The organism is Ralstonia sp. 110700041-2 (genome assembly GCF_056280165.1).
Genome location: NZ_JBSFAI010000016.1, coordinates 112098 through 167778 on the forward strand (window position 1 = coordinate 112098; position 55681 = coordinate 167778).

At 61.0% G+C, this 55681-nt stretch carries 54 protein-coding genes, 1 tRNA gene and 1 pseudogene (2 of these 56 only partly in view); 30 read left to right on the top strand and 26 right to left on the bottom strand.

What is annotated here, in order from left to right:
- Positions 1 to 673, top strand: partial view of a porin gene (locus ACUXH0_RS21835; protein ID WP_182594619.1) — the 3' portion only. The gene continues 434 nt to the left of window position 1, outside the view; only the last 673 of its 1107 coding nucleotides appear in the window; its start codon lies off the left edge, out of view; its stop codon occupies positions 671 to 673.
- Positions 674 to 1118: 445 nt separating this feature from the next.
- Here the strand turns inward: ACUXH0_RS21835 and ACUXH0_RS21840 are convergent, their stop codons facing one another.
- Entirely contained in the window at positions 1119 to 2333 is a 1215-nt protein-coding gene (locus ACUXH0_RS21840) for a Do family serine endopeptidase (RefSeq protein WP_012436554.1), read from the bottom strand.
- A gap of 19 nt (positions 2334 to 2352) precedes the next feature.
- Here ACUXH0_RS21840 and ACUXH0_RS21845 point away from each other — a divergent pair, with 19 nt between their 5' ends.
- Entirely contained in the window at positions 2353 to 3099 is a 747-nt protein-coding gene (locus tag ACUXH0_RS21845; RefSeq protein ID WP_012436553.1) for a Nif3-like dinuclear metal center hexameric protein, read from the top strand.
- A 12-nt stretch (positions 3100 to 3111) separates the two neighbouring features.
- On the opposite strand, the gene mscL is transcribed toward ACUXH0_RS21845, so the two are convergent.
- Positions 3112 to 3540 (bottom strand): large conductance mechanosensitive channel protein MscL, encoded by a 429-nt coding sequence (gene mscL, locus ACUXH0_RS21850; RefSeq protein WP_012436552.1) that lies wholly within the window; start codon positions 3538 to 3540, stop codon positions 3112 to 3114.
- 245 nt (positions 3541 to 3785) lie between these two features.
- On the opposite strand from mscL, the gene petA reads away from it, so the two are divergent.
- The 13 genes from petA (at position 3786) to ACUXH0_RS21915 (ending at position 14587) form a co-directional block, all read left to right on the top strand.
- On the top strand, positions 3786 to 4394 hold the full coding sequence (gene petA, locus ACUXH0_RS21855) for a ubiquinol-cytochrome c reductase iron-sulfur subunit (RefSeq protein ID WP_004634643.1): 609 nt from the start codon (positions 3786 to 3788) through the stop codon (positions 4392 to 4394).
- Positions 4394 to 5797, top strand: a complete 1404-nt coding sequence (locus tag ACUXH0_RS21860) for a cytochrome b (RefSeq protein WP_024542174.1) — start codon at positions 4394 to 4396, stop codon at positions 5795 to 5797. Before petA ends, ACUXH0_RS21860 begins: the two co-directional genes overlap by 1 nt.
- Positions 5798 to 5834: 37 nt before the next feature.
- Positions 5835 to 6578, top strand: a complete 744-nt coding sequence (locus tag ACUXH0_RS21865; RefSeq protein WP_004634646.1) for a cytochrome c1 — start codon at positions 5835 to 5837, stop codon at positions 6576 to 6578.
- 150 nt (positions 6579 to 6728) lie between these two features.
- Positions 6729 to 7340: a glutathione S-transferase N-terminal domain-containing protein gene (locus ACUXH0_RS21870; RefSeq protein WP_004634649.1), complete on the top strand. Its 612-nt coding sequence runs from the start codon at positions 6729 to 6731 to the stop codon at positions 7338 to 7340.
- 70 nt (positions 7341 to 7410) lie between these two features.
- Positions 7411 to 7908, top strand: coding sequence for a ClpXP protease specificity-enhancing factor (locus ACUXH0_RS21875; RefSeq protein ID WP_004634651.1), 498 nt, complete (start codon positions 7411 to 7413; stop codon positions 7906 to 7908).
- Between the two features lie 29 nt (positions 7909 to 7937).
- A tRNA-Thr gene (locus tag ACUXH0_RS21880) sits at positions 7938 to 8013 on the top strand.
- Positions 8014 to 8203: 190 nt separating this feature from the next.
- Positions 8204 to 9418 carry a tyrosine-type recombinase/integrase gene (locus tag ACUXH0_RS21885; protein ID WP_182594618.1) on the top strand — a complete coding sequence of 405 codons (1215 nt, stop codon included), beginning with the start codon at positions 8204 to 8206 and terminating at the stop codon, positions 9416 to 9418.
- Between the two features lie 187 nt (positions 9419 to 9605).
- Complete coding sequence (locus ACUXH0_RS21890; protein ID WP_182594617.1) at positions 9606 to 10571, top strand: hypothetical protein; 966 nt, start codon at positions 9606 to 9608, stop codon at positions 10569 to 10571.
- A 195-nt stretch (positions 10572 to 10766) separates the two neighbouring features.
- Entirely contained in the window at positions 10767 to 11057 is a 291-nt protein-coding gene (locus ACUXH0_RS21895) for a helix-turn-helix transcriptional regulator (protein WP_259393742.1), read from the top strand.
- A gap of 11 nt (positions 11058 to 11068) precedes the next feature.
- Positions 11069 to 11452, top strand: a complete 384-nt coding sequence (locus ACUXH0_RS21900; protein WP_182594616.1) for a hypothetical protein — start codon at positions 11069 to 11071, stop codon at positions 11450 to 11452.
- Between the two features lie 10 nt (positions 11453 to 11462).
- Positions 11463 to 11822, top strand: a complete 360-nt coding sequence (locus tag ACUXH0_RS21905; RefSeq protein WP_182594615.1) for a hypothetical protein — start codon at positions 11463 to 11465, stop codon at positions 11820 to 11822.
- A complete protein-coding gene (locus ACUXH0_RS21910) occupies positions 11819 to 13201 on the top strand; it encodes a DUF3987 domain-containing protein (protein ID WP_182594614.1) in 1383 nt (460 codons plus the stop codon). Before ACUXH0_RS21905 ends, ACUXH0_RS21910 begins: the two co-directional genes overlap by 4 nt.
- A gap of 108 nt (positions 13202 to 13309) precedes the next feature.
- Entirely contained in the window at positions 13310 to 14587 is a 1278-nt protein-coding gene (locus ACUXH0_RS21915) for a YagK/YfjJ domain-containing protein (protein WP_182594613.1), read from the top strand.
- A 308-nt stretch (positions 14588 to 14895) separates the two neighbouring features.
- Here ACUXH0_RS21915 and ACUXH0_RS21920 read toward each other — a convergent pair whose 3' ends face one another.
- On the bottom strand, positions 14896 to 15606 hold the full coding sequence (locus ACUXH0_RS21920; protein ID WP_182594612.1) for a MobA/MobL family protein: 711 nt from the start codon (positions 15604 to 15606) through the stop codon (positions 14896 to 14898).
- A gap of 514 nt (positions 15607 to 16120) precedes the next feature.
- Between ACUXH0_RS21920 and ACUXH0_RS21925 the strand changes: the two genes are divergently transcribed.
- The 3 genes from ACUXH0_RS21925 to ACUXH0_RS21935 all read left to right on the top strand — a co-directional run bounded on the left by ACUXH0_RS21925 (position 16121) and on the right by ACUXH0_RS21935 (position 19282).
- Entirely contained in the window at positions 16121 to 18028 is a 1908-nt protein-coding gene (locus tag ACUXH0_RS21925; RefSeq protein WP_182594611.1) for a DUF262 domain-containing protein, read from the top strand.
- A 198-nt stretch (positions 18029 to 18226) separates the two neighbouring features.
- A complete protein-coding gene (locus tag ACUXH0_RS21930; protein ID WP_259393740.1) occupies positions 18227 to 18775 on the top strand; it encodes a hypothetical protein in 549 nt (182 codons plus the stop codon).
- A gap of 132 nt (positions 18776 to 18907) precedes the next feature.
- Positions 18908 to 19282, top strand: a complete 375-nt coding sequence (locus tag ACUXH0_RS21935; protein WP_182594610.1) for a PHA-granule associated protein 4 — start codon at positions 18908 to 18910, stop codon at positions 19280 to 19282.
- Positions 19283 to 19560: 278 nt separating this feature from the next.
- Here ACUXH0_RS21935 and ACUXH0_RS21940 read toward each other — a convergent pair whose 3' ends face one another.
- Positions 19561 to 19806 carry a helix-turn-helix domain-containing protein gene (locus tag ACUXH0_RS21940; protein WP_049286011.1) on the bottom strand — a complete coding sequence of 82 codons (246 nt, stop codon included), beginning with the start codon at positions 19804 to 19806 and terminating at the stop codon, positions 19561 to 19563.
- A gap of 126 nt (positions 19807 to 19932) precedes the next feature.
- On the opposite strand from ACUXH0_RS21940, the gene ACUXH0_RS21945 reads away from it, so the two are divergent.
- A complete protein-coding gene (locus ACUXH0_RS21945) occupies positions 19933 to 21135 on the top strand; it encodes a hypothetical protein (RefSeq protein ID WP_182594609.1) in 1203 nt (400 codons plus the stop codon).
- 101 nt (positions 21136 to 21236) lie between these two features.
- Here ACUXH0_RS21945 and ACUXH0_RS21950 read toward each other — a convergent pair whose 3' ends face one another.
- The 13 genes from ACUXH0_RS21950 to ACUXH0_RS22010 all read right to left on the bottom strand — a co-directional run bounded on the left by ACUXH0_RS21950 (position 21237) and on the right by ACUXH0_RS22010 (position 33805).
- A complete protein-coding gene (locus ACUXH0_RS21950; RefSeq protein WP_182594608.1) occupies positions 21237 to 21533 on the bottom strand; it encodes a hypothetical protein in 297 nt (98 codons plus the stop codon).
- Between the two features lie 119 nt (positions 21534 to 21652).
- The gene (locus ACUXH0_RS21955; protein WP_182594607.1) at positions 21653 to 22435 is read right to left on the bottom strand and encodes a hypothetical protein; all 783 of its coding nucleotides are present in this window, start codon (positions 22433 to 22435) and stop codon (positions 21653 to 21655) included.
- A gap of 56 nt (positions 22436 to 22491) precedes the next feature.
- On the bottom strand, positions 22492 to 23268 hold the full coding sequence (locus ACUXH0_RS21960) for a hypothetical protein (RefSeq protein ID WP_182594606.1): 777 nt from the start codon (positions 23266 to 23268) through the stop codon (positions 22492 to 22494).
- A 218-nt stretch (positions 23269 to 23486) separates the two neighbouring features.
- Positions 23487 to 24923: a caspase family protein gene (locus tag ACUXH0_RS21965; RefSeq protein WP_182594605.1), complete on the bottom strand. Its 1437-nt coding sequence runs from the start codon at positions 24921 to 24923 to the stop codon at positions 23487 to 23489.
- On the bottom strand, positions 24920 to 25576 hold the full coding sequence (locus ACUXH0_RS21970) for a type 2 periplasmic-binding domain-containing protein (protein ID WP_182594604.1): 657 nt from the start codon (positions 25574 to 25576) through the stop codon (positions 24920 to 24922). Before ACUXH0_RS21970 ends, ACUXH0_RS21965 begins: the two co-directional genes overlap by 4 nt.
- Positions 25573 to 26304 (bottom strand): RNA polymerase sigma factor, encoded by a 732-nt coding sequence (locus ACUXH0_RS21975; RefSeq protein WP_182594603.1) that lies wholly within the window; start codon positions 26302 to 26304, stop codon positions 25573 to 25575. Before ACUXH0_RS21975 ends, ACUXH0_RS21970 begins: the two co-directional genes overlap by 4 nt.
- A 67-nt stretch (positions 26305 to 26371) precedes the next feature.
- Positions 26372 to 26794 (bottom strand): T3SS (YopN, CesT) and YbjN peptide-binding chaperone 1, encoded by a 423-nt coding sequence (locus ACUXH0_RS21980; protein WP_182594602.1) that lies wholly within the window; start codon positions 26792 to 26794, stop codon positions 26372 to 26374.
- A gap of 171 nt (positions 26795 to 26965) precedes the next feature.
- A complete protein-coding gene (locus tag ACUXH0_RS21985) occupies positions 26966 to 27913 on the bottom strand; it encodes a glycerophosphodiester phosphodiesterase (protein WP_182594601.1) in 948 nt (315 codons plus the stop codon).
- Positions 27888 to 29528, bottom strand: coding sequence for a hypothetical protein (locus ACUXH0_RS21990; RefSeq protein ID WP_259393739.1), 1641 nt, complete (start codon positions 29526 to 29528; stop codon positions 27888 to 27890). Before ACUXH0_RS21990 ends, ACUXH0_RS21985 begins: the two co-directional genes overlap by 26 nt.
- Entirely contained in the window at positions 29525 to 30388 is an 864-nt protein-coding gene (locus ACUXH0_RS21995) for a hypothetical protein (protein ID WP_182594600.1), read from the bottom strand. The genes ACUXH0_RS21990 and ACUXH0_RS21995 overlap by 4 nt, the downstream gene beginning before the upstream one ends.
- 92 nt (positions 30389 to 30480) lie before the next feature.
- Positions 30481 to 31407 (bottom strand): hypothetical protein, encoded by a 927-nt coding sequence (locus ACUXH0_RS22000; protein ID WP_259393738.1) that lies wholly within the window; start codon positions 31405 to 31407, stop codon positions 30481 to 30483.
- A 125-nt stretch (positions 31408 to 31532) separates the two neighbouring features.
- A complete protein-coding gene (locus ACUXH0_RS22005) occupies positions 31533 to 32159 on the bottom strand; it encodes a DUF4755 domain-containing protein (protein ID WP_182594599.1) in 627 nt (208 codons plus the stop codon).
- 32 nt (positions 32160 to 32191) lie between these two features.
- Complete coding sequence (locus ACUXH0_RS22010; RefSeq protein ID WP_182594598.1) at positions 32192 to 33805, bottom strand: hypothetical protein; 1614 nt, start codon at positions 33803 to 33805, stop codon at positions 32192 to 32194.
- Between the two features lie 568 nt (positions 33806 to 34373).
- Between ACUXH0_RS22010 and ACUXH0_RS22015 the strand changes: the two genes are divergently transcribed.
- The 3 genes from ACUXH0_RS22015 to ACUXH0_RS22025 all read left to right on the top strand — a co-directional run bounded on the left by ACUXH0_RS22015 (position 34374) and on the right by ACUXH0_RS22025 (position 39744).
- Positions 34374 to 35858, top strand: a complete 1485-nt coding sequence (locus tag ACUXH0_RS22015; protein WP_182594597.1) for a toll/interleukin-1 receptor domain-containing protein — start codon at positions 34374 to 34376, stop codon at positions 35856 to 35858.
- Positions 35855 to 37825: a PGDYG domain-containing protein gene (locus tag ACUXH0_RS22020; RefSeq protein ID WP_182594596.1), complete on the top strand. Its 1971-nt coding sequence runs from the start codon at positions 35855 to 35857 to the stop codon at positions 37823 to 37825. Before ACUXH0_RS22015 ends, ACUXH0_RS22020 begins: the two co-directional genes overlap by 4 nt.
- Before the next feature lie 275 nt (positions 37826 to 38100).
- On the top strand, positions 38101 to 39744 hold the full coding sequence (locus ACUXH0_RS22025; RefSeq protein ID WP_182594595.1) for a hypothetical protein: 1644 nt from the start codon (positions 38101 to 38103) through the stop codon (positions 39742 to 39744).
- Positions 39745 to 39939: 195 nt separating this feature from the next.
- On the opposite strand, the gene ACUXH0_RS22030 is transcribed toward ACUXH0_RS22025, so the two are convergent.
- Positions 39940 to 40137, bottom strand: coding sequence for a hypothetical protein (locus tag ACUXH0_RS22030; RefSeq protein ID WP_182594594.1), 198 nt, complete (start codon positions 40135 to 40137; stop codon positions 39940 to 39942).
- On the opposite strand from ACUXH0_RS22030, the gene ACUXH0_RS22035 reads away from it, so the two are divergent.
- Positions 40136 to 40588, top strand: a complete 453-nt coding sequence (locus tag ACUXH0_RS22035; RefSeq protein WP_182594593.1) for an efflux MFS transporter permease — start codon at positions 40136 to 40138, stop codon at positions 40586 to 40588. The two genes, ACUXH0_RS22030 and ACUXH0_RS22035, sit on opposite strands and share 2 nt — an antisense overlap.
- Positions 40589 to 40733: 145 nt before the next feature.
- Here ACUXH0_RS22035 and ACUXH0_RS22040 read toward each other — a convergent pair whose 3' ends face one another.
- Both ACUXH0_RS22040 and ACUXH0_RS22045 read right to left on the bottom strand, forming a co-directional pair.
- Complete coding sequence (locus ACUXH0_RS22040) at positions 40734 to 41870, bottom strand: hypothetical protein (protein WP_182594592.1); 1137 nt, start codon at positions 41868 to 41870, stop codon at positions 40734 to 40736.
- A gap of 119 nt (positions 41871 to 41989) precedes the next feature.
- Positions 41990 to 43927, bottom strand: a complete 1938-nt coding sequence (locus tag ACUXH0_RS22045; protein WP_259393737.1) for a cell wall anchor protein — start codon at positions 43925 to 43927, stop codon at positions 41990 to 41992.
- A 294-nt stretch (positions 43928 to 44221) separates the two neighbouring features.
- Between ACUXH0_RS22045 and ACUXH0_RS22050 the strand changes: the two genes are divergently transcribed.
- The gene (locus ACUXH0_RS22050; RefSeq protein ID WP_182594591.1) at positions 44222 to 44569 is read left to right on the top strand and encodes a helix-turn-helix domain-containing protein; all 348 of its coding nucleotides are present in this window, start codon (positions 44222 to 44224) and stop codon (positions 44567 to 44569) included.
- A 15-nt stretch (positions 44570 to 44584) separates the two neighbouring features.
- Here ACUXH0_RS22050 and ACUXH0_RS22055 read toward each other — a convergent pair whose 3' ends face one another.
- From ACUXH0_RS22055 to ACUXH0_RS22080, 6 genes are all read right to left on the bottom strand, one after another.
- Entirely contained in the window at positions 44585 to 44884 is a 300-nt protein-coding gene (locus tag ACUXH0_RS22055; RefSeq protein WP_182594590.1) for a hypothetical protein, read from the bottom strand.
- A gap of 102 nt (positions 44885 to 44986) precedes the next feature.
- Positions 44987 to 45913, bottom strand: a complete 927-nt coding sequence (locus tag ACUXH0_RS22060; protein WP_182594589.1) for a hypothetical protein — start codon at positions 45911 to 45913, stop codon at positions 44987 to 44989.
- A complete protein-coding gene (locus ACUXH0_RS22065) occupies positions 45910 to 46824 on the bottom strand; it encodes a recombination directionality factor (protein ID WP_182594588.1) in 915 nt (304 codons plus the stop codon). The genes ACUXH0_RS22060 and ACUXH0_RS22065 overlap by 4 nt, the downstream gene beginning before the upstream one ends.
- An 18-nt stretch (positions 46825 to 46842) precedes the next feature.
- Positions 46843 to 47847, bottom strand: a complete 1005-nt coding sequence (locus ACUXH0_RS22070; RefSeq protein ID WP_182594587.1) for a YqaJ viral recombinase family nuclease — start codon at positions 47845 to 47847, stop codon at positions 46843 to 46845.
- Positions 47848 to 47924: 77 nt separating this feature from the next.
- On the bottom strand, positions 47925 to 48890 hold the full coding sequence (locus ACUXH0_RS22075) for a DUF932 domain-containing protein (RefSeq protein ID WP_182594586.1): 966 nt from the start codon (positions 48888 to 48890) through the stop codon (positions 47925 to 47927).
- Between the two features lie 94 nt (positions 48891 to 48984).
- Positions 48985 to 49200 carry a hypothetical protein gene (locus ACUXH0_RS22080; protein ID WP_259393735.1) on the bottom strand — a complete coding sequence of 72 codons (216 nt, stop codon included), beginning with the start codon at positions 49198 to 49200 and terminating at the stop codon, positions 48985 to 48987.
- Positions 49201 to 49623: 423 nt separating this feature from the next.
- On the opposite strand from ACUXH0_RS22080, the pseudogene tnpB reads away from it, so the two are divergent.
- The 6 genes and pseudogenes from tnpB to ACUXH0_RS22110 all read left to right on the top strand — a co-directional run.
- Positions 49624 to 49701: pseudogene (gene tnpB / locus ACUXH0_RS22085) on the top strand (IS66 family insertion sequence element accessory protein TnpB); the annotation flags it as partial.
- A 691-nt stretch (positions 49702 to 50392) separates the two neighbouring features.
- A complete protein-coding gene (gene dndC / locus ACUXH0_RS22090) occupies positions 50393 to 51520 on the top strand; it encodes a DNA phosphorothioation system sulfurtransferase DndC (RefSeq protein ID WP_220660175.1) in 1128 nt (375 codons plus the stop codon).
- Positions 51513 to 51725, top strand: coding sequence for a DNA modification system-associated small protein (locus ACUXH0_RS22095; protein ID WP_182594583.1), 213 nt, complete (start codon positions 51513 to 51515; stop codon positions 51723 to 51725). Before dndC ends, ACUXH0_RS22095 begins: the two co-directional genes overlap by 8 nt.
- Positions 51709 to 53811 (top strand): DNA sulfur modification protein DndD, encoded by a 2103-nt coding sequence (dndD, locus tag ACUXH0_RS22100; RefSeq protein WP_182594582.1) that lies wholly within the window; start codon positions 51709 to 51711, stop codon positions 53809 to 53811. The genes ACUXH0_RS22095 and dndD overlap by 17 nt, the downstream gene beginning before the upstream one ends.
- Positions 53808 to 55349, top strand: a complete 1542-nt coding sequence (locus ACUXH0_RS22105) for a DNA translocase FtsK (protein ID WP_182594581.1) — start codon at positions 53808 to 53810, stop codon at positions 55347 to 55349. Before dndD ends, ACUXH0_RS22105 begins: the two co-directional genes overlap by 4 nt.
- 16 nt (positions 55350 to 55365) lie before the next feature.
- Positions 55366 to 55681: the 5' portion of a hypothetical protein gene (locus ACUXH0_RS22110; protein ID WP_182594580.1), read on the top strand. Its footprint extends 212 nt past the window's final position; the window shows 316 of its 528 coding nt (coding positions 1–316); its start codon is at positions 55366 to 55368; the stop codon falls past the right edge of the window.

Sequence of the window (55681 nt, forward strand, 5' to 3'; positions counted from 1 at the left end):
AGACGCCTTCTTCTCTGGTCGTGCTGACAACGCCGTCAAGTACGTCGGCACGTTCGGTGGCCTGAGCGTCTCCGGTCTGTACTCGTTCAACTACAACGGCAACGAAGTGGCTGGCAGCAGCAAGACCGGCCGCGAGTGGAGCCTGGGTGCTAACTACGCTGGCGGCCCGCTGGGTATCGGCGCAGTGTATGACCAGACCAACTCGACGACCGTTGGTAGCGACAACCGCGAACAACGCGCCACGATCGCTGGCACGTACGCTTTCGGCCCGGCCAAGCTGTACGCTGGCTACCGTTGGTACAAGGCTAACTACGCAACTGTTGCTGGCAACGGCAACCTGCGTTCGAACCTGTACTGGGCTGGCCTGGGTTACCAAGCTACTCCGGCTCTGTCGCTGACGGGCACGGCCTACTACCAACAGTTCAAGAACAGCGGTACGGGCAACCCGTGGCTGTTCGTGGTCGGCACCGACTACGCTCTGTCGAAGCGCACCGACGCGTACTTCAACCTGGCCTATGCTAAGAACAGCGGCGGCTCGGGTCTGGGCGTGCTGGGCCTGAACAATGCTAGCTACGCTGGCACGACGCTGACGAGCGGCAGCCAAGTGTTCTCGGGTCCGAACAACAACAACAACCAGTTCGGTGCTACGGTTGGCCTGCGTCACAAGTTCTAATTTGACGCGCTCGTAAGGGTGCATCGAATTAAACGGTTAAACGCCGATCCCGAAAGGGGTCGGCGTTTTTCTTTGTGCGAACGATTCGCGTGCTTCTCCATGACTGAGGCGGGGTCCAGGGCTGGCTTGGCTGACGCCGGCGCGCCTATCGCCTATGTGCAAGATGTCTCCGCTGATGGTGCTGACGCGGGCGAAGCGGGGGCGGGGCGTCACGCTGACTGCAGTGCTTCGGCACACGCCCAGACGCGCCGCCTGTCTGGCCTCGCAGGACAGGGCGCTCCCATCCACACAGCGCAGCTGTTGGTACGCCTGATCGCCGGTCGGACGGAGGGTGGCATCAAGGCAGCCTCTCACCTCATCAACATGCCGGCTTGATTCTCAAGCGTGCGCGCATAAAAAACGGCGGCACATCTGGCCGCCGTTTGTATATTCCGAAGCCTGCTGCTTACTGCTGTTCTTCGTCGTCCTGCGAGGGCATCGGTACGTTGCGGCGCGTTGGCGGCGGACGTTTGCCGACAACGATGGTCAGCTCTACCGCCTTGCCCTTGCGCGACACCGTCACCTTGGCTTCCGCACCGGGTTTCAGCTGCGCGATGCTGTTCAGCAGCGCCGTCGTATCCAGGATCGGTTGACCATTCACGCTGGTGAGAATGTCCCCCGGGTGCAGGCCCGCCCTGTCCGCCGGGCCACCTTGGACCACGGCGGCAATCAGCGCGCCATCCTTGCGCGACAGGCCAAACGACTCGGCAATTTCCGGCGTCACATCCTGCGGTTCAACACCGATCCAGCCGCGGACCACGCTACCGGTCGAGATAATCGACTCCATCACCTGCTTGGCCAGCGATACCGGAATCGCGAAGCCGATGCCCAGCGAGCCGCCCGAGCGCGAGTAGATCGCGGTGTTGATCCCGAGGAGGTTGCCGTCGGCATCAACCAGGGCGCCGCCCGAGTTGCCTGGGTTGATCGCGGCGTCGGTCTGGATGAAATTCTCGAAGGTGTTGATGCCCAAGTGGCTGCGTCCCAGTGCGGAGACAATGCCCATCGTCACCGTCTGGCCCACGCCGAACGGGTTGCCGATGGCGAGCACCACGTCGCCGACGCGCACATTCTCCAGCCGGCCCAGCGTAATGGCGGGCAAATTCGGTAGGTTGATCTTGAGGACGGCCAAGTCGGTTTCGGGATCCGAGCCGACCACCTTCGCGTTGGCCTTGCGGCCGTCGGTCAGGGCGACTTCGATCTCGTCGGCCCCGTCTACTACGTGGTGGTTCGTTAGAATGTAGCCTTCCGAGCTGACGATCACGCCCGAGCCGAGACTGGCCGTGGGTTCTTGGCGTTGCTCAGGAGCGCGGTCTCCGAAGAAGAAGCGAAACCACGGATCTGCGCTGGCTTGTGGGCTGCTGCCACGCTTCGGCGCGTTCTTGCTGCTGAAGATGTTGACCACCGCCGGCATCGCCACCTTGGCCGCTTCCGCGTAGGAGTTGCTGGAGGTGCCGCCGTGGCCGATCGGCGCGACTTCCTTCAGCGCGACGATGGGCGAGCCGGATTGCACTGCGACCTTGCCGCGCTGCAGCCAATCAGGCTTGAGCGTGGCGATCACAAACCAGACGGCCAGGACGACCGTGACGGCTTGCGCAAAAAACAGCCAAAAGCGGCGCAACATAGAGCGAAGTTGAGTCCAAATGGATCGAAAAGAACTTGAATTGTACTTGAACGACCTGTTGCAGGCGGCCCGTTTTCGGGACTATTGCCCCAATGGTCTCCAGGTACAGGGGCGCGACACCATTGCGCATATCGTGACGGGGGTGACCGCTAGCCTGGCGCTGATCGAAGCCGCCATCGAAGCGCGTGCCGACGCCATCCTCGTGCATCACGGTTACTTCTGGAAGGGAGAGGATGGCCGTGTCGTAGGCCAGAAGCATGCGCGCTTGAAGCAACTTCTGGCGCACGATCTCAACATGTTCGCGTATCACTTGCCGCTCGATGCGCATCCTGGGCTCGGCAACAACGCGCAGCTGGGTGCGTTGCTGGGCATCTCGCCTCAGGGCAGGTTCGGCGACGACGAACTTGGCTGGATTGGTACGCTTGCCGAAGCAACCACGCTGGGCGATTTCGCGCAGACGGTGTCGGCAAAGCTGAACCGGGAGCCGCTTGTGATCGGCGAGGGGGATCGCCCGGTGCGCACAATCGGCTGGTGCACAGGCGGTGCCCAAGGCTGGTTTGATGCCGCCGTGGCCGCCGGTGTAGACGTGTATCTGAGCGGTGAAGCGTCGGAGCAGACCACGCATCTTGCGCGTGAATCGGGTGTTGCCTATATCGGTGCGGGTCACCACGCCACCGAGCGCGGTGGCGTTCGGGCGCTCGGCACTCATCTGGCCGAGCGCTTCGGTGTGCGTCACACCTTCATCGATATCCCGAATCCGGTGTGAGTCGACGTCCGATTACGGCTTGTTCTTCAGGCTGTCGCGAATCTCGCGCAGCAGTTGGATGTCTTCTGGTGTTTCGGCGGGGGCAGCCGGCGGGTTGGCGTCGATCATGCGCGTGATGGCGCGCACCATCAGAAATACGATAAACGCCAGAATCAGAAAATTGACCGCCACGGTGATGAAGTTGCCATAGGCGAAGACCGGCACGCCTGCCTTCTTCAAATCAGCCAGGGTATGCGGCACACCGGCGGGCGCCTCTGCCAGCTGGATGAACAGGTTCGAGAAATCCAGCTTGCCAACGATGCGGCTAATCAGCGGCATGATCAGATCATTGACGAGCGAATCGACGATTTTGCCGAACGCCGCACCGATGATCACGCCTACTGCGAGGTCGATCACGTTGCCGCGCATCGCGAATTTTTTGAAGTCTTGCATCAGTGCCATCGGTTTTCTCCGGATTGTTTGATTCGAGACAAACGGTCAAGCTAGCGAACGGTTGACCTGAATTGTTGAAAGCGAGGTTGCAAGAGACATGCCGAAGCCTTGCCTGGACTGGGCTGGAGGGCAATCGGTGCGACCACTATATCCGCAACGGACGCCCCCCGCGACCGCTACCGTTGGCTAGGTACGCTCGGGTATAATTTTTGGTTGACGCGAATCTATCTTGATTTCTCACCCTGGGGTCTTGCATGAGTGACCAGCAAAACGTGGACAAGGGTCGCCGCAATCTATTGATTGCGACGTCCGTGGCTGGTGGTGTGGGAGGGGTTGCAGTTGCGGCCCCTTTCGTTTGCACATTCGCACCATCTGAAAAAGCCCGCGCAGCGGGCGCGCCCGTAGAGGCGGACGTGAGCGACCTGGCCCCGGGCCAGATGAAGGTGGTGGAATGGCGCGGCAAGCCGGTCTGGCTGCTCAAACGCACGCCGGACATGCTGGAATCGCTCAAGAAGACCGATAACGAAGTCGCAGACCCCAAGTCCGACGTGCCCTTCACCATGAAGACGCCGGACTACTGCAAGAACGAAACCCGCTCCCGTGCCGAGCATAAAGACCTGCTGGTCGTGGTCGGCATCTGTTCCCATCTTGGTTGCTCCCCGTCTGGTCCGTTTCCCGCGGGCGCCAACGTGCAACTCGCCGCAGACCCCGGCTTCGTCTGCCCGTGCCACGGCTCCACGTTCGACCTGGCTGGCCGCGTGTTCAAGAACAAGCCCGCGCCGCAGAACCTCGACGTTCCGCCGTACATGTTCCTGTCCGACACGAAGCTGGTGATCGGTAAAGACGAGAAAGGAGAGGCTTGATCATGGCCGAGAAGAAGGTGGAGACAACCGGGCTGCTGGGCTGGATCGATGCGCGCTTCCCGGCATCGGAGCTGTGGAAGGCGCATCTGTCGGAGTACTACGCGCCGAAGAATTTCAACTTCTGGTATTTCTTCGGATCGCTGGCGCTGCTGGTGCTGGTGATCCAGATCGTCACGGGCATCTTCCTGGTGATGAACTACAAGCCGGACGGCACGCTCAACGCCGCCGGCATTCCCGTCGCCTATGCGAGCGTGGAGTTCATCATGCGCGAGGTGCCGTGGGGCTGGTTGGTGCGCTATATGCACTCAACCGGCGCTTCGGCGTTCTTTATCGTCGTGTATCTGCACATGTTCCGCGGCATGCTGTACGGCTCGTACCGTAAGCCGCGCGAGCTGGTCTGGATCTTCGGCTGCCTGATCTTCCTGTGCCTGATGGCAGAAGCCTTCATGGGCTATCTGCTGCCGTGGGGTCAGATGTCGTACTGGGGCGCGCAGGTCATCGTGAACCTGTTCTCCGCCATCCCGCTGATCGGTCCGGACTTGTCGCTGTGGATCCGCGGTGACTACGTGGTGTCGGACGCGACGCTGAACCGCTTCTTCTCGTTCCACGTCATCGCCGTGCCGCTGGTGCTGCTGGGCCTGGTGGTGGCGCACATCATCGCGCTGCACGAAGTGGGTTCGAACAATCCGGACGGCGTCGAGATCAAGGCCAAGAAGGACGAGCGCGGCATTCCGCTCGACGGCATTCCGTTCCACCCGTATTACTCGGTGCACGACATCGTCGGCGTGGCGGTGTTCCTGTTCATCTTCAGCGCGATCGTGTTCTTCGCGCCGGAAATGGGCGGCTACTTCCTGGAAGCCAACAACTTCATCCCGGCAGACTCGCTGAAGACGCCGCCACACATTGCGCCGGTCTGGTACTTCACGCCGTTCTACTCGATGCTGCGCGCGACCACGTCGGACTTCCTGCCGTGGTTGTGGGGCTTCATCGCGATCATGCTGGGTCTGCTGTTCGCTCGCACGAAGAGTATGAATGTCAAAGTGGTGGCCGTGGCTGTGGCCGTGATCCTGGCACTGGGCTTCAAGTTCATCGACGCGAAGTTCTGGGGCGTGGTTGTGATGGGCGGTTCGGTGGTGATCTTCTTCTTCCTGCCGTGGCTGGACCACTCGCCGGTCAAGTCGATTCGCTATCGCCCTGGCTTCCACAAGACGCTACTGATCCTCTTCGTGATCGCCTTTGCGGTCCTGGGTTACCTGGGCATTCAGCCGCCGAGCCCGGTCGGTTCGATCATCTCGCAGATCGGCACCATTCTGTACTTCGCGTTCTTCCTCGCGATGCCGATCTGGAGCCAGATCGGGACGTTCAAGCCAGTGCCCGAGCGCGTCACGTTCACGCCGCACTGATAGAGCCCGCGCACAAGGACCCATGAAGGACACAAGAATGAAAAAGCTGCTTGCGATTTTCGCCTTGGCCGGTCTCGTGTTTGCCGCGCCCGTGATGGCCAATGAGGGCGGCGTGCCGCTCGATCCGGCGCCCAACCAGTCCAGCGACACGTCTGCGCTGCAGCGCGGCGCCAAGCTGTTCGTCAACTACTGCCTGAACTGCCACGGCGCGAGCGCCATGCGCTACAACCGCCTGCGCGACATCGGTTTGAGCGAGGAGCAGATCAAGCAGAACCTGCTGTTCTCGTCGGACAAAGTCGGCGACACGATGCACATCGCCATGGACCGCGAGGACGCAAAGAAGTGGTTTGGCGCCGTACCGCCGGACCTTTCGGTGATCGCCCGCGCGCGCGGCAGCGACTGGCTCTACACCTACCTGCGCACGTTCTACCGTGACGACACGCGTCCGACCGGCTGGAACAACCTGGTCTTCGACAAGGTCGGCATGCCGCATGTGCTGTGGGAGCTGCAAGGCCAGCAAGTGGCGAAGTACGCCGAAGTGAAGTCCGAGCACGGCGAGGCCGAGAAGAAGCTCGTCGGCCTTGAGGTGTCGGTCCCCGGCAAGATGAACAAGGTCGAATATGACCAGGCGGTGGCCGACCTGGTCAGCTATTTGGACTGGATGGCTGAGCCCGCCGGCAACTTGCGCAAACGTCTCGGCGTCTGGGTACTGTTGTTCATTGGCGTGTTCTTCGTGCTGGCCTGGCGCCTGAATGCGGCCTATTGGAAGGACATCAAGTAAAATCCGTGTTTTCCGGGCAAGGGCTAGGCCGGTGGAGAACTGGCTCTAGCCCTTTGCCTTTTCGCTTTTTGTGCCGTGGCGATGTCATTTGTCGTCACGGTTGTACCGTCATCGGGCCGCCCCCGGCCCATGCGCCAAGGAACTACAACCATGATGGTCTTGTACTCGGGCACCACTTGCCCGTTCTCGCAGCGTTGCCGCCTCGTCCTGTTCGAAAAGGGCATGGATTTCGAGATTCGCGACGTCGATCTCTTCAACAAGCCGGAAGATATCGCGGTGATGAACCCGTACGGCCAGGTGCCCATCCTGGTTGAACGCGACCTGATTCTGTACGAGTCGAACATCATCAATGAGTACATCGACGAGCGCTTCCCGCACCCGCAGCTGATGCCGGCCGATCCGGTGCAGCGCGCCCGCGCCCGCCTGTTCCTGTTCAACTTCGAGAAGGAACTGTTCACGCACGTCTCCGTGCTCGAGAACGAAAAGGGCAAGGCCGCCGAGAAGAATCACGAGAAGGCACGTGCGGCCATCCGCGATCGCCTTACGCAGCTGGCTCCGATCTTCCTGAAGAACAAGTACATGCTGGGCGAAGAGTTCTCGATGCTCGACGTGGCGATTGCGCCGCTGCTGTGGCGCCTGGACCACTACGGCATTGAAGTCTCGAAGAACGCCGCCCCGCTGATGAAATACGCTGAGCGTATCTTTAGCCGTCCGGCGTATATTGAAGCGCTGACGCCGTCGGAAAAGGTCATGCGCCGCTGATTGCCGCCGGGTCGCGCCGCGCTCGGGTCGAGCCTGCGCGCGGCCGCGCCCAACGGTCACTGATTTCATCATGTCGGAAACTTCCACCAAGCCCTATCTGATCCGTGCAATCTACGAATGGTGCACGGACAACGGCTTCACGCCGTACATCGCTGTCTTCGTCGACAACAGTACCAACGTGCCGCGCGAGTTCGTCAAGAACGACGAGATCGTGCTGAACGTGAGCTTTGACGCGACCAGCCAGCTCGACATGGGCAACGAGTGGATCACGTTCCACGCACGCTTCTCGGGCGTGTCTCGCAAGATCGAGGTGCCGATCGAAAACGTGCTTGCTGTGTATGCGCGCGAGAACGGGCAGGGTATGGCATTCCCGGTGGAACGCAGCACGCCGACGGTGCAGGCCGCGACCGAACGCGAGAACAATCCGCCGCCCAAGCTGGCCGCAGTGGACTCCGAATCCATGCCTGCGCCGGTCCCTGCCGAAGCCGAAACTGGCCCGGAAGACGACCCGACACCGCCGAATGTGCCGCGCATCGGTGGCAAGCCTGCGCTAAAGGTCGTCAAGTAACGCGTGTTAGGTTAGAATCGCGTTTCTTTGCCGGCTTAGCTCATCTGGTAGAGCAGTTGATTTGTAATCATCAGGTGGCGGGTTCGAGTCCTGCAGCCGGCACCAAACACCTATCCAAGGGCATCCTTGGAAGTCTTGAAACCCGTGATAGCATAAGGCTTCACGGGTTTTTTATTCCAGCGTTGTCCAGCGCTGCCCGTCTGAATCCGGGGGCATGTGGGGGCACCTCTGGGGGAATCTGGTCATTTGGTAAGTGCCCCCGAGAAAAATGCCCCCTCGGGTTGTAAGGTGCCCCATGCCATTGACCGACATCGCCGTTCGCAAAGCGACGCCCCGCGAAAAGCCGTACCGCCTTGCTGATGGGGGTGGCATGTACTTGGAGGTCGCGCCCTCGGGCGGGAAATACTGGCGGCTCAAGTATCGCTTCGCTGGCAAGGAAAAGCGGCTCGCACTGGGCGTCTATCCGGACGTTTCGTTGGCGGTTGCACGCGAGAAGCGCGACGACGCGCGGAAGAAGCTCGCGGCCGACATTGATCCAGGAGAAGCGAAGAAAGCCGAAAAGCGGGCGGTACGTCTGGCGGCGACCAATTCCTTCGAGGCAGTTGCACTTGGCTGGATGGATGAACTCAAGCCGTACGTTACGGCTGGGTCGATGGCGAAGACCAAGGCTCGCTTCGAAAAGGACGTTTTCCCTTGGATTGGCAAGCGACCGGTAGCGGAAATCGATGCTCCTGAGGTTCTGACGGTCCTTAAACGGATCGACAGCCGTGGTGCCCGGTTCACGGCTCACAAGGTCCGAGGTGAGATCAGCCGCGCATTCCGCTATGGAATCAAGGAAGGCTATTGCAAGTTTGACCCGGCTCGTGATTTGGTCAATGCCATCCCACCGGCGCAGACGACGCACTTCGCTTCGATTACCGAGCCCGCGAAGGTCGGCGCCATGCTTCGGGCATTTGATGGCTTTTCCGGCACTTTCCCTGTTCTGTGTGCGCTGAAGCTTGCGCCCATGTTGTTCACCCGGCCTGGCGAGTTGCGCAAGGCCGAATGGGCTCAGTTCGATCTCGACAAGGGTGAGTGGCGATACCTTGTCACGAAAACCAAGACCGAGCATTTGGTTCCGCTCGCATCGCAGGCCGTTCAGATTCTGCGTGAGCTTCACGCACTGACTGGCAACGGTCGTTACGTCTTTCCGGGAGCGCGCTCGGCTCAACGCCCTATGAGCGATGCCGCAGTCAATGCAGCCCTGCGTCGCTTGGGCTATGACACGCGGACAGAAATCACCGGCCACGGATTTCGGGCGATGGCACGTACGATTCTTCACGAGGAATTGGAGCAAAAGCCCGAAGTGATCGAGCATCAGCTTGCTCATGCCGTGCCCGACACGCTCGGCAAGGCATACAACCGCACGAAATTCATCAAGGAGCGGCGGACGATGATGCAAAAGTGGGCGGATTATCTGGACAAGCTAAAGGCTGGTGCGGAGCTTATTCCCATAAGCGCCATGGGCTGATTGCCGTCAGCGATGGCGTGCTGATCTGGAACAAAAAACCCGCCGCTGTTCGTCACTTGTGGCTACGGTAGCAAAGCTACCCGGTGCGCCCCATATCGACTCGCCTTGGGGCACTCGCACCATATGACGACGTGTATTTCTGTCCTTATACTCGGTGAAACTTACGACACTGACATAAGGCGTACAAGTGCAAGCTCGCATTCAGCTCCCGCCCGGCACCCTCATTGAGTATCACAGTTTCTGCAAGGCTATCGCTCAAGCGGCCTACCCTGTGAGAGATCAAGAGCCTGAAGGCATCGAGTGCATCGTCGGCAAGGTGGTCAAACACCAGATTCCCATGGCGCAGCCGGCGATCAATCAAAGCTGGCCGTCTCAGGCTGGGTTTGAGCCCGCGCTTCTCTCCCAAGATGGCCTGACGCTGGACCAATTGTTGGTCTCAGAGCAACACGGCACACGCGAGCACGTCGCGCTGGAATTGCCGTTTGCGGATGCTACGCATCCAGCAGTCGTCGAGTTTTCGCTGCCCTATCAATTGGATGACCGCGACCGGCGTGCACTGGAAGTTGTATTGCCCCAATTGCCCCTGCTGCGTTACCCGATGACAGAGGACGATGCGATTGCATTCATGGATGCCTACTTCCGATTGCCCAACCATCCAGCATGGGAGCCGGTTTTGATGACCGCAGCGTATGTCGAACAGCAGCGTGGGTTGCGCGAGCGGCATTTCGATAAAGTCTTGCAAGCTCTGCGTGAGGAGTTTGCCGCAGGCAGATTGGTAGCGTGTACGCAATCGGGTCTTCCGGTGAAAGCGATGACCCTTCGCTGTTACATTCCGCGCCAGTCAGCCATCGATTACCTTGATCGACACGGCTTGCTGCACTCCGACATGACGGCAGAGGATGAGCCTGGCGTCGTGCTGCCTAAAGACTCCTCGGAACCACAGGGTACCGACAAGTGCGAGCTCACCGATAAGCAGAGGAAGGAACTTGTTGCCTACCGGAAAGCTCTGGAAATTGCTGTCCCGAAAGTGAAGGCGCCGACCAAGCAAACGGCGGAAGAATTCAACGTTTCCGAGAGCTACGTTCGTCGCCTGCTCCGAGAGGACAAGGCGCAGTCCACGACCAGTATTTTCCCCGTCACCAAGCGGAAGTAGTTCCGGGGCGAGTTCCGCCCCGTTCCGGCCTGGGCGCCTTCGAGCCTTGCTGGACAAGGGCGGACATGCCTCTCCATACAGGGCTTGCCCGGAACTACGGTTCCGGCCGAATTCTTCATCACTCACGGCACACGCCGGACCTCGGTGAACGAGTACAAACACTTCGTTCACCATCACAGTGATGGAGAAGTTCCCATGTCAAACCAACAAGCCTCTGCCGTTTCGGGGCAATCCAGTTCCTTCTATCGTGGAGGTGGCAACGATGCCAACTCCATGTCTCGCCAGCTCGACAAGGCACTGCGCATCTTGCGCATGAAACAGGTTGTGGAGCGTACGGGCCTGTCGCGTGCGACCGTGTACGTGCTGATGGCGACCGACCCGACCTTCCCCCGCAAGATTCACCTCACGGCGCGGTCGGTCGGATTCCTCGAATTCGACGTGGACGCATGGATCGCCTCTCGCGCACAACTGTGCGCATCGGTGTAAGGAGGCCCGCCATGAGCAAAGCAAACAAGCGCATTTCCAACGCCTCAACCGATGCGTTCGCCGACATCTTCGGCAAACTGCCTGTCGCGCCTAAGCAGGCAAATGCCGAAGCCACCGCTGACGATCAGCGCCGTGAAGGAGGTGGCGCAGGCCAGCAGGAATTGCTCGAAGCCATCGGGTCGTGTCTCGAAGAGGTCATTGATGACCAGCGCTATCGCTTCCAACACTGGCTCGATGAGCATAAGGCTGAGGAGGCACTGCGCTATACGTTCATCGAGCCTCAGATACGTGCGTGCGTGGCGCTCCTTCAGGCCATCTTGGACCATGTGCGCAATCCCAGTGGCGATGGCCTAGTGGCGACCAAAAAGAAGCGCCGTTCCGGCGCGGCATCGTAAGGGGGCGGACATGGCAAAACTGAATTCCCCCGACGGCTCGAAGAGCGACGTCGAAACGCTCAAGAAGGCAATCCGCGGCCTTGAGTCGCCAAAGGCCAAGCGTGACCGTGAGCGCGTAGCGTTGTTCACCGAGGTGTATCCGGCCATCCGTGACCAGTTGAACGCGGGCGTTTCGAAGAGCGCGATGGTCAAGACGTTGGCCGAGCACGACGTGTCGATTACCAACTTGAAGTTCGATGAGCTGCTCGCCGCCGAGGCCAAACGCCGCGGCGAGCCGGTGCCAGGCAAGGGCGCCGATATGTCCACCCAGGTTGCGTCGGCTGGTGAGTCCGCGCAAGCGCCGGGTGAGAACGAGAAGGAAGGCAAATGATGAACGCTCCCGCCTACCACGGTGGCGGGGCATTTATGCCCCTGCCATCTGTCTCCCCTCAACAACCGGTCGGCTACGGCTACTACGCCCCGGCCGTACCCTGGCAATTTCCCGGTGCGCTTGAAGCGGTGGCAGCTTTGCCGCCGCGTTTGAACAAGGTTGTTTGGAACCTTCACAACCGTTACGGAGGGTCGTTCGACATCGCCTTGGGCGACATGCTGGGGACGCTCAGCTTCGCTTGCCAAGGCGCTGGAAATGGGTGCGATAGCAAGGGGGACCCTGTGCCTTTGGGCGTGATCATCCACGTCATTGGTGTCCCAGCAAGCGGCAAATCAGTGATGCTTCGCCGCCTCCTGCAGCCCGTCATGGAGGCCATGCAGGACTGGCCGCATCAGTGGGAATTCGATGATTCGACGCCGCAGGGCATCAAGCGCGTGTCACCGGTGCTTGGCTTCTGTGGGCATCATGAGGGTGACGCTTTCTTTGATACTGCATTCGGGCGTGACTTCGCCCTGCAGATTGACTTGGGTGATGGATTTGTTCCGGTGATCACGCGATCGAAAGGCCATATTGGTGAACGCAAGACCAAGGGCGTGACGCGCTTCACCACGGTTGTGCTCATCCAGCCGGATCGGTATGAGGACTGGTTGGAGATGCGTCGCAAGAAGGCGCTGGGATCAGGCTTTCTTCAGCGCGTTTGGATGGTTCGATCGTACGCGAAGGTTGATAAGAGCGCGATCGGTCGATACCCGCAAGCAGAGGGTGGTCTGGAGGACTGGGACATTCGCGTGTCCGAGCTGCTCGAACAGAGCAAGGCCAACGGCAACCTCGGTCTCGCCAATCTGTTCGCGATGGATGTGGCGATGGAGGCAAGCCATGCGCAGAACCAGGCGCAGTCCCGATATGACTTCATGGCCGAGCAGGGTCCGCTTGCACAAGCGCCGGCCGTGGCCGCTCGCTACCACGAGATCGTCAGCGTATTGGCCACGCTTTTTCAGCTCTACGAGGGTTCCGGCCGCGTCGTCACGCTAGACATGATGCGCAGCGCCATAGTCGTGGCGGACTATCTGGTTGGTCAGTGGTTGGGCGTCGTTTTCCCGCCCACGCCTACGCCTGTGCCGCAGGACGAACTGGACGCACATGTCCTTTTGCCGCCGATTCTCCAACTGTTCCGTGCAGCGGGCACAACGTGCATGCGTGAGTCGCAAATCGTGTCGTTGGCGAAGAACATGAAGTGGATGCCGCAGCGTACGAAGAAGGCGCTGATGGCGATTTACGCGTCAGGTCAACTCTTGCTGGTGCCACGCACGATCAACGGTCATAGCGTCGACGTGGTGGAGTTGCCCACCTCCCCCTCGTATCTGCCGTCGGGGATCTGATCCCCTCCGCACGCCCGTCCACCGTCCGGTGGCGGGCATTCCCTCCTGCACGCTGCGCAGCGCGACTGCGCAGCTTTGTGCCGGCACACTCGATGCCGCAACTCCATCATGAACCAACTGAACCTACCCAGCACCATCGATCAGCGTACCCTTTACGGGTGCGCCGCATTTGCTAACCGCTACCTGAATTTCGTCGTCGAACGCGACGGCGTCGCATTCCGCCAGGACGGCCCGAACATCGCCCTTCTGGCTTCGCTCGATCGTTTCGTATGGGCGGCATTGCAAACCGAGCTTGCACCATTCCGCCTCCGGGGGGAGATGTACTGGAAACGGATGCGTGAACGGGATACGGATGGCGAACTGCGTATTGTCCAGGTGCCCGCGTACGCGCCGACCGCCTTCCCGAATCCGTCGTTTCCGGGCTCGGATCGTCTGGTGACGCTTCTGGCATCCATCAAGGACTGGCTAATGTCGCACCCTGCGGCAAAAGACTTGCTCCTTCCGCCGCACCTACGGCTGCTGCTGGACGTGTTCTTTGATCACCCGATCAGCCCTAGCACAGAGCGTGATCCCAATGCGCTTGCAGAAGATACCGGTCGCAGTGTGGCGGAGGTCTGCAACGATTTCGTGGACCAATTCCGTCAGGCCATGCTGACCAAGAAGTTTTTGCGGCGGGAGTTGCACAACTGGTATTTTGGCAGCCGTGAGAACCTGATGAACCTGCACGCGTACCTGGATGATCTGTTCACCCGGCATCCCAGCCTGACCGTTCTGCATCTTCGGCTGCTGCATGCTTCGGCGCCTGTGGGGGACCCGCGCTATGACCTTCAGGCACTTCGTGATTGCCGTACAAAGCTCTTCGACCGCATGCGAAGGAACCCGGCGCTATTCGCGGCCAAGCCCGGGTACGTCTGGGCCATTCTGCCGTCACTGGACGGCCGGTACGACCTCCATTTGACGCTGCTGATCGACACGGACGCCCTGCGCAAGCTGCTTGATGACAAACGGGTGGAGGCGGAGCTGGCCGGTGCGGTTCTGAAGGACTATGCAGACATGGTCGGTGCGTACTGGGTGGAGGTGACCGGAGGACAGGGACGCTATTTCCGCAGCGACCGGGAGAGACTGTTGTATGGCCAGGATTGGGTGCATGGGGAAGTCCGCACCGATGACGCTGTGCTACGCGAAAAGCTCAAGGACGTGCTCGGCTTCTTGGCTGTGCGCCGTGCTCTGGTACGCTTGACCAGCGAGCCTGATGGCGAATATTTCGGCATGCGCGAGCGCAAATCGCGGGTTTCGCACTCGTCCGTCGAGGGCGGCAAAAATGCGGTACCGAACGGTGAAGGTGCATGGACGAATGTGCTGGAAATCAGTGTCCGAAACCCCTAACCCCTTGTCGGGGCAAGGTCGCTGATTTTGCCGGCTTCCGGGTGGGGTGGGTGTGCCGCCCTCGGTGGTGTCGGCTGTCGACGAGCAGTTACGCCCTCGGTTCCTGAAAATTTTGGGAGAAAAATTCGCAGAAAAATCGCAAGAAATTTGCAAAAAAATAATCGAGGCCTTGCTCGCGTGACGATGACGCCGTTGATCGGATTGTTCGTCACTGCCAAAAACAATCCGAGACCGTCTACGATCGGCGTGAGACGCCGTTCATGACCACGTGAAACGGCGTCTGCATCCCCCTCTGAATGCTGTCTAGCCTACGCCGGAGCGTGTCGATTGGTGACGTATCGTTCCTTGTCTTCAGTCGACATGTTCCGGATGCGAGCTGGCCCAAGGTGCCGTTCCGGTTTGCGATCGATGCCTTGGGCCTTCAGGCTTCGGTGATCGACACGTGCGGAGTGTCCCGCTTTCTCCAACGCTGCGTTCTGCAAATCGGCGCACGTTTTGCGCATGGCAATGACCTCGTCCCGCAACGCAAGCCGATTCTTTCCGCCGCTGCCCTTCCTGCGCCCACCGCGTTCAGGATGCTCTGCGTTGTAGCGGCTGAATGTCTGCTCAGGAGAGCGATTGATGCCGTCTGGCATTCTGTCCGAGAACATGACATGGACGTGGGTATTGGTGGCGTCTTCGAGGGACGCGTCCGGTGCGTGAACTGCGTACTCGTAGGGGCGAGTGCCAACTAATCCTTTGATCAAGTCATCGACCAGCGCTTTTTGCTGCTCGTTGGTCAACTCATTCGGCAGTGCTATTACGTGCTCGCGATAGACAGCGCCATTTTCCCGCTCGTGTTTGTCACCTGTCTTCCAGTACAGAGATGGTGTATCTCCGACCCACTCCGGCATGTTGCCATGCCCCTCGTCGATTAGGTCTTCTCGACGGCTATGTTTCCCTTTCCGAGTGATGTAGTCTGCGTGACCTGCTGCGGTTCCCTTCTTGCCGCTCTTGATCCGGTGGTGAAAGCTTGCCATGGTGTTACTACCCTTTCTCTAGCGTAAATAAAAACGCCAGCGAAGCTGTCTTCGCTGACGGCGAGAGGGGTGAGTAATCATTGAGCTTCTTGTGCTTGTGAATAGAAACGGTAAGTGCGCATCCTTAATACCTATCCCTACCTCTTCCATTCGAGGTACTCATCAAGCAAGCAGCAGATCAACTCTCCCCACATACCATGCAAGGAGAAGTAAAAAAATACTTGGTACAGTAAACAGACCGAAGAGACCGACTACCGGAACACGGCGATCTGGGCGAGCAGATCACGTTCTCTTGATGCGGGTCCTCGTTGAATCGCCCCGGCTTTCGAGGAGGCGGGTTTTAAGTGATACCGCTGCAATGGTCTCGCTGGCAAGCTGCCGCCAGTAGTTTGTCATAGCTTCGGCCGCCCGGATGTTCCCGATGGGCACCAAGTGACAGCTTCTGGGGTGGGGCAGTTTTCGATGCAATCCTGGGTTAGGATTCAGTGCAAATCAACGCTGTCACGTACAGATCATGGAAGCCAATACTCGAAAGCTGGAACGGATTTTCGACCAGACAATAACTTATCAGGTGCCACTGTTCCAGCGTCCTTACGTCTGGACTCAAGAAGCCAACTGGGATCCGCTTTGGGAAGATATCCAAGTCCTCCTCGACAAGCATCTACTCGGCGCGAAGGTGCATCCTCATTTTCTCGGTGCTGTCGTGCTGGAGCAACTGGCGAACCAGACGGGTTCCATCGAAAGCCGCCAGGTAATCGACGGTCAGCAACGATTCACAACGCTACAGTTGTTTTTGATCGCCGCGCGCGATCTGGCTACCAGCCACGGCAGCACTAAATATATCGAGCGCTTCACGGACCTAGTCGCGAACCGTCGCAGCAAAATCGACCATGATGATGAAGTCTTCAAGGTCTGGCCGACAAACAGCAACCGAGTCGCATTCCGCGTGGTTCATGAGGCTGGCTCACCCGCCAATATCGATAAAGCTGTGAAGTTGCGCGCTGAACTGAATGATGGGTCGAACAACATCATTGGTGGTTACAAGTTCTTTCATTCGCAGCTATCAAGTTGGCTGAGTGGGAGGCTGGATGATGACGAAAATACAGACGTGCTGTTGGAAAAAAAGATTGATGACCGATTTGACTCTCTTTGGCACGTTGTCAAGGATTACCTTCAGGTTGTCGTGATCGATCTGGATAAGAACGATGAGACACAAGTCATCTTCGAGACGCTTAACGCGAGAGGTGAGGACCTGCTGCCCGCCGATCTCATCAAGAATTTCCTCTTCCGGCGTGCGGCGTCTGATGGGGAGAACGTCGAAAAACTCTACGTTGACTATTGGCAACAGTTCGAGACCACTTGGTGGCGCAGTGAAGTGAAGCAGGGTCGGATTACCCGTCCCCGTGTTGATGTCTTCATCAACCACTACCTTGCGATGATGACCCGTGACGAAGTCAGGTCGTCACATCTGTTCAACGCCTTCAAAGCCTTTGCGGACCAATCCGAATCAATTGACGGCTCTCTGCTCGTCGTACCGAAAACTGCGGCGGAGCACATTGCACAGCTTTCCCGTTATGCGGAGGTCTTCAAGACCTTTTTCGAACCAGAGAAGCACAGGCGGCTAGCGACGTTCTTGATACGGTTGGAAGCTGTCGATACAACCACGGTGTTCCCGTTTTTGCTGTACGCACATGGTGAGCTGGTGCCGGAAAATACAGGTGAATTCGACAAGATCTTGGTGCTCGTAGAGTCGTATCTCATACGGCGCATGGTCTGCAATCTGACCGGTAAGAACTACAATCGCTACTTCGTGGATCTGATTCGGGTGCTGGACAAGAAAGGAACGCTCACCGCTGATGCGCTTGCTGAGCACATGGGGAAAAGCGCGGCGGACAGCACCCGGTACCCAGATGACAAATCCTTTCATGCAGCAATCGCAGGCTTACCACTGTACGGTCGGTTGGCGCAGTACAAGGTGCGGGCCATTCTGGAGGCGCTCGACGCGTTTGCGCACACGTCCAAGAGTGAAGTGCAGCCACTGCCTTCCGGCTTGACCATTGAGCACGTGATGCCCCAGACATGGAAGACACATTGGCCGCTTCTTGATCAAGACAAGATCGATCCTGAGACGGGGAAACTTGATCCCCTCTCGGAGCAAAAGGCCATCCACCGAAGGGAACGGTTGATCAATACCTTGGGCAATCTAACCCTTATCACCGGCAGCTTGAATCCATCGTTGTCGAACTCACCTTGGACAACGAAGCGCCCCGAACTACTGAAATTCAGCAAACTCAATCTGACCCAGTATTTCCATGGCGACCATGCGGGGAACTGGGGTGAAGATGCAATCGAGAAGCGAACGGCCCACCTCTACGATCAACTCGTCCAGATTTGGCCGGCACTTCCCTCTGCGGCATGCTGAGTGCCTGTAGTTCCGCTCAACTTCGTCCGTCAGTTGATCATGACGCTCGTCCACTGACGGACGGCCATTTCCGTTGTCATCGGTGTCCAGGTCATTCCTCCTGCATTTCTTCTTGCTGTGGAGAGCCATGAGCCCGGAAAGTACAATGTCCATTGACTGCCGTTCAATGGGATAGATGTGCAAAAAGGGGATCACTGGTTGTTCGTCACGCTGTGTGTGACGGTCTTGGCTTCACTTCCGGCGCATGCGCGCAGGAACAAAGGGGGCATAGAGGATGCCGCAGGCGCCTATGTCGCCGTCGCCCCGATTGAACGGGCACGGCCCAGTCCCGGACTGACTCCTGGTGCCGTTGATCCGCGCGTGACGCAGGCCAACATCCGGGAGACGATCTGCGTGCGCGGCTACACCAAGACAGTGCGCCCGCCACAGCGATTCACGCGTGACCTCAAGGCGCGACAGATCCGGCAGTACGGCTATGCCGACAAGCGACTGCGTGACTATGAAGAGGACCATCTCGTTGCGCTGGAGATTGGTGGCTCGCCGGATAGCTCAAAGAATCTCTGGCCGCAGCCTCGGCACGTGATCGGCAACTGGGGCAGCCAGGCTAAGGACAAGCTGGAGAACCGTTTGCACACGTTGGTGTGTCACCGCAAGATTTCCTTGGCGCAGGCCCAGTGGGAGATGGCGCACAACTGGATCGCAGCCTACAAACGCTATGTTGGCACCAAGGCGCCGGCTTATCGCTAGACGTCATCACCCGATTGATGGACCGACAATCGCATGACGACTTCGCTAGTTTCCATGCACACTGACAATTATCGTCTGACGGATGCTGCCGCTGGCCACACGTAGGCGCTCACGAATTGAGCAGGGGAAGGAATGGCAACGGCACGTGCTGGTACGAGAGAAGAGGCGCTGTTGCTGCTGACGACGGGTGGAATCGAGGTCGTCGAACTGGACTACGAAGCTGGCTGGCAAGACGCCATCGAGCTGGGCCGCATGGGGCAGAAGGTCGGGGTTCGCGTGGAGTTTCGCGGCCAGGAAAACATCGCCGTGCACTCGCTGATTGCGCTGGTGGTCGGGCTATCACGCCTCAAGCTAACGTTTCGTCAGCGCAATCTGTATTGTCTGTTTGATCTAGACGCCTTGCCGGCAGGCGAGCTGGTGAAACTAGAAGCCAAGGCTGCCGTCCTAGGGGACTACATCCTTGCAGGCCACCTGTTGCGCGATGTGGATGGTCGCTGGAGGGAGTAGTTCTCCCTCAATATCGACGGTGCCCCAGTCCCGCATAATGCGTTCGGAATATTTCTACTGCACTGGGACATAGCGCTACCCAAGCAGATCGCCCTGTGTGAGCGCCGTAGTTGTTGCCAGTTAAGTGGCGCCGGGAGTTCAGCGATGCGGGAGCAGTTCACTCGGATGGAAACGATGCTCCCAACTTTCCAGGCTCCCTGCAAGACGGGTTCACCGAGCGCTTACGCCTAGACGGTCTCCATGCTGTCGAAGCCGTTCGGCTTCACTTCGATAACGCGCTACAACCCCGCCTCTGCCAGCAACTCCGACGGTTTGCAGTCGAGTGCCTGTGCAATTCGCAGCACGTTGAGCAGCGTCACATTGCGCTCGCCGCGTTCGATCTTGCCCATATGGGAGCGATCGATTTCGGCGCGGTCGGCAAGGGCCTCCTGCGAGAGCAGGGCTGCCTTGCGCCGCGCACGTACGGCTGCACCGAGCAGCGCGAGCTGACCGTCCTTGTCTGTTTTGAATGACACCCTTGGCATGCCGCAATCGTCACGTTATGATTGCTTTACAGCCACGGTATTTACGACCCATTTTTCCTTGGGAAGTGCCCTCCTTTGGCGTCGTTTCCAACCACCACACACTCTCTAAATCTGTCGCCGACCCACATGAAAACAGCCCTGGCACATAAGAAGATCCGTTTCCTGACCCTTCCCAGCGCACTGGCCATGTCGGCCGCGCTTGCCCTGGCGGCATGCGGCGGCGGAGATGGCAGCAGCACATCTACGGCGGGCAGTGGCACATCTTCCGGGCCGGCGCCGCAGGACACGGTCAGCCAGTCTTCCGCCGCGCTTGTCGCGCAGATGGGCGCTACCGCCGTGCCAGGCACGACTGCAACCGCACAGGCGTTCGATCTCACCGCCGATATCGGTGACACGTGGCGCCTGCTGCTGAACCAGAACGGCACATTCACGATCAAGGTGCTGTCCACCCAGTACAACCTGACGGACACCTCGGGCACGTTCACGCAATCGACCAGCGGCAATATCGTCACGTACACCGGGGCGAATAGCAGCTTCACGCTCAAGCTCGACACACGCACCCAGACCATTTCCGGCACCGTCACGCTGGGTTCGCATACGTCGGGCGTGGCGGGCTCGGGCTACACCGTGCCGGCCGATACCACCAAGCTCGCGGGCGACTACTTCTACATTGGCGCTACCCGCAACGCGAGCAATGGTGGCTCGCCGTCGTTTGTGGGCGGCACGTTTCGCATCGCAGCCAACGGTACCGACATGACGTTGTGCGACAGCGGCCTGATCAACGCATCGGGCTCGTGCGACGCGGTGGCAGGCAGCAACTCACCCGGTCAGTTCGCTCTCAAACTGGTGAAGAACACCACGGACGGCCTGACGCATGTCCAACTGGCGGGTTCGGATTTCGGCCTGCTGAGCTTCCAGGCTGGCGATCGCGGCCCGGTTCTGCAGATCGACCGCTTCGGCTACAACCAGGCCACGCCACCCGTGCTGCGCACCGGTGCGGTGTTTGCGGCCAAGCAGCAGGTGCTCGCCGGGGCGGAGGCCAACGGCACGTGGGAATGCATGGATCGCGGCACGCTGATCGGCACTGCCACGTTCAACGGTACGACCGTGCAGACTGCGGACACCACTGGGCAGCCGACGGCGGAAACGCTGTACTACAACAAGATCAGCACGAATACCGGGCTGGTGGCTGTCAACGGGGCTGCAACGTCGGTGGTGAATGGTCAAGCCGCCAGCGCGGGGGTGATCGTTCTGCCGCTATCGTCCAGCCTGCTCGTGGTCGAGCGTGATGCGGCGCAATCGGTGGCGGTCTGTCACCTGAAGGGCTGATCGCCTGAGCCGCCTCACTCGGCGGTAACCGAAACGCTCATGGTGCCGCGGGTGCCATGAGCGTTTTTTTTCATTGGGCGCGCCGTGCACGGCGACCAACATCAATTTCGCAGATAACGAGCGTAGGCTGCGCGGACGCCTGGGCTGACAGTAAGGATGGCCTCGCAGAGGCTGGGGAATTGCTCGAGCAACGCGAGCAGCGAATGGCAATCGGGCTCTGCAAGAAAACCGTCCTGCCGGCAGTCGACGACGCATTGGCTGGGGCCATCCCAGATCAGGATCTGCGGATACACCAGCGCGATGAAGACCTCGCCGATGTCGGCATTGCTGTCGCCCTTGAAGGGCTCGGGGATGGCGTCCTGAAAGAACCGCAGCGGTGTTTTCCGGAGGGCGTTCACGATAGCGGCGAACCAGCTGTGGTCATGAGAAGCGGCACTGTGTTTGCTCAGCGGGGGAGGGGGAACCGCACCATCGGCTGCAGATCGCGGCGGATGGTCCGGTTCTCCCAGGCACAGCGTTACTGTGCCGCCAGCACGTTGCCCTGCTTGTCGACCAAGGCGACCTTGACGATCTGCGCGGTGACGATCTTTTGCGCGGTGTCGGCGTTCTGGTAGTAGCCGTACACCGTGAGCTTGACCGCATCGTAACGGGCACGCTGAGCCTCGATAGAGCGCGCGGTGGCTTCACTGTCGACGCCCAGGTAGCGGAAGGCGTCGCCGTTGCTGAAGCCGAGTTTGTACTCACCGTTGTCGAAGAAGTAGCGGTAGGCGCCGGTCTCCCATAGCGAGTTGTCCAGCGGGAAGCCCTTCTGCGCAAAGCTGTATTTCCCGATGGGATTGGGGATCGTCATCTTGAAATAGCGGCGTGACTTGGCAGCGGCGATGTCGGCATCGATCTTGGGTGTGAGTGCGGCGAGCAGGTCGTGCTTGCGGAACTCGTCGGTCGCGCGGGCGTAGTCCTTGGAGACGCTGTTGGCGACTTGCGCATAGTCGGGCGGCATGCCAGTGAGCGCTAGGTACGCGTACATGAGCTGGTTGCCGCTATCGAGCGTGATGTAGCTGCCGTCGGGCGTGGCCTTGTCAGCCTTCGGCAACGCTTCGCGCGCAGCGGCTGTTTGCGCGTCACGCACGGCCTGCGGCGAGGTGGCCTGGGCCAGATTGGGCGTGGTCGGGGCGGCGGTCTGGGCCTTGGTGGCATCGGTTGCCTTGCCGCCACAGGCGGCCACGGTCAGGCCGCCGGAGAGTGTAAACAACAGCGCGCAGGCGCGGGCAATGTGGCGGGTGGAGCGGATCGTCAGCATGGTGAATTCCGGGAGTCGGTTGGCAGGGATGCGTAAAACGTCGGGGGAAGGGGGGATCAGCCGCGCTTGGCGAAGAACTTCAGCACACCGGTGGCCGCGAAATACAGGCTCACCGCGCAGCCGAGATAGCCGCCTGCACCAATCGAGATCGCACGCATGACCTCGCGCGTCATGGCACCGACGACGTTGGCCGCGCCGCTGCCGCCAAAAGCCATGGCCGCGCCCTGCGCCTGCGACAGGCTGCTGCTGATGCCCGAGTAGAAGGCAACGCCAATCCCGAGCAGGAACAGCAGCGGCAGGCAGTTGGCCAGCTGCGCGCGCGCGTCGCGCACGAAGTACGAGGCAGCGGGGCCCGCCAGCGCCACGATGCCCAGCACGCCGTACATGCCGGCGCTGCCGCCGTTGCCGCTGAGCGCCGCCATGGCATCGCCAGAAGCATTGAGCACGCCCAGCAGTTTCCACAGGCTCATGCCCATCTTCATGCCCGGCGTCAGTTGCACCGATACCGTGTTCAGCGCAAACCAGGCCACCGCCAGCAGGCCGGTCCCCACCAGCGTGCCCGTGCCCACCCGCGCCGCCAGTTGGCCGCCACGGGCCTTGACCGCCGCCACGGCTTCGTCGGCTTTCTCCCGTGCGAGCTGGGCGTCTGGTACCGCAAGCAGCGTGGTGAGCGCGCCGCCTTCGTCAAACTGCGCATCGACCGTCATGTTCACGGCAGGCGCTTCATTCGAGCGCCAGATGCCTTCAAGCGTGAACGGATACTGACGGCCGTTGACGATGACCAGGCCAGGGCCGGTGCGCGTATCGCGCAGGATCTTTCCGCGTTGCTGCATGGTGTGTTCTTCCTGTTGGATGTTGCCGTGAAGTGGTGTTTCCACAGGCGTTGCGCATCGCGCGGTCGTGCTGTGGATACTCTCTATTCGCAGCGACGATGCGAAACCGGAAGACAATTTTTTGAGGCAGGCCGCCGCGCGGGGGCGCACGGGAATATGCTCTGCACCGGCGTGTGCCGGGCCGAGGTGTGAAACCGAGGAAACGGCTGGCTGGGCGGTTACGGGCTCTTGCGGGTGGCAGCGCTGAACATGTTCATCAGCGATTCGGGCGTGACTTGCCCGGTTTCCGCCTGCACCTGGAAGAGATTGAGCCGCGCGGGCATGTAGCCCTGCGCGGCGGCGGCCTCGTAATAGCGGCGCGCACGCGCCACGTCACGCGTGGTGCCATGCCCGAGGTAGAACATTTCGCCCAATGCGTTGAGCGCGTAGGGCATGTCCTGCGCGGCTGCCAGGCGGAACCAGCGCAGCGCGATGGTGCTGCTGCGCGTGACCCGCGTCCCCGCGCCAAAGCCCTCGCGGTAGGCCACGCCCAGCACCGAGGCTGCCACTACATTGCCTCCGCGCGCTTGGCGTTCCAGGCGGGGCAGGTCGTCGCGGTTGACGCCCTTGGCTTCACGCTCGATCTGCTGGGCCAGCATCATCTGCTCGTCCTGGCCTGCGGTCTGGAACCATTGCAGCAGGGGCTTGCCATCGGCGGTGCTGAGGGGCGTTGCGTCGCTGGATGCAGGCGCGGCGCCGCGAGCGGGTGTGCCGTCCACATTGCGTCCTGGGCGCGCGAGCATCAGGCTGGCCTGGGTGTTGGGGGCCGGTACGAGTGCGAAGTCACCGACCAGCGAGGTGGCGATCCACGGCCGTTGCTCGTCGTGCGTGCTGGCGCGTACTTCGGTCATGACGCGCTTCATGACGTCTTCGATGGACATGCCGGGGCGCGTGAGCCAGTTCGACAGCGCCTGCGCGAATGGACCGTTGGCACCGCGTCCGTCCAGTGCGCGCTCGCCGGGTTGCGTGGCGTAAGCCACCAGCATGCCGTTGGCGGGCTTCTGCGCGACAAAACCGGCTGGCGCGCCGGCACCGCGATAGGCACCGCTGAAGCCGCCCTCATCGGGGTCGTTGCGGCAGGCGTCGAGCATGACCAGCGACAGATACGCACCGCTGTCCTTCAGGCGTGCGATCAGGTAATCGACCGGCATGGCCGTTTGTGACAGCGCATCGGGGCGATCCAGTGGCGCGCCGACCGGAATCAAATAGTTGCGCCCCCGGATCTGCATGCCATGGCCGGCGTAGTAGAACGCGGCGGCACCGCCGGCCTTCATGTGCTCTGCCAGGCGGCCGAGCGCCTGGTACAGCGTGTCGCGATCGGCATTGACGAGCAGTTCGGTGGCGTAGCCGGCCTGCTTCAGGCGTGCGGCAATCAGGCGGGCATCGGTCTCGGCGTTGCGCAGCGCGTACTGGCCGGGATAGCGCGTGTTGCCGATCACCACCGCAAACTTGGGCGCGCTGCGGTAGTCGATCGATTCGGCCCGCGTGGATGCGGAGGTGACCGGCGCGGGTGTGCCGGAAGCCGCGGGTGCGGCTCCGGAACACAGAAGCCAGGTTGCGATGGCCGTGGCGGCAAGCCGCATGCCGTTGCCCGAGCGTGTGTACGGTCTGCTCATGGCCGGGGTCTGGTGATGCGCGCGTCGACCACGACGCCCGTTGCCTTGAGCCTGTCGAGCGCCTGCTGCGCATCACCTTCACGCATGACGATCCAGATCATGCCTTGCTCATCGGGGCCGCGAACGATCTCGAGCTTGAGTGTTGCCAGCGTCTTGCGCAGCTCGCCCAGTGTCACGCCATCGGCAAACACGGCCTGGATGAGTGGGCCGGTGGTGGCGGAGTTGCCGTCCGAGCCTCGGAAGACCGGCGCATTGGCATCGGTGTTCAACTGCTCCAGGCGCAGGGTCTGCACGCCGGCCAGCAATGCCAGCGCCACAATCGACGCAAACGCCCAGGCACCGGCTGCCGGCCGTTGCCACCAATCCATCATGCGCTGCCACCAGGGCTGTGCGGGAGTGCGCTGCCGGTTCTTGGCAGTCTGCAGCCTGGGCAGCGCATCAAACGGCACCAGCGGTTCGGTGTGTGCCGCGGCGCGGGCATGCACGGCCGCACGGCTGTGCTCGACGAGCACGCGATCCGCATGGGCGGCCTCGGCCAGTTCGGGATGCGCGGCAATCATGTTGGCCATCCAGGCTTGCTCTGCGGCGTCGAGCTTGCCGCAGGCGAACAGGAACGATTGCGCTTCAAAGCGCGCCAGGTCTTCGCTGTTCATTTGGTTTTCTCCTTGCGCATACCCAGTTTGCGGCCCAGGCACGCGCGCATGCGGTCGGCCGCCTCGCGCACCCAGCCCCGCACCTGCTCGCCGTTGAGCAGCTTGCCCTCGGGCATGTGGGCCTGCAGCACTGTCTTCATGCCTTCGTAGGTCAGGTCTTCATCGAGCGCAAGCTCCATCGCCAACCGGTAGTTCGGGCTGCGGCCGGACGGCAGCGTTTCCAGGCACGCCTGCGCCGCTGCAACGACCTGCTGCTGGTACACCGCATCGCTGACGTCGTCGCGCGGCAGCACCGGACACATCAGGCCGTTGAGCACGTTGCTAGGGCGCTCTTCATCGGCCGGGGTGTCGTCGGCCTCAGTGGTGTGGCTGCCACCGAGGCCGCCGTTTCGTAGGGCATCGCGAACACGCACTTCCTTGTAGTGCTTGCGCAGTTCAGTGAGCGTGCAGTGCCGCGTGATGTGCTGCACCCAGGTCTTGACCGAGCTGCGATCCGGGTCGTACTTGTGCGCGGCATTCAGGATTTGCAGCCAGGTTTCCTGCACTGCCGCGATGGCGATTTCCTGGTTGAACTTCGCTGCCTGCAGGGCGCACAGGTCGATGGTCTTGTGGATCCGGTGATAGAACTCCCGTTGCGCTCGTTCAGCGGCGCGGCTATTTGCGCCGAGTTCGCCGAACTTGCGCAGCAGGTGCGTCAGCTCTTGGTTTTCGAGGTCGTCGCGAATCATTCCCGAGGTTCTCAGCGTGGTGTCCGGTCAGGCCAGGGCTGCTGGCGGAGGTGCATGGCGCGTTTGCTCAGTTCAAGGTGGGGCTTGCCTCGCCAGCAGCCCGCACGCCCTGCATGGCGTCCGCAAACATCATGACTGCGCGCATGATCGCCCGCACGGCGCGCGACAAGTGGCGCTCCCACGCGGCCTGGTCATCGAACAGCAACTCGACGGAGAACCACACCGAGCCACCCAGCGTATGCGCCTTGACCAGCTTCATGCGGCGGTTGACCTCGTCGAGTGCCGCCAGTACCTGTTGCCGCTCGCGTTCGGAGTCGATGTCCCAGACGCTGGGCAGGAGCAGCTTGGCGAAGTCCGGGTCGTGGTCGTCAAAGCACAGTGCGTAGGTCATGCCTTCACGCTTGAAGCGGATGTCGCCGTCTTCATCGCGTTCGGCCGGATAACCCTCGGCGCGCAGGTAGTCGAGCAGGTGACTGACGTGGTCTTGCATAATTTTCTCCTGGGTGAACGAATGCTTGCCGGCTACCGTGGCGCGGTCGATGCGCCACGGGGTTGGCAGATACCCTTCATTCGTTGCGAGGGGAGGAAACCGGAAGAAAATTTTGGGGGCTCCGTGGGGTTGCGCGGTGGAACAATTGCGCTCTGCAGCGCCTGCGCGGCACTAGCGCAGGTGCGTTGTCTGCCTGACTAGCGCGCAGAAGCTGTCGGCACGCCCGTCGATGATGGCGCCGCTCGGCAGCCGGTTCGTCCGGGCATGTGCACGGCCGATCGCGTCTGCCAGTGCGGTATCGCCATCCACGGCGTAGGCAAACACTGCCAGTCCGGTGGCGGCGGCGTCTTCCAGCAACATGGGGTTGGCATCCATGGTCTTGGCATCCACATGCACGCCCACGGGCTTGCCCAGTTCGGCCACCACGTCCAGCATCCAGGCGCGCGTCAGGCGCGGCGAGCTTGCGTGTTGCGCGACCAGGCGTGTCCAGCGGTTGGAGGCGGCAGCCTCGGCGTTGCGCCCGTCGAAGACGATCAAGCCAAGATAGCCCTGGCGGTCCGCGCCGCGCGCGCAACGCAGCGGCGTGCGCAGGCCGGAGGTCAGGAACCAGTTGCCGTGCGGGATGGCCTGGTGCAATTGCGCGACCAGGGCCTGTATCGGCTGGCAGTTGCCGACCACCTCCTTGATCTCGGCATTGAAGGTCTTGTCCGGATAGGCGGCGGCAATCGCGGCGGCATCGGATAGCAAAGGCGGGGCCTCATTGGTGGCGCGGCCGCGTAGCGTCATGCGGGCGCGCTGCCAATCGGCAGTGGTCAGCTTGGCCACCGGCAGCGAGCCGCCGGTCAGCACGGCGCGGCCCGTGGTCAGGTCGTGGTGCAGCACCCACGTACCGTCGGCCAGTTGCTGCATGTCGATCTCCACGCCATCCCAGTCGCCGGCGTAGGCGCTGCGCAGCGCGCTGGCGGAGTTCTCGGGCGCATCGGCCGAACCCCGGTGGGCGTGGATCTTCATCCCCAGGCACTCGGCCAGCGCCGGTGCAGCGGGCAGGGCGCACGCCAGCGCAGCGCCCAGTGCCACGCATGCGCGCGCGAGATCAGGAGCCCGCAGGGTGATAGCCATAGGAAAGCCCTTGCAAGACGCGGGTGCGAATGGATTCGTTGATCGGGTAGCCGTAGCCTTGCCCCACTGCCACCACGTGCGCAATGTTGGTGAGCACGCTGCGGCTGGTGCTTGCGGATGCGCCGTCTGCGCCGCTCGCGTTGTTCATGCCGCGCGCCCATTGCAGCATCTGCGTGAACAGGGGGCTGCGCGTGACGGCGTTGTCGGTATAGGACAGCGACACCCACACGCCGCACAGCGTGGCCAGCAGCACACCGGTGGCGATCAGTGCGGCGCCGCGCGTGAGCTTGCCGTCGGCTGGTGCCCGCAGCAGCAACAGCGTCTTGGCCAGCAGGTAGAGCAGCTTGGAGAAGTGCCCGATGGCACCCAGCAGCGAGAAGAAGAGCGCGATGGCCGGAACGACGGCGGCGCGCGTGGCGTCGATCCCGGCTTGCGCATACTTGCCGCCATTCGCGAAGTCGCTTGCCGAGGCCTCGTACTTGAACAGCTCCTGACGCACCTTGCCATCGACGAAGGCGTCGTACACCGGCGTGAATTCGGCGGGCGAACCGTAGGAAGTCGCGATGCGGATCTGCGGCGGCAGCTTGAGCGTCTGGCGCAGTTCCTGCTGCACGCCGGGGCGGGCAACAAAGGCTTCGTACGACAGGCCGGGCGGGATATGGTCATTGCCCACCTTGACGCTGCGCGCGCTGGCCGACATCTGCTGGCGGTAGCGCTGTTCAACCGCCGCGCGGAACGTCGCTTCGTCTGCCGGATTCCAGTCCGCAGGCACCGGCACGCTGCGCCGCACGTGCTTGACGACAGCGCCGCGCGCCCGGGTCGGTACGGTGGAGGGCTGCCACCCGCGCCGCGCAAGCTGGTTGCGGTAATCGTTCCAGGCGCGATCCTGCTGGTTGCGCAATCCTTCGTCCGAGGCGGTCGGGATGCGGGCGTACTGGCGCCATTTGTCGCCCAGCGCCGTCATCGCATCCTGGTAATCCTTGTAGTAGGCCTGCGGCGGTTCGGACCGGCGCACGGCCGTGCGGATGAGCGCTTCCTTCACCGTGCGGGTCTTCTCGTCGAGCCGGTCGACCGATACCGCCAGAAAGGGGAACAGCGCGAGGAATGCCTTGCCTTCGGGGCGCGCGAACAGCGCATCGTCTTCCACCAGCCCATCGAGCTTCAGCCGGCCCTGCACCAAAGAGCGCTGCAGCAGTACGGAGTTGACGGCAATGCGCCGGAACTCCGCATCGCGCGTGAAGACGATGCCGTCAACCAGCGTCTTGATGGCGAAGTAGACCACCAGCACGGTCACTCCAAAGCACACCGCGATGACCTTGTAGCTTGGCTTGCCGGCACCCTTCTTGGCGCGGTGCGTCAGCATTAGTTGAAGCACCACCAGCGCTGCTGCAATGCCCGACAGCGTGCGGCCGTAGAACTCGATGCGGTGCACATCGTCGATGCTGGTATCGCCGCCGACCACATCGAGCAGGCGCGCATTGAACCCCAGCTCGAAGGTCAGGTAGAGCAGCGTCAGGCAGATCAGGACAAGGCCCTGCCTGAGCAGGACGGATCGCGTGGAGGGGCTGCCGGCGGCGGTGCCGGTCACCTGCTGAGAAGCGGAAAGGGTATTCATTTGAGCAGGTCGACACGCACCGGTTTGATTTCCTCGGCGGGGAAGGACATGGACGCCGGGCCGCGTGCGATGGGAGGCGTGCCACCAGTTGTGCTGGCATTGGTGCTGCCGCGCTTGCGATGGCTGGTGCTGACAGTGCTGGTCGTGGTGGTTGGCGGGCTGGACGGCGCGCTTGTGGTCGGGGCGCTGGCGCCTGCGGTGGTTTGCGGGAGCCCGGGAACATAGCGGTTGCCGTCGCCGGTGGGGGCGTTGCCGGTGCTGCCTTCAGGTGCGCGCAATGAAGCATCGGCAAACGGCTTGGCGTTCAGGTCGGTTCCTGGCGGTACCGGCACCGCAGATTGCAGCATGCGGCTGTCGGCATAGGTGTAGCGCACAAGGCGGCCATAGCCAGGCATGTCAAAGGTCAGCGCGTTGTTCTTGGTGTCGAGGTTGGCGCGCGGGCGGTCTTTGCAATTGCCGAATTCCCAGTGCAGCACGTCGCTGCCCTGCACGGCCAGCAGCACGTACTTGTAGGGGCAGTTGCGCTCCTGCGTCTCGATGGTCACCACGGTGCGGTCGCCGATGTTGTCCACGCGCGCCACCTTGGCGGTGACGGCGTTCTGCAGCGGGATCACGCGCATGTAGCGCGCCAGCTTGAGTGAATAACGGCCGCTGTCCTTGCGCAGCGTGCCGTCCGAGCCGTCCTGCAGGTGGAATGTGTCCACCACCGTGCCGAACAGCTCGGTGGTATCCACCCCGAACTGCATGCCGCCATGTCCGTTGGGGTTGACGGCGCAACCGGTCAGTAGCGCCGTCGCACCAAGCGTCATGCACAGATGGCGCACCGAGAGGCGAGCGCTGGCGGGAAACAGGGCACTCATCGTAGCGCCACGTGGGGCGGTTGCCTTAATCATGCGACGGACATCACAGGGAAGCTGGCTTGCGCTGATGTTGCTGGGGGTATGCGTTGTCATCAATCACTGCAATAGTCCACAAACGGCTCTGGGCCTTTTAGGGAGAGAATCAGATTGTCTTTCTGCTTCTTGCGAAAGCATTCAGTGTTCTTTTCCGCATACCGGTCTATCTGCCTTTGCTTATCGTCTTGCGCTTTCTTCCAGGTCGGGTAGCTGTCAGTCTTTACGCCAAGCTCAACAAGGTAGGCGGCCAGCGCCTCGTTGCCGGTATCCTTGGCTAACGCATAGAGGTTAGGGGGCGGGCTGGTGAGGGCTGGGCGGTAGATGATGGAGGACAGAACCGGGTCGTTCAAATCGACGCCGTGTTTCTGGAACAGTTTCAGTTGCTCTTTTGCTTTGGGGAAATTTTCCCGCACTACGGCGAAAGGCAAGCTGGCTATATCGGTGGAATTTTTCCGGGTGACAGGCATCTCTCCCTGGAGGAATAGCTCCACCACGCGCAAGTCTCCAGTCTTGGAGGCTTCCCAAAATTTGGAGAAGTTCCACTCCACACCGATATTCTTAAGCTCCACGCGAGGGTCCTCACTCTTTCCGTTCTTGATGTCGGTCAGGGTGGTATTCATTGCCACCAATGACTTCTGGATCTCGGCCGCCCACGGGAAATTGGCTGCAACCAGGCCTCCCTGCTCGGCGTGGCGGGCACTGGCAATGGCTCCTACACTGAACGCTGCCGCGCACACCCCTGAGCAAAGCACCATGCTGGAATGCAATTGCGCGCCCCTCGGAACGCCCACCAGCTTCATGATCAGCAGCGCGAAAAACACAAGCACTGCCAGCACGGCCACATAGCCGATATAGGGAAAGTAGGGGCGCAGGAAATCCAGGGCAGGGATGAGGACGGCGGTGAAAATCGTCATCACCGCGTTGATCGGGCCAATATGATCTGTGACCCACTTCCCTCTTTCTACATACGCCTCTGTTTTCATGGGTGTCTTGGCATCCATTAAGGTGGATAGCACGGTGTTTCGCGCTATCCAAATCTGGCGAAACCCCGCATTGATCAGGGCTTCCGGAACATCTCAGGCAACGACGCCGTGGCGGGCGTCATCCTTTATTGGCGGTTCACGACCTGGCGCATGATTTCCATCCAGCGGGCGTGTTCCTTCGGCGGCATGACGATGCGCCACTTCGGATAATCGATGTCGCGCACAACGATGAACATGCCGCTGCGCTGAGCTGCCGCTGCACCTGCGCTGATGTTGGCAACGGCACCTTGGAATCCGCCCCCGACGACGGCCCCGGCCGTCTCGTGAGTCGTCTCCCACTCGCGGATGTCATCGAAGCTATACGCCTTGCGCCGCGGCCCTTCGATCAGTGCAATCTGGCGCGTCGCCGGGTTGAGCGCGATACCCGACGCCGATTCCACACCCGAGGCGAACAGATAACCCGCACCATCGGCCAGCCCGATCATTTCGCGCAGTCGTTTCTCTGCCGACGATTTTTGGCTCTTGCTCCAGCGAAACATCACAATGATCGGCGCGGCTGCAACGAGCAAGACAATCAATCCGACCATGGTGTATTTGCCCGTGATCAGCGCCAACACGCCGACAATGCCGACAAAAAATGCCCAAAGTCCGGACAGAATCCACATCAACTTCATCAGAGCACGCATGTCATTGCCTCTATTGTTTTGGGGAGTGAGAAAAAGGGATGTCGTGTATCGCGGATGCAGCGCCAAGGCGGCGCGGTGCCGCCTTGGCGGGTATTGACTTATTGCACCCAAGCTCCGACGTAGCCCCGGCTGCTATCGCTGGGGTTGATGGCATGCTCGACGACGACGAATTTCGTCAGACCGCCTGCCGTGACGAAGCGATAGGCCTGGAACCACGGGTTGCCCGGCAAGCCAACTGCAGAGGCGGGCGCTCCCGAGAGCAGCGCCGAGACCTTATCCGCCGTCAGCGTGATGGGCGCTTGGCCGGCAACGCTGATGGTGGCGTTGCCGGAGGCATCCACCGCAATGCTTGAATGCACCGTCAGGGGCGTTGTGGCCGATACGCCATCACGGCGGCAGTCTTCCCAGTATTGCGAGAAGGTGACGCCCGCCAGATCGGTGGCCGAGGTCACCTTGGTTGCGGTCTGCGCGATCACCACGTCGGTCGACTTGAGCCCGTCGATGCCGTCGCCCGGGTTGGCGGCCATGCAAACCATCGAACCGGCCGGCAGGTTCGGGTCGCTCGCCAGGCTTGCGTAGTTCATGCCGTACTGGACCGGGCTGCCCCACAGGAAGCCGCCATCCGGCTGCGGCGTCACCGTGATGGCCTGCGAGCCAAGGTTCAGTGTTCCGGCAGCGCCCACGCCCTTGTCGACGATCGAGGCGATACTCGGCGTCATGCCCGGTGCGTTGTAGTGATAGTCCGAGTAGCCCACCGCGCCTTGCGGGACGGCCGGCATGGTGGCCCCGGCAGCGCAGGCTGGAGCGGGGCTCAGACGCGTGGCCGTCCAGGCGCCGGTCCCCAATGTCGATGTGGGATCGTTTTTGGAGTACGTCCCGACTGCGCTACCCCAATCCGGGCTGTTGAATGAACCGGAAAGGAAGTCGATTGTCCCGATCGTCGAATTCAAGACTTGCTGCGACACCGACGCCGTGAACACCCATTTCTGCACTGCCGGAACATAGAGTACCGAACCACTCAGATACGCCCGGGTGCCATCGCTGTGCGTGATGGTGGAGCCAAAGTTGCTGTTTACCTCGCTGATGGTCGCCACGAAGGTGTCGTCCGAGCGGTCGGCATGGTTGAACTGCCACTGGCCGGCAAACAGGCACATGTTTTGGTTTTGCATATGCGTTTGCGCCACTGCGGGCGACACCAGCGTCTTCTGCGGCGAGGCGGCCTGAATGGCGGCGGTGACGGCCGGGTCCGCAGAAAATGCGGCGGGCGTCTGCGCGAAGTTCAACTGCGTATTGGCCAGCGCGGCAACGGACGCCGCCGAGATCTGGATGCTGCTGGCCGGGTTGCCGCCCGAGTCGAGCGATTGCAGGAACGCGCCGATGTTGGTCACGGTGTCATTGGTCACATCGGCGGCGTTGGGTACAAGTGCCAGCGGTGTCACCACGGCTTGCCCGGTGGCCGAGCCAATGGTGACGCCGCCCACCAAGAAGGTGACGGCCAGGCCGGGCACGTAGTTGAAGTGGCCGGCGGCATCCGTCGTGCCGCTCAGACTGCCCGAAACATAATGCAGCCCGCCAACGGGCGCATCCACAAACACGCCCTGCGCGGCTTGCGGCGTGCTTGGGTTGTTGGGGGCGGTGGCGTTGCCGGAATTGTCATTGCCTCCACCGCAAGCGGCAAGGGTGGCACAGAATGCCAAGCATGTGAAACGCATGTTGTTCGTCTTCTTTTTCATCGTAGATCGGCCCCGTGTTGCGCATGGAGGCTTGTGATTGATACGGCAATTAAACGATTGCGAGCACCCGTCTTTGGAGGGGTATTCCACGCAATAGAGGGGGTGTGGCGCAGATATCGAAAAGGCGATTTAATCAGTTCGGTTGGTACTGATTTCGCGGTGCAATTGGGCGTAACGGCTCATCGGTTTCTCCAGGTTGAGCGGCTTCCTGCCGGATCGTCGGGTGACGCATCATCACGCCATTACAGGGCCGTAATCTCTTATTCGTTGGGGCGAGTCAAAACCGGAAGAGTTTTTTCGGGCGACCAGAATCAAGCCCGGCGGCATGGGGGAGGGAAACGTCACGGATGACTGCCTTCAACGTCATCGCGGCCGCCTGAGATACCATGACCGCCTTCACTTGCGTATGCCCAAAGCGTCCGTGATCACGCTGAAACGCGGCAGACTCAAATAACAAGTGCAACGCCGGAATCGTCCTTGCCAATCAGGGCTTGGCTTGATCTGGCGTGTTGGGGAAGCGCATCGAGACACGGGGGGAAGTCGTCGAATGAGTTCTGTTTTTATTTCCTACCGCCGCGAAGACAGCGAGCATTTTGCAGCGCATTTGCGCGATGGTTTGGCCTCTCGGCTGGGGCCGGCCGAGGTGTTTCTGGATGTTGAAGACATTGCCGCCGCGGCCGACTGGAAGGGCCGTTTGCGTGCCGAGCTGGAGGCCGCAGCCTTGCTGGTGGTGGTGGTGGGCCCCCAATGGCTGGACGCGTTTGCCAAACGGGTACCGGCTGAAGACCAGGTGTTGTGGGAGATCCAAACCGCATTGGAACTCAAGCTCACCGTGTTGCCGCTGCTGATTAGTCGCGCTGATTTGCCGGCAGCGCAGGATTTGCCGGAGTCGATCCGGGCCTTGCCGGTGTTCAATGCATTGACCCTGCACAGCACCCGCCGCGAAGACTTCGACAAGGTGTTGGGCGAGGTGATTCTGGCTGCTGAAAAATGCCGCATTGGTCTGGCGGGCCGTGTGCCGGCAGGCTTGAGCCAACTGCTCGACACCCAGGGCGACATGTTGGCGCGTTATGGGCAGCAACCTGACATTCTGACGGTAGAGCACTCGAATGGCCCGCCGTGGCGGGTGCCCGCAGTCGAGGTACTCAATGCCGCAAACGGCGTGGATGAACAGCGGATCGAGGTGAGTCTGGACGACAAGCCATTTGCCCTCCAACTGGGTTCGAGCGCTGCTTTCGATTTGTACGCCAAGGATGCCAAGAGCCGCGGCAAGAAGTTCTACAGCACCGAGACCGCACGGCTGCGGAGCGTGAGCATCGAAGCGGGTGGGCGAGTGCTGCTGCAGTTTCAGCAGGCCGAGTATTTTGACTACGTCAAAACCAATATGGCAATGGATTTCCCCGACCCTATGGATGGCCGTTTGCGTGACGAGGTGCACCCCCATGGCCGGCTGGAGCCACTGGCCCAAAGCGACCTAGCCAACCACACTGGCATCAGCGGCCTGGTGTTTTCCAACGACGGCAAGATGATCATCCAAAAGCGTGGGCCGCAAGTGTTCACCAATCCGAATCAGCTGTGTCCCGGGTATTCAGGGGTGTTGAACGCCAATGATCTTCGGCAGAGCTTGGGGCGGCACGAACAGGCCACCCTTAACGAGGTGAATGTCCTGCGTGAATTGCACGAAGAGCTGGGCGTCAATGGCCGGCAGATCACCAACCGCTGCTTCATGGGCCTGAGCCGCGAGTTGCTGCGCGGTGGTAAGCCCGAGCTCTTTTACGCGGTGGATGTTCAGATGTCAGCCAGTGAAATCTTGGCTTGCTACCCCATGGACCGCGAGGGCGACATCATCGAAGTGCCACTGCGTTATGCGCGGGCACGCCTGAGCCTCGAAGAGTCGCTTTACTACCGCGAGCGCTTTGAGAAGCTGGTGACGCAGTTGGAAAACGAGGGACGCGCCTTGCTCAGTGTGACCTTGTTGACCAATCTGGCCTTCTGGGTCAACCAGAACCAGCCTGCCCGGAGCGTGGCATGAGCGCCTCGCAGATGCGCGCACAGGGCTCGGCCCTGAATCCAGATCTGGCGGCCATCGAGGCCCTCAAGCTGCCTTATCGGTCCAAGCCGGTGGAGGTGCAGGTCGAAATCGCCCGCCGCGACCAGACCGTGGACACCCTCGAAGGGCCGGTGGCCTGCCAGGCCGGCGATGCCATCCTGACCGGCACCGCGGGCGAACGTTGGCCGGTGCCGGCCGCCGAGCTCGACCAGCGCTACGTCTGCCTGAGCCCCGCCACTCAGGACACGCCAGGCCGCTACCAGAAGCGGGTCAAGACAGTCGAGGCCGTTCAGCTGCGGGCCCCGTTGGCGCTGACCTTGTCGCAGGGCCGGGGCGTGTTGCAAGGCCAAGTGGGGGACTGGTGCGTTTGGCATGGCCCTGATGACCTGAGCATCGTGGGCCGGTCGATTTTTGCGGAAACCTACGAGCTGTTGTTCATCCCGGTTTGGGTGGGCCTGCAGGCCGATGTCATTCCGTTGCCAGACCTTGAGGCTGCGCTGCAGGCCTTGCGCCAGCATCTGCCACACACGCCCATTGTCGTGGTGCGGGAAGATGAGCCCGCTTTTGAGGGGCAATCCTGCTGGTGGCGCGTGGCGACGCCGGGCGCGGCGGCGGCAGCAGCCATCGAGCCCAATGCCCCGACCCTGGTGCTGACGCCGCAGGAACTGCTGGCGCCTGAAGGCTTGTTGGCGGCGCTGGCCTCATCGGTGTCGGAAAGCGCGGGGGCTTACACCCGGCGCGTGCTGTGGAACCTGCTGCCTGGGGCTGCGGGCGAGGCGGAAGAGCCCGATGCCGTACAGGTGCTGGCTCGGCAACTGGCGGCCTTGGAGCATTTCAATGCCCACTTGGCCGAGACCTCGACAGAGCAGGGCTGGCCCCTGATACCGGAACGCACCGAGCTACCCGAACCGGCGGGGTTGGACCGGATTCACGCGATTGGCACAGTGGCGGATGGGCTGGCTGGTTTTTACCAAACCCGCTGGCAGAAGCTGGTGCTGGCGACTACGAATGAGCTGGCCGGCCCCGACAGCAAGCCACCGGCGCCGAATCCGCTGCGCTTGCTGGCTTTTGTGGTCCGGCCAACATTGATCGTGCTGGGTTTGCTGGCGGCACTGAGCCTAGCGGCGTTTACAGAGTTGGCCGATGGCTGCCAGGCCGACGACGCGTTTGCCTTTATGGGTTGCGCCAACCCGGTCTGGGAGCACTGGTTTGGCATCGTCTCGCTCTCGCTTTACCTGGTCGCACTGGCTTGGGCTTGGTGCCGATATGCCCAGGCCAAGGCAGAGAAATGGGAGTCTCGACACCAGGACTTGCGCCTGTTGGCCGAGTGTTTGCGGGTGGCCTATGTGCGGGCCCTGCTGGGCAAGCATGACGAGGTGGCCGACGACCTGCCGTTCACCGAATCCACCGAGTCGGCCTGGGTTCGTCTGGCCCTGCGGGCGCTGGCCCAGGCCCAGCCGGTGGGCGCACCGCCGCCAGGTGCAACGCCGGCCGCATCGTGTGCGGCAGCTCGCCGCTGTTTTGTGAACCATCAATTGGTCTACCACCGCAAGAATTTGCTGGCACGGCGCGAGCGCGCCATCCAGCTATTGGCTCGGTCGTCGCGCTGGGGTCTGCGCTTGTTCGCCGGGATGGTGGTGATGCTGGTGGTCGATGTCACGCTGCGGGCGTTCTGGGAGCACCCCCTCAGCCCCATGGCGCATCATTTCGCGGTGATTTTCTTGGTGCTGGGCTTGGCCGCCTGGGGTGCCTGCCGCAAGGTGCTGGACACTCTAGGCTTGGAGCAGGAATTCCAGCGTGGCCAACGGGTGGTGGTCGCGCTGGAACAGGCTGAACAGAACCCTGGCCCTGAGCCGACTCTAGAGGCCGCTGCAGCCTTTCTTGACGACCAGGCGGGTTGGCATGCCCTGCACCGCAGCAAACCGGTCGAAGCGGCCACCGGGGGGTGAGTCGGTACCCAAGCGGAATTTGCCCTCCTACAAGCGTAGACGGTTCGTTCGGCTCAATGGTTTCGATTTGCAGTCCGCCGCCACACGTATCCAAGCGCTGATATCACCAACGGCGACGACCTGGAACGAGTGGTTCCCCAAGATCAGCCAGTCCAGCTTCTCGGAGTCAAGTTCGTCGGCAGTGAACTTCTGAATACCGATCGACATAAGGAACAAGAAAAGAATCTAGTGAAAGAAGCGGGCCGCGCCACTCGGCGCGACCCTTGCGATGTACGGTGCAGCATATCGGTCGGGTGGACAGGTTCGGGAGCCTGATTAGCCAGCGGATCAGCAGATACAACGCCGGGGCCAATCAGGGCTTGCCTCGCCTTGAAGTGATTTTTCCCTTCCTGGATGGGACGCTTGATCGCTACCAGGCGGAGCGCGTCATGCGACGCAAGAAGGAGAGCGAAAGGCGGCTGGATCTGGCCAAACGCAGTGACGAGTCGGATGAAATGGACGCATCCATGCCGGGCGGCGGCGGCGAGGACCCTGCGCCCGCGCTGCCTGCACCTGGCGAGAGTCCCGATGCCGTGTTCTTTCCCGATCTGGCACGGCAGGCAGCCGACGGTACTGAGCCGACGCCGCTGCGCCTGCCTGCGTCGGTAAGGCGTGTTGGGCAGGATCCCTTGACGATCCATCTTGAACGCCGCAGGTATCTGGCCGCATGGCATGCCGTCGCCGTGAGTGTGGATCTGCCTGCATCGACACGGTTGGCATGTTGTATTCCGGCGGAGACTGCCACTTCGACAGGCAAGCGGAGGAAAAGGACCTTCGAGGTGGCACACCGTCTGGAATGGCTCGCACCTCGCCAGCCGGACGCATGGCATGCGCTGCCAGGCGGGGCTGATCTGGCCGATGTGCTGGCAGTGTCGGTGCCGTGCGCAGTCCGGGGTAATCCTGCGCTGACGGCCCAGGGCTTCGTGTGGGACGATGACGCCAATACGCTGGCGTTGTCTGGGGGCGTTTCTGCCACAGCCGCTCTGGCACCCCGGCACGTTGACGGTACCAAGGTGCTGCTCGAATCGGTTGGAGACGATACCTTCTGGCTGGTGCGCGCGCAGGTGGCCAGCGAAAGCAGCTTGTCGGCGTCCGTCGGTGACATTCGGTCCTGGATAGCCTCCCTCAATCGCGGCCGCCGTTGGGGCTATCTGGCTGCAGATGCCGGCCAGGTCTGGGTCGTGGCGTTTGTCAGGAAGTCGGGCGACGCGGAATTGCCGCTGTTGGGCAATGTTGGGCGCGCGTTGCGGCGTGCGGCGCTGCACTATGGATCCAGCGGAGCGAATGCGGAACCGGCGCGCTACCGCTCCCCGACCGGATTCCCGTCGCTGCAATCGATCCGCAAGCAGTATGGCGCGCAGTCCACCGGGATGACTGCGATGTTTGGCAAGAACGTAACCGGCTTTTCCATGAAGAACGAAGATCTCCAGGCATGTGGTCAGTTTCTCGCCGACGTGCCCGTCTGGTTTGCAGAGGCTTTCTCAGCCGTGCTCGATAACCTGTATGAGGCTGCTGAAATCGCTGACGAGAACAGAGGGTTGGCCGTGGACAAGCAGGTGCTGCTGGATGGTGGGATCCTGCATATCCAGACCGAAGGCGCCGAACGCTTCCGCCTGCAGGCGTGGCTGGATCTGCAAGGTACGCAAGGCAATGGCGGCATGCCGACAATGCTGTGGAGCTGGCTGCCAGCCCTCTCGACAAGGGGCCGGCACCGCAGCTCCCCCTGTCGGCGCTCAACGAAATGCCCCATGCGGATGTGGACCGGTGGGAGACAGACGATCTGCCCCGTCAATACGCGTACACGCTCAAGGGCGAGAAGTATCGGCACCTGGCCGTCAGTCATTCGCCAGCAAGCTGGGACCGTTCGCGCGATGCGTTAATGCAGGCCTGGTGCGCGGCGCTGGCATGGATGCGGAATCCCACGACATTTCAGCGCCGTCACTGCCGCGCGGCTTTCGAGACTGCGATGAAGTCGTGAAGTCCGGCCGACCCAGCTCTCGCTCGGACCGGCTGCTCTGGAGCCATCGGTTGTCAACCCTTTCCTCCAGGCGACGGATGGATGGGGGGGCGTCGGCTTATCGGATACCCGTGTCCTCCAGCAGGCCCGTCGGCCACGGATATGCCACGATCACCTCGGCCGACAGGTCCCATACCGAAGGTCGCCCTCGGAAGAACCGCATGCGGTCGCGCATCATCGGATTCAGGGAGGCCACGTCGTCCAGAACATGAGCCTCCGCAGCGACCGCCATGCGCGCGACACGCGGGTGCGACATGGCTGAAGTTCAGCGCCGTGGCTACGGCTGGCGGAGCATATTCCTGATCAACCTGCCCATCGGGGCAGCTGTGATTGCAAGCCTGTCGCTGATCCCCGAGATTGAAGCGAACCCCGGCGAGAAAGTCGACAAGCTCGGCACCTTGGTCTTTGGCACGGCAATCATCCTCGTCGTGCTACCGCTGATCGAGGGGCAGGTCTTCGGCTGGCTGCGGTGGGCCTTTACCGCCATTGCCGCCGGTGTCGCCCTGGGTCTTGGCTTTTTTATGGCCTTGCGGGCGACGAAGGATCGCGCCGGTCAATCGCAACTGCTTCCTGCGGCCTTGCTGCGAAACCGCGACTATATGGCCGGCCTGCTGCATGTGGCGGTTCTGTTTTCAGTGATCATCGGTCTAGTCATGGTGCTTGGCATAGCCAGGACCGCTTCGCTGGGTTTGGTTAGCGGCTCTTAGGCGGCGGTGATCCGGTTTCGGAAGTCGGCGCTTTAGCGCTCTCATCAAGTTGTGACCGCGAAAAAAAGGAGCGCGCGGCAAGAAGGGCAAGCCTCAGAAGAGGCTTGCAATCGAGTCGGCGCTTGTTATCCGGTACGGACGAGTCTCAATGAGGCAGCTTACCCGCGCGGCAGTTGTCCACCCACTCCCATTCCATCTCGAAATTGATCATTGCGGTGTTACCGTTCTCCTTGCGAAAAGCGTCTTCCCAAGAATGAGTGCAGGGATTGCTCTCCGTTGGCCAGTCAGTACGATCTTCTCCTTTGATGGCTCCCACGACTACTTCGGCAGCGCTTACCGGGGTCGGCGTTACCGTAGTACTGGCGGATTTAGTCAGAAGACCGTCCAGCGAAGCCAGCACCTTATCAGCATTCGGTGTCCCTGTCGGAATATGTGCCTTGCAGGGTTGGAAGGTCGTATTGAAGATTCCATAGGTGGAAGTATCCAGTCGATCAGGTGTTTGCGTGATCACGCCGTTTTCATCCCACGAAAATCTCCAATCATTGGTTGGTGAATCAATGCCGAGATAGCATGACTGGATTTTCCCGGTCTCCGGGTAGAGGTTATAGTTAAGAGGCAAGTCGCCATGGGAGCCTTCATAACCAAAGAGGCTGTACTTGATCTTCTTGCCATCTTCAGCATAAGTCACTACCGTTCCTTTAGGCTGAGCATTGCCATCGAGCAAGAAGGTTTGCTGGACTTTACCGCTATCCGGATAGTATTTCTCGCCAGCGGTATTCACACCATCCGAAAACCCTCCTTTGTAGGTCAAGGCATGATCCTTCGGGCGGTAGGTTTTCACCGTACCATCGATACCTTTCTCGCCAATAGTGGCTGTCACAACTGGCTTGCCATTGCTCAAAGAGGTATAGATCTTTACGTCACCGTAAAAACGCCCTTTCTTGAAAGAGAGTTCGTAAGTTTTATCAGCGCTTCGCGTATCACGGCAAACAACGTCGCCGTCGAGACGACCGTCACTCACGGAGATGTCACACAGCGGGTTGTAAGCAATGCCGGTGGTATCGGCAATTCGGTAAATGAAAGCAAGCGGCCCTGTATTGCCAATGGCTGTCTCAAACGGAACATTGGTGACCTTCCCCGAGAACGGCGTATCGCTGTTCCGGGCATAGATCTTTCCGCCCGAGACGGTCATGTTCCGGTAATCCAGCACACGGCCCGAGCAGGCGGTGAGCGCCAGCGCGGCCAGTGCAGAAGCCAGCAGGGTTGCAGTACGCGGTTTCATGTGTTTGCTCTGTAAGGTGATGTTCAAAAGAAAGCCGTGCCTGCAGAACAGGCACGGCTCAGTCGGTCCCCGTCACGGTCGCCTGCCTTTTGGGGCAGGTTGCCGTTCTGTGTCATGGGCTAGTTGTTGTACTGCCAGGCATTGCTGTAGTAGAGGCCGCCGGCTTGCCAGCCCAGTTGCACCTGCTGAGCCTTGACCGCACCGCAACTGGCGGTCGCCGTCAGCCCGCCAAGTGCATTGGCGATGGTCGATGAGAGCGATCCGTCGCTGTTGGCAGTCGGAATGGACGAGTTGATCGCCAGGGCCGATGTCAGCGCGGAGGGCACGCCGTTGACCACGGACCTGGGGAACGACGAGGCGAACGCTGCCCATAGGTTCGGATACGCCGGTGCGTTGACCGGGTTGGTCCACGTCACCGTGGCGGAATTGCTGGGGGGATTGCATCCCGGTCCCGTGGTGCCGGCCGTCAGATAGCTGGCCACCGTTGCGTTGCTCAGCGTTTGCCACGGTGCGTGAATGCCCGCTGCCGCGGCCACGTTGGGACCGACATTGAGCACCTTCTGCGGCGTGCCGATCGCGGTTCCGGTCGCGTCGTACATCGTGACGGTGTAGACACCGTACTGCGCAACGCCGGAGACATCCACCGGCTGCGAGGCGTACTCGGCCAGCCCGCTAGGAGTGTAGGAACTGCTGCCTCCCGACAGCGACGCCCACGACCACTTGTACTGCGTCGACATGCCGATGTCGGGTCTGGGGACGGGGCCATTCGTCACAAACGGCGCAGTCAATGCCGGCGCCGGGAACGTCAGGCGCGGACTGATCCGCGGATCGATGTTCGTCATGTAGACGCCGCCGGCCGGAAGACCGGGACCTTGCACCGAGGCGGACGTGACGAGCGTGGTCGTGGTGCCGACCGTGAAGCTGGCCGGAATCCGGATATCCAGCCCCGACTCGAAACGCCCGTTGCCCGCGTCGGCTGCGTTGAGGAACTGCTTGCGGCCCAGGAACGAAGCGATGTACAGGTTGAACTGCTCCTGATTGCCGATGATGTCCCAGGAGCCATCGGACCGCTGCTGCACGATGTCGCTGGCGAAGTTCGCCATCCCCGTCGCGTCCGTGAAGAGGAAATACACCAGCGCAGCGTTCCCGGTGATGTTCGGCAGCGTATTGGGCTTGAGGAACGTTACCGTCTTCACACCCGTCAACTTCGAGCCCGCGGCCGTCAGGCCAGGATGACGCGCCTGGAGGGTGGAGAAGCCCTGGTTCAGATAGCCAGCATCAATGGCCGTCGAACAAGCTGAGGCCGTGCCCGCCAAACACTGGCCCAACTGCGAAACCAGCGTCGCCAGATAGTTCGCCGGCTGCGGCGGCACCGCCAAGGTCGCCGTGGACGACGCGCCTTGGTTCAACTGGATCGCCGTGTTCGGGTCCGCCACGCTGGAGAGCTGCAGGCCGCTGTCCTTGGTCGATTGCGTGATAGTGATGGCATCGATCACCGCATCCGCACCCGTCTGGTTCGGCGTGAAAGCACCACCGATCGGATCAAACGACCCAGCATCCAATCCCTTTGCCGCCAGGATGGCTGACAAAACGGCATTGAGCTTCGTCACCGAAGCGGAGACGGCAGAGGAGGTGACGACCGCTAGCGCTGCAGACGAGGCCAGACCGCCCGGATTGCCATCAGACGTCAGTTGCGCGGTGACGGCCGTGGTCAGCGGCGTCACGTTGGCAACCACCGGTGCGGCGCTGCCGGTTGCTGTGCTCGCGACGATCGAATACAGCGGCAGCGAGATACCGCTCGGGTCGCTGGCGGTGATGAGCAGCGGTGCGGTGAGGCCAGCCAGCTGCACCGTATAGCTGCCATTGGCGTCACTGGTGGTCGATGTCGTCTTGCCCTTGGCATCAACAACGACGACCTTGGCGCTCGACAGTGCCGAGCCGACTGCGACGGTGCCCGTCAGACTCTGCGGGCTGGCTGCAGGAGCCGTCGAAGTGCCGCTCCCAGCAGCACTGCCGCCATCCCCGCCGCCACAGGCTGCCAGAACGGCAGCCATCATGGCGCTCAGGACGAATTTGCCACCCCTTACGTAGATCTTCTTCAATTTTCAGCTTCCTTTGTTGGTGTTGTTGGAAACGTGTTTCCGATGCGGCGTCGACCGTCTTGCGGATTTGCGAGGTATTGGTTGATAACCACCCCTTCGAGACTCGGTCCCCTGTGGCGCTGGAGATCTCTCGAGGTCGCCATCCCTCCGACTATATCGTCATTCAACTAATTAAGTTGAATAGCAACCCTAAAAACCCTTCATTCCAATCGGACGGTATCCAACCATTCGGGTGGAAAAGGAGGGCGCATGGCGGGTACCGACATGGACCGACTTGCGGAGATGGTGGGGCGGGCGATCGCGAGAAACCGCGTTGCAAGCAACCTCACCCAGGAGCAGGTCGCAGAACGATTGGGTATCGGTAACGAAGCGGTATCGCGGATGGAGCGAGGCGTGGTCATGCCGACCGTGGCCCGCTTGGCGGAACTGGCTGACATTTTCCAGTGCGATTTGCCAGATTTACTCACCGAAGTGAGCAATCGCTCCAGCGATCAGGCCAGCTACATGACCCGCTTGCTCTCCAAGCTAAGCAATAACGACCGGACCATGGTGGTCGAGATCGTCGAGCGCCTGACAGGGCGCTTGGGTCGTCGCTGACTATCCGCAGGCACCTCAGTAATCGTCGGGTAGCAGGATCGTGGTGGCTGACCGGTCCGCCTCGGTAATGATCCAGACTTTGCCGCCTGTCGGAATTGGATAGCTCGACAGGATGCGCAATCCCAATAGCACCGCCAGTTCATTCTGCAGGCGGTCGTCTTCAGACAACTCACCCCAATCACCGTGGACGTGTCGGGCCAATAACAGTACCTCCGGTAGCTTGGCGGCTTCGAGCGCCGCGAGAGCGGCTGGGGTAACCAGGGTGACGCCGAGTTCGAAACGCGGCTTGGTGTAATCGATATTGGGTTGTTGCATGGTGGGTTTCCTGAAATGGGGACGTGCATCGGCCTCCGAAGAAACCGGATGGGACACGTCGGGTAGGAAAGAGAGAGAAAAGCAGCCGGGCGGTAGCCCGGCTTATGCCGTCAGGTTGAATTCGGCGAGCTGACGACGCAGGGCAATGGCTCGGGCCTGCGAGCAGCCAAGGTGACGGCGGATGTCGGCGACGGTAACCCGCACGCGGCCTGCACCCACGTCTTGTACGAGCCGAACCAGGTCAGGATTGGGTGGCGCGACCGGGTTGCCGCCCGGTTCGTGACTCGCCATGACTGGTGGATGACTGACCGTGACCGGTTCCGGGACTGCTGTGGTTGTTGGTGCCGCAAGTCTTGGCCGCAGCGTGACGGCCCACAGCAGGCAGGCGACGCTCTCCAGTACCGCAGCGAAGACAAGGCCTGTCAGCAGGTCGATGCGAGTCACGGTGGTGCCCAGTAACGCAGCCAGTCGTACCGTGACGGAATCGGTTGCCAGAGCGTCGCGCCGTGCCTCCGTCAGGTCATCCGCCGTTTGCCGACGCCGAATCTCGCCGGCTTCTGCCTCCAGCGCATCGAGCTTGCCAGTCAGGGTGACGCGACGAGCTTCCAGTACCGAACAGTCATGCGGGCAGCGACGTGCATTCGCTATCGCTAGCTGCGCGGTCACGGTGGCCCGCTCAGCCATGACTACCGTGAGGCTGCGTCCGGCCACAGGCTCGGTCACCGGAACTGCCGCTGCCCGCAGATCCCCGGCATGCTGCTGGGCCAGCAGGAAGAACGTCAGGTGGCCGAAACAGGCGGTTGCCATACAGGCCAGCCACAACACGCCGGCTACAGTACGCACCCGGCACGGCGACTCTCGGACCAGGGTAGGCAACAGGTGTGCACTGACGACCAAGACAACACTGATCGCCACCCACACCAGCCGCTCGGCCAACGATCCGCCACGCTGCCAACCGGCCAGCACCGACAGGCAGATTGCGGTGCCGGTTGCCCCGATCGACAGTGCCCAGCAGGATAAGCGGATCATGCAGCCGTCCCGCCTAGCAAGGCCGCCTTGCGGTCCAGCTTGTCGCACAGGCTGGATGGTCCGGGCTCGCCAGTCGCTCCAGCGTCGCCGGACGCCTGGCTGTCGCCACCGGTCTCCGGATAGAACTCCTCCGCGACCGCCGTCACCTCCTCAGGGCTGTCCTCGAAGGCTCCATTGGCAAAGCCGATCTTGGCGGCGATATCCAGGGCGGTCTGATCGAATCCGCTGGCCTTACGGCGTGCGTCCAGCTCGCGGGCCTCGGCGATCGTGGCTTCCATCGTCGCCCCCGCCCGAACGCCCAAATCCACGTAGTAGATCGCGGCCCGATAGCTCTGGGTGGTGGATTTACCTCGCAGCTTCAGTTCGAGTGCCAGGCAGGCCAGCAGGTTGCCGGACACCGCGCTGAAGTACTGCAGTCGCGCGGCCAGCGTGCGGATCGAATTGAATGAGGTGGTGCGGAAGATGAACGAGCCCATTTCATCCTCGTCGCCCACGATCACGTTCAGCCGGCCATACGGCTTGCAGCCGCCAGCTCCGCCGAACTGGCAGCCGTCAGGTGAAGGGCAGGGCAAGATCGCAATGCCGTCCTGCTCGACCCGCTTGCATCGCTCGCCGTTGCCGACGCAGACAGGGCGTCCGGTCTCGCGGTCGAAGAGGCAGTACTCAGCACGGAGGTTGAGGTCCGGATCGTTGAACAAGAGTCGCACGGGAATCGAGCGCAACTTGCCCGGTGTCGCCTTACGTAGCGACTCGTTGAGCGGATGGAGCATCCACCCATCCCGGTTCTGCACCTGGGTGGTCAGCGTGAATTGATCATCTTTCTCCGGCAGGCGCTTGCCGTTCTTCTCGACTACGCGGCCAATTGAGATGCGCCCGATGACGGGCGGGGTAATGGCGAGACCTTTGAGCATGAGAATGGGCTCCTGAAGTCAGGGGTAAATGAGGAAGCGGCGCGAGCCGGTTTTGGGAATGGCGTACTGCTGCACGAGATCCGGGTGGTCGGCACGTAGCCGCTCCAGATCAGTTGTCGAGCCGTCTTTGCTGCGCTTGAAGGTGACTTCGCCGGTTTCGAAGAGCGCCCGCGAGGCATCGCCCATGGCCTGCTGGAGGGTCTGCTTGAGCTTGGCTTCGACTTGCTGGTGGGCTTCGATCTCGGCCCGGACGGCCACCAGATCAGCAAAGGCGGCGGACAATTGACGGTTGTCGGAGAAATCCACCGTGCCGCCGCCGTCCTTGGGATAGAGGCAGCGCAGCGCCCGGTCGGCGGATTCGGAGCCGTCTCCCGGTGGTGGCTTATCAGTCTCGACGTAATGCCAGAACTGCGCCTCAAGCGGGATCAATCGAGCAATCAGATCGTCGTCCCGCTCGATGCGGTGTACGGCCAATTGCTGGCCGCATAGCAGCACTGCGACATCTGCAGCACGCTTGCCGGTGACCGCCAACTGATGCTGCACTTGCAGCTGCACGTATTCGGGCACGCCGTCCTGCCAGTGGCGGGCTCCGAATTCGCCCGCCGTCTTACACTCCAGGATCTGCACGTCGGATGCGCCGATGACCTCCCGGTCCAGATTGGCGAGCATGAACGGGATGGTGGGGTGCTGTAGGACGGCGTTGACTTTGCGGACCCGGTTGCCCGTCTGCTGGGTGTAGGCAGCGGCCACGATCGGTTCCAGCAGCGTCCCCCAGTAGACAGGTTCCCTGGTGTCGCCGGGGTCGGGCTTGGGCAGGTCGGCATCACGCCCGGTCTTCTCCAGCCACAACTCCAGTTGACTCTTGTACGGATTCAAGCCAACCGCAGCAGCGGCATCCGACCCACCGATCCCCGTCTTGCGGACGGATAGCCAATCGGAGCGACTTAGCTGCTTGGTCTCTACCAGGCGAAGAGCGGGCCGGCCCCGTTCCTTACCGCGTACGGTCTGAAAGGCGTCGGACATAGCGGTACCTCCTTAGAAGCACAAAAGCCCGGTGAACCAAAGTTCGACCGGGCTTTGTGTGAGAAGAGAAGTGAGGATCAGACGACCAGCTTGAGCGCCTCATCCCAGGCTTTCTGCTTGAGGGCGGCTCCCTGACCGAACCAGGCTGCATCCAGGCGATGATCGTCACTGCGTGCGCGGCGATGGTGGTCGACAAACTCCGTGATGCTGTTGACCAGGCCCCACGCCGTACCGGCCGCAGATGGCAGATCCGCCCCTTTACCGCTGCCGGTATAGAGTTCTCCCACCGCCTTGATGGCCCGCTCGTTGACGACTACACGATCAGCCAGATTCGTCGTCGAATAGGTCAGTACTCGCCGGAAGAAGGTTTCTGCGGCCGAGTCGGTGACCTTGCGCTCGGCGAGTGCCTTGGTGCGGGCCATGAAGCTGTCCCAGGATGAGACCGCAATACCCAGTTGGCGCTTGACGGCAGCGGCATCGAACTGCGAACGGTGCGGAACCTTGACCACGCCGGTACCGTCGCCCAGCGCGATTTGTAGCGTGTTGTTGCACACAACACGCACCGACGTGAACTGCGCGGTGGTGGCGAGTGTCCCGTCACAGGCAGTCGCCAGAAGCAGATAGCCATCCACCTTGTCCTTGCCCTTGAGCAGGCCAGTCTGGCCGGTTTTGGCAAGTGCCCAGAACTTGCGGCCTTCTTTGAGGACGCCGGCGGTTTCCAGCTCGAAGCCACCGACTTCCGTCAAGTCTCGGTAGAACTCCAGGATCTCGGCAGGCTGCACTACGTTGTATCGGGCACTGACGACGGACAGAGGGGCCTTCGTATCCGAGCGATAGAGCACTTTCTGTTCCGGGAAGGCGTGAATGGAGCCGAGGCTGGAACCAGCGCTGCCTGAGACGAAGCGCACTTCGGTTTCTTCGATCTGCCAGTTCATGCCGGCCTGCTTGGCCCAGACCTCAACGGGCTGGCGGGGTGACAACTGATTGCCGAGGCCGTGCCACGGGGTTTGACCAACATAGGCCATGGTTTGGACGAGATGCATGGATGCTCCTTGGAAAGACAAACGCATAAAGCCCGGCGGAAGCCGGGCTCTGTGATGGATGGAAGGGGAGAGAGAAAACGTGCCGTCGACCGGGTCAGCGGTTGCTGAAGGTGTGACCGCAGTCGAGACAGACAAAGTTGTCGAGTACGTGGGTATCGACGGCGTCACCGAGGGCAGCGCCGGCTGCGCAGCCAGTCGTGCCACCGATGAGGCCACCGAGGATGGCGCCAGCAATGCCACCGAGTGCAACTCCAACTGGGCCGGCCAGCATGCCGACCGTAGCGCCGGCTTCGGCACCGGAAACAGTCATAGCGACGCCGCCTACAGCACCGGCGAGGGCACCCACCGTGCCGCCGACCTTGGTTGCGTGGTTGAGAGTGTCAGTGCGAGAGGACTGACAGCGAGGGCAGGGGATGGTCATTAACACTCCTTGTTTAAGAGACACGGGCGGACACGTCGTGTCCGCTTCAAGGGAGTGATATGTGACCCAAGAAATCTGGAATCCTGAGACGGTGCAGCGATGGTTAGCATTCGGTGGCCTGGCTCCGCCGCAGCGGATTGTGCGACGTGGCTGCAGGGGTGGTTGCGTTGATCCTGGCAGAGTTAATATTGCTGGCGGTGGAGCAAATCGACATGCGCGCAGGCACCGACACGGTGCTGGTACGGGTGGTGGGTGTTTGGAGCGGCGAGACCGCACCATGTCTACCCGTTTGCCAACAAGCCGGCTACGCGCATGAAGGTGCTGGTCTATGAGAGCATCGGGATCTGGCTGGCGGCGCGGCGACTGAACAAAGGGCGTTTCATCTGGTCGGACAGCATGACGGCCATTGCAACGCCGTTGTGCCCCGAACAGCTTCAGGCCTTGTGTTCGGCTTGCCTTGGCAACGCGTCGGCCCTGACGGGTGTCGGTGCGCAGCTATTCCTCAAGCTGCCCGGTCCATTCGTCCACCACGCTCGGACTGACCCGCTTCGGGCACTTCGGCTCCGTCGCTCCCGGCTCCCGCAGCTACGCCCGCACCGTGTTCTGGGACAAACCCGTTCGCCGTGCGATCTCCCGCAACGGCAACTTCTCGCGGAAATACATCCGTCTGATCTTGGTCAACATGCCCACCGTGATCACCCCTGTATCCCCTGCTCAAAGATTGAGCAGGACATTCAATCACGTGGGTCAAATTTCGATGCAAATCACCCCGCCAAGTGGGTCAATTCTGCTCGCGCGTTAACATCTGTTACGCCTCTGGCCCCCGCAGGGCTCGCCCAGCCGGCTACCAGAGACGCACCCTGCCCGCATTGCGGGCACCCAAAGCTCGACGGATCCGAGGATGCACTCAGAAAAAGCATTTGCCCTCGGCTGCTACCCGAGCGGCTCCGGTAAAATGTAGGTTATTCAGTAAAAGATAGACACGGCGTTCAACCTTGCGCAACCTCCGACGGTCTTTTGCGGCGTCCAGGAGCATTATTTGCCGTCCAGGCCGTAATTGGACGCATTTTAGGAACATTTTGTGAGTTTAGAAGAAGCCAGTCGACCCATCCAGGAGAGGTGGTCTGAAATCGTCCAGCACGTCAAGGATGAGTACCTCTCGACGGCGCAATCCTACCCGTGGATTGTTGGATTTTCGGGAGGCAAGGACTCAACGGTCGTCGCCCACGCCGTCTTCGAGGCCCTCCAGGCCATCCCGCCCAGCCAGCGCACCCGCCCCGTCCACATCGTCTCGAACGATACGATGGTTGAAAGCCCCTTGGTAATGGCACATCTGGACGACGTGTCTCGCCAGATTCAAGCTGCCGTGGACAGCTTGAGCCTTCCCATCACCGTGGCCCGTACTCGCCCGGACCCAGATAAGACCTTTTGGGTCCTGCTCATTGGCAAGGGATATCCGAGCCCGAACCAGCAAATGCGCTGGTGCACCGACCGCCTGAAAATCCAACCGACGAGCACCTACATCAAGGACAACGTTTCGAAGCACGGCGCAGCAGTGGTCGTCCTCGGGGTGCGTCGAACCGAGAGCGTCCGCCGTATGCGTACGGTGGATAAGTACGAAAACGACCGTGGCTCAAACCTTAACCCGCACTCGAGCATTACGGGCGCCTACGTCTTCCGCCCCATTGTCGACCTGACGACGGACGATGTCTGGGAAATTCTCGGCTCGTTCCCTGCTCCCTGGGGGGGCACACACACCAAGCTGTTCCAGCTTTACCGTGATGCCGAGGGCGGCGAGTGCCCTGTGGTGCTGAGCAAGGACGAGGCACCGGGTTGCGGCACAAAGAACAGCCGGTTCGGCTGTTGGACCTGCACGGTCGTGGAGAAAGACAAGAGCCTCCAGGGTTTTGTGGACTCTGGCCAGCATGCCTACAAGCCACTCATCGCCTTCCGTGATTGGCTGGTCTCCGTTCGTAACGATCGGACCAAGCGCAGCGCTATTCGGCGCAACGGGCGCTTGACCTTCGATGTATCGGGCAAACACATCCCTGGGCCCTTCACTATCCAGGCTCGGCAAGAAATCCTGAATCGCCTACTTGCAGTTCAGGCCGAGTTCGGTGCCCAGCTAATTACCGACGACGAGCTTGACTTGATTCACAAGTATTGGGCGATGGACCTGCAGCAAGAGGAGACACTGGCAAATGCTTGACACCTACGAAGACAGTGGCGTTGCTGACCTGCCCCTATGGGCCGACCCGGAGGCGAACGAAGTCTTGCGGGCAGTTTGCGCAAAGCACAAGGTTCCAGTGCACGTCATTACGGACTTGGTGGCGTTGCAGCGGGAGCGGCAGCACCAAGAGCGAGCGGCTGGTATCAACGCGCGCTTTGAGGAAATTCTTGGCGGTATGGAATAAAAACGGGGGCCGTGCTTTGTGGATTTCAAAAATTGAGCTGACAAACTTCAAGAGTTATCGGCACGCAGAATTCAATTTCCCCGAGCCAGAAGGCGAGCAGAATATCGTTCTAATTGGGGGTATCAATGGGTATGGCAAAACCTCTGTGTTGGAGGCGCTGTATTTGTGCCTGTATGGTAAGGACGCCATCGTTCACTTGGCGCGCGCTGGTCTGAAGACGGATGGATTCAAGGGCTATCCCTCCTTTTTGGAGGGCGCCTTCAATGGTGAGGCCCGTCGCGCCAGCGAAGACGTCATGTCGGTGCGTGTGGTCATCCAAAAGACGAAAACCAAGGGCATCGACATTTTGCGCCGCTGGTATTTCCGCACCTCGACGGGGGCGTGGCTCGAAGATGAAACCGTCGTCCGCGAAGTGACGCGCGGCGTGCCCGGCCTGCCAAAAACCGACGGTAAAGCTGGTTTCCTGTTGTCCGACATGTTGGACGACCGTTTCGTGCCTGCCCACGTGGCACCGTTTTTCTTTTTCGATGGCGAAGAAGTAAAGAAACTGGCTGACCAAAATCGCGTCGAGCAGGTCAAGCAAGGCTTGGAAGGTTTGCTGGGCGTGATGCTGCTGCGGAACTTGGCCGAGCGACTTAAGGGCTTCGAAGCCACCAAGCGCTCCGGCATTGCCAATGTCGACGACCAGAACATCGACCGCATGCTGGAGGCACTGACCGCCGACGAGGTGAAGCTTGAAACCCTGAAGGCCGATGCGGAGAAGAGCCGGCAGCGTCTTGAGGAACTGAAAGCCGAACGGAGCTCATTTTTTGAGCGTATCACCGCTGCTGGCGGTGGTGGTGGCGACATCGCGACGGTCAAGGACTTGGTCGAAGAGCGTGAGCAGCTGCGTGGCGGGCAGCGTGAAGTGCAGAAAGCCTTGGAGCGAATCCTGGCCGATAAGCTGCCCTTCCACCTGATGCCCAAGAGCCTCTTGCAGGATTTCCGGACTCAGCTGCAGCGTGAGGTGGCTCTCACCGAGTGGCACGCCGAGTGCCGGGCATTGCAGCCCAAGCGGGCCAAGTTTGAGAATGCGTTCTTAGGCGCCAGCACGCCCGAAATCTCGCCGAACCTGACTGATGCTCAGGTCGCTGCAATCAAGGGCCGTATCGAGACCGCTTGGGCCTCACTGTTCCATCCACCGCCATCGAACTGTGCCGACGAAATCACTCACGGCTATCTGCACGAGAGCCTGCGTGAGCGTGCGCTGTCGTTCCTCGACTCTATTGACGTGGGTCAGCAAGAGGTGCTGGAGCTTTTGGGCCGGCAACGCGACCTGAGCGCGCGCATTGAGGAGCTCAATCGCAAGATTTCACGAGTTGAAGGCATCGACCGCGACGGTACGTTGGCCGATCTGAAGAAAAACCTGAACCGTGTCTCGAAGGAAATCGACGACATGGAGGCGCACATCCGCGATGACGACCGCGAGGTCATTGGTCTGGAAGTCACGGTCAACAACACGCGCTCTCGGTACCAGCAGGAAGCGAAGCGCCGCGATGAGACCAGTCCGGTTCGTCAGCTTCTGAGCAAGTCCGAGCGCGTGCGCGCGGTTGTCGACGAGGTCATTCCAGCGCTATTCCCGCTCAAAATCAAAGCCCTTTCCGACGCGATGACTCGAGTCTATAAGCAACTGGCTCACAAGACGCAAGTCTCTCGCATCGTCATTGATGGCGATGGCACGACACACGTCCTCAGCAAGACTAACAAGGAGATTTCGTTCGACCGATCCGCAGGCGAGAACCAAATCTTTGCCACGGCCTTGATCGCTGGTCTGGCGGAGGTGTCGAAGGTAAAGGCCCCCTTGGTGGTCGACACGCCGCTGGGTCGTCTGGACAGCAAGCACCGCCAAAACATCCTCGATTTTTGGATTGGTAATACGTCCCGCCAAGTCATCTTGCTGTCGCAAGACGAAGAAATCGATGTCGATCTCTACAAGCGCATCAAGAAGCATGTCAGCGCCACTTTCCTTCTTACGCATGAAGACGTGGGTGACGGTATGGGAAGAACAACCGTAATTCCAAACAAGTATTTTGGGGGTGCCGCATGAGCGACCTAGACCTCCAACAGGCACTGAGCTCCCGCTACAAAACAAGCCTAGAGGCCGACGGCTACACCGACCAGCTCCGGCAGCACTTGGCACTCGAGACCAAGGCGCAGGTTGCTCGACTCGCAATTGGTCGTTCTCTGGCTATGGGCGGGTTGTTGGATATGGTCATTGATGGGCAGGGGCGAGATATTCCTGCGTCCTCTCTTTTCACTGCCGAGAACATTGGTGCCTGGGTCGGGTTGATCGTGACACAGTCGCTCGCGCACGGCGGCCCGGTCGTCGATTCCATGGACAGCTTGCGTCTAGCAATCCGGGCCCACTGGCATCGGGGCGCGCTGTCACTTTGGGCAGACTGGAAGGCGAGTGACGAGAACTACGACAAATTCATTGAGACTCTGGTTGAACGCCGTTCAGACATGCCCGAGTTCTCGAGCTGCAAGTCCACCAAGGTGCGCGACGATGCCAACCTCGGTGGAGAAAAGGCGCCGGAAGACGCGTCGGTAACACTGGCAAAGGCGCTCGACGAACTTGGCATCAAGGTTCAAGTCAAGGAGGCCATCCATGGCCCCCGCATCACGCGCTATCGCGTGCTTCTGATGAACTTGGCCGACTCCGCCAAGCTCAAGCGCAGCATGTCGCAGCTGGGCCTAGCCATGAACCTGGGTGAGGCGTTGCCGACCGTCGCCAATGGCGACGAAGCAAAAACCGTCTTCATTGACCTACCTCGCTCGAAGGCCACGTGGAAGACCGTCGGCATCGAACGGCTGCGCGAATGGGCGCAATCCGGCTCGCGTGACCAAAATCAGCTGATGGTTTATGCGGGCGTTTCTGTCACCGGCGAAGACCTTAGCTTCGACCTGACTGCCGCGACACATCTATTGGTCGGCGGCACGACTGGTTCAGGCAAGAGCGTTTGCTTGCACTCGCTGCTTCTGTCTCTTCTGCTGCGCCACACGTTGGACACCCTGCAACTTGCGCTCATCGACCCGAAGCAAGTGGAGTTCCGGCCGTACGCCAAGCTGCCGAACCTCTATCACAATGAAATCGCGACAGAGGTGACCGCTGCACGGGAAATGCTTGAGGAGTTGGTCGTTGAGATGGACACGCGTTATGGCGTGTTTAACCGCCTCGGTGTCAACAACATCGGTGAAGCGCGTCGCAAGGGTCAGGCGTTGCCCTACATCGTCGTGTGTATTGAAGAGATGGCTGATCTCCTCATGCAAGATCAGAACATTGAGCCATTGATTGCTCGCTTGGCGCAGAAGGCCCGAGCCGCTGGCATCCACCTGATACTGGCCACGCAACGACCGGACGCGAAAACCTTCACGGGCCTCATTCGAAGCAACATCCCTGGGCGGATTGCCCTGACGGTTCAGAAGGGCACGGAGTCTACTATCATTTTGGACGAGACCGGTGCGGAGAACCTACTAGGGCAGGGCGATATGCTTTTGAAGATGCCAGGTGAACCGCTGCGCCGCGCTCATGGGGTACTCCTAAAGCCAGATCAGGTGGTGGCCGCCATTGGGAAGAAGATCTAAAAATAACGGGGGGGGCATGACAACAGAATCGAGAGATTGGACTCGGCATTGGACGGCCTTAAAGCGTGAGTTGATTCTGCGCGCAGTCGAGCCCTTCGAGTCTCCAACTTTTGTTTTGTTTTTTTTGGCAATCGTTGTCGGGGTTGGTGGCATTGGAATATGGGTCGAGCTTTTCAAACTTATTCGACCACAAGGAACGCCCGATCCACTTGGCGGGTTTATCACATCCCTTATCGCCTTTTTCTTCGCAGTCGTGGGCACGTCATGCACGCAGCTAATTATCGAGGAATCGGAAAGCAAAGCCTTACGCGCATTGGCTCAGTTCGTTCTGT

What these genes read in the sequence shown, in the direction of transcription:
- ACUXH0_RS21840 (WP_012436554.1), bottom strand. Translation starts at nt 2,333, where the DNA reads ATGTTGCGCCGCTTTTGGCTGTTTTTTGCGCAAGCCGTCACGGTCGTC.
- ACUXH0_RS21845 (WP_012436553.1), top strand. Translation starts at nt 2,353, where the DNA reads ATGGATCGAAAAGAACTTGAATTGTACTTGAACGACCTGTTGCAGGCG.
- mscL (WP_012436552.1), bottom strand. Translation starts at nt 3,540, where the DNA reads ATGGCACTGATGCAAGACTTCAAAAAATTCGCGATGCGCGGCAACGTG.
- petA (WP_004634643.1), top strand. Translation starts at nt 3,786, where the DNA reads ATGAGTGACCAGCAAAACGTGGACAAGGGTCGCCGCAATCTATTGATT.
- ACUXH0_RS21865 (WP_004634646.1), top strand. Translation starts at nt 5,835, where the DNA reads ATGAAAAAGCTGCTTGCGATTTTCGCCTTGGCCGGTCTCGTGTTTGCC.
- ACUXH0_RS21870 (WP_004634649.1), top strand. Translation starts at nt 6,729, where the DNA reads ATGATGGTCTTGTACTCGGGCACCACTTGCCCGTTCTCGCAGCGTTGC.
- ACUXH0_RS21875 (WP_004634651.1), top strand. Translation starts at nt 7,411, where the DNA reads ATGTCGGAAACTTCCACCAAGCCCTATCTGATCCGTGCAATCTACGAA.
- ACUXH0_RS21885 (WP_182594618.1), top strand. Translation starts at nt 8,204, where the DNA reads ATGCCATTGACCGACATCGCCGTTCGCAAAGCGACGCCCCGCGAAAAG.
- ACUXH0_RS21895 (WP_259393742.1), top strand. Translation starts at nt 10,767, where the DNA reads ATGTCAAACCAACAAGCCTCTGCCGTTTCGGGGCAATCCAGTTCCTTC.
- ACUXH0_RS21900 (WP_182594616.1), top strand. Translation starts at nt 11,069, where the DNA reads ATGAGCAAAGCAAACAAGCGCATTTCCAACGCCTCAACCGATGCGTTC.
- ACUXH0_RS21905 (WP_182594615.1), top strand. Translation starts at nt 11,463, where the DNA reads ATGGCAAAACTGAATTCCCCCGACGGCTCGAAGAGCGACGTCGAAACG.
- ACUXH0_RS21910 (WP_182594614.1), top strand. Translation starts at nt 11,819, where the DNA reads ATGATGAACGCTCCCGCCTACCACGGTGGCGGGGCATTTATGCCCCTG.
- ACUXH0_RS21915 (WP_182594613.1), top strand. Translation starts at nt 13,310, where the DNA reads ATGAACCAACTGAACCTACCCAGCACCATCGATCAGCGTACCCTTTAC.
- ACUXH0_RS21920 (WP_182594612.1), bottom strand. Translation starts at nt 15,606, where the DNA reads ATGGCAAGCTTTCACCACCGGATCAAGAGCGGCAAGAAGGGAACCGCA.
- ACUXH0_RS21925 (WP_182594611.1), top strand. Translation starts at nt 16,121, where the DNA reads ATGGAAGCCAATACTCGAAAGCTGGAACGGATTTTCGACCAGACAATA.
- ACUXH0_RS21935 (WP_182594610.1), top strand. Translation starts at nt 18,908, where the DNA reads ATGGCAACGGCACGTGCTGGTACGAGAGAAGAGGCGCTGTTGCTGCTG.
- ACUXH0_RS21940 (WP_049286011.1), bottom strand. Translation starts at nt 19,806, where the DNA reads ATGCCAAGGGTGTCATTCAAAACAGACAAGGACGGTCAGCTCGCGCTG.
- ACUXH0_RS21945 (WP_182594609.1), top strand. Translation starts at nt 19,933, where the DNA reads ATGAAAACAGCCCTGGCACATAAGAAGATCCGTTTCCTGACCCTTCCC.
- ACUXH0_RS21955 (WP_182594607.1), bottom strand. Translation starts at nt 22,435, where the DNA reads ATGCTGACGATCCGCTCCACCCGCCACATTGCCCGCGCCTGCGCGCTG.
- ACUXH0_RS21960 (WP_182594606.1), bottom strand. Translation starts at nt 23,268, where the DNA reads ATGCAGCAACGCGGAAAGATCCTGCGCGATACGCGCACCGGCCCTGGC.
- ACUXH0_RS21965 (WP_182594605.1), bottom strand. Translation starts at nt 24,923, where the DNA reads ATGAGCAGACCGTACACACGCTCGGGCAACGGCATGCGGCTTGCCGCC.
- ACUXH0_RS21970 (WP_182594604.1), bottom strand. Translation starts at nt 25,576, where the DNA reads ATGAACAGCGAAGACCTGGCGCGCTTTGAAGCGCAATCGTTCCTGTTC.
- ACUXH0_RS21975 (WP_182594603.1), bottom strand. Translation starts at nt 26,304, where the DNA reads ATGATTCGCGACGACCTCGAAAACCAAGAGCTGACGCACCTGCTGCGC.
- ACUXH0_RS21980 (WP_182594602.1), bottom strand. Translation starts at nt 26,794, where the DNA reads ATGCAAGACCACGTCAGTCACCTGCTCGACTACCTGCGCGCCGAGGGT.
- ACUXH0_RS21985 (WP_182594601.1), bottom strand. Translation starts at nt 27,913, where the DNA reads ATGGCTATCACCCTGCGGGCTCCTGATCTCGCGCGCGCATGCGTGGCA.
- ACUXH0_RS21990 (WP_259393739.1), bottom strand. Translation starts at nt 29,528, where the DNA reads ATGAATACCCTTTCCGCTTCTCAGCAGGTGACCGGCACCGCCGCCGGC.
- ACUXH0_RS21995 (WP_182594600.1), bottom strand. Translation starts at nt 30,388, where the DNA reads ATGAGTGCCCTGTTTCCCGCCAGCGCTCGCCTCTCGGTGCGCCATCTG.
- ACUXH0_RS22000 (WP_259393738.1), bottom strand. Translation starts at nt 31,407, where the DNA reads ATGAAAACAGAGGCGTATGTAGAAAGAGGGAAGTGGGTCACAGATCAT.
- ACUXH0_RS22010 (WP_182594598.1), bottom strand. Translation starts at nt 33,805, where the DNA reads ATGCGTTTCACATGCTTGGCATTCTGTGCCACCCTTGCCGCTTGCGGT.
- ACUXH0_RS22015 (WP_182594597.1), top strand. Translation starts at nt 34,374, where the DNA reads ATGAGTTCTGTTTTTATTTCCTACCGCCGCGAAGACAGCGAGCATTTT.
- ACUXH0_RS22020 (WP_182594596.1), top strand. Translation starts at nt 35,855, where the DNA reads ATGAGCGCCTCGCAGATGCGCGCACAGGGCTCGGCCCTGAATCCAGAT.
- ACUXH0_RS22035 (WP_182594593.1), top strand. Translation starts at nt 40,136, where the DNA reads ATGGCTGAAGTTCAGCGCCGTGGCTACGGCTGGCGGAGCATATTCCTG.
- ACUXH0_RS22030 (WP_182594594.1), bottom strand. Translation starts at nt 40,137, where the DNA reads ATGTCGCACCCGCGTGTCGCGCGCATGGCGGTCGCTGCGGAGGCTCAT.
- ACUXH0_RS22040 (WP_182594592.1), bottom strand. Translation starts at nt 41,870, where the DNA reads ATGAAACCGCGTACTGCAACCCTGCTGGCTTCTGCACTGGCCGCGCTG.
- ACUXH0_RS22045 (WP_259393737.1), bottom strand. Translation starts at nt 43,927, where the DNA reads ATGATGGCTGCCGTTCTGGCAGCCTGTGGCGGCGGGGATGGCGGCAGT.
- ACUXH0_RS22050 (WP_182594591.1), top strand. Translation starts at nt 44,222, where the DNA reads ATGGCGGGTACCGACATGGACCGACTTGCGGAGATGGTGGGGCGGGCG.
- ACUXH0_RS22055 (WP_182594590.1), bottom strand. Translation starts at nt 44,884, where the DNA reads ATGCAACAACCCAATATCGATTACACCAAGCCGCGTTTCGAACTCGGC.
- ACUXH0_RS22060 (WP_182594589.1), bottom strand. Translation starts at nt 45,913, where the DNA reads ATGATCCGCTTATCCTGCTGGGCACTGTCGATCGGGGCAACCGGCACC.
- ACUXH0_RS22065 (WP_182594588.1), bottom strand. Translation starts at nt 46,824, where the DNA reads ATGCTCAAAGGTCTCGCCATTACCCCGCCCGTCATCGGGCGCATCTCA.
- ACUXH0_RS22070 (WP_182594587.1), bottom strand. Translation starts at nt 47,847, where the DNA reads ATGTCCGACGCCTTTCAGACCGTACGCGGTAAGGAACGGGGCCGGCCC.
- ACUXH0_RS22075 (WP_182594586.1), bottom strand. Translation starts at nt 48,890, where the DNA reads ATGCATCTCGTCCAAACCATGGCCTATGTTGGTCAAACCCCGTGGCAC.
- ACUXH0_RS22080 (WP_259393735.1), bottom strand. Translation starts at nt 49,200, where the DNA reads ATGACTGTTTCCGGTGCCGAAGCCGGCGCTACGGTCGGCATGCTGGCC.
- ACUXH0_RS22095 (WP_182594583.1), top strand. Translation starts at nt 51,513, where the DNA reads ATGCTTGACACCTACGAAGACAGTGGCGTTGCTGACCTGCCCCTATGG.
- ACUXH0_RS22105 (WP_182594581.1), top strand. Translation starts at nt 53,808, where the DNA reads ATGAGCGACCTAGACCTCCAACAGGCACTGAGCTCCCGCTACAAAACA.